At 49.6% G+C, this 49,440-nt stretch carries 43 protein-coding genes and 1 pseudogene (1 of these 44 cut by a window edge); 13 read left to right on the top strand and 31 right to left on the bottom strand.

What is annotated here, in order from left to right; all coding sequences use genetic code 11:
* Positions 1-157 precede the first annotated feature (157 nt).
* Positions 158-1,156 carry an integron integrase gene (locus DU002_RS10665; RefSeq protein WP_114338356.1) on the top strand — a complete coding sequence of 333 codons (999 nt, stop codon included), beginning with the start codon at positions 158-160 and terminating at the stop codon, positions 1,154-1,156.
* A 211-nt stretch (positions 1,157-1,367) separates the two neighbouring features.
* Here DU002_RS10665 and DU002_RS10660 read toward each other — a convergent pair whose 3' ends face one another.
* The 3 genes from DU002_RS10660 to DU002_RS10655 form a co-directional block, all read right to left on the bottom strand.
* A complete protein-coding gene (locus DU002_RS10660; RefSeq protein WP_114338355.1) occupies positions 1,368-2,984 on the bottom strand; it encodes a serine hydrolase domain-containing protein in 1,617 nt (538 codons plus the stop codon).
* 231 nt (positions 2,985-3,215) lie between these two features.
* Complete coding sequence (locus tag DU002_RS19360; RefSeq protein WP_158538028.1) at positions 3,216-3,389, bottom strand: hypothetical protein; 174 nt, start codon at positions 3,387-3,389, stop codon at positions 3,216-3,218.
* 190 nt (positions 3,390-3,579) lie between these two features.
* Positions 3,580-3,792, bottom strand: a complete 213-nt coding sequence (locus DU002_RS10655; protein WP_114338354.1) for a hypothetical protein — start codon at positions 3,790-3,792, stop codon at positions 3,580-3,582.
* A gap of 509 nt (positions 3,793-4,301) precedes the next feature.
* On the opposite strand from DU002_RS10655, the gene DU002_RS10650 reads away from it, so the two are divergent.
* The 3 genes from DU002_RS10650 to DU002_RS10635 all read left to right on the top strand — a co-directional run bounded on the left by DU002_RS10650 (position 4,302) and on the right by DU002_RS10635 (position 9,573).
* The gene (locus DU002_RS10650) at positions 4,302-6,425 is read left to right on the top strand and encodes a TonB-dependent siderophore receptor (protein WP_114338353.1); all 2,124 of its coding nucleotides are present in this window, start codon (positions 4,302-4,304) and stop codon (positions 6,423-6,425) included.
* A gap of 131 nt (positions 6,426-6,556) precedes the next feature.
* Entirely contained in the window at positions 6,557-7,681 is a 1,125-nt protein-coding gene (locus DU002_RS10645) for a PepSY-associated TM helix domain-containing protein (RefSeq protein ID WP_114338352.1), read from the top strand.
* 350 nt (positions 7,682-8,031) lie between these two features.
* Positions 8,032-9,573 (top strand): AbgT family transporter, encoded by a 1,542-nt coding sequence (locus DU002_RS10635; RefSeq protein WP_114338350.1) that lies wholly within the window; start codon positions 8,032-8,034, stop codon positions 9,571-9,573.
* 173 nt (positions 9,574-9,746) lie between these two features.
* On the opposite strand, the gene DU002_RS10630 is transcribed toward DU002_RS10635, so the two are convergent.
* The 7 genes from DU002_RS10630 to DU002_RS10600 form a co-directional block, all read right to left on the bottom strand.
* Positions 9,747-10,115, bottom strand: a complete 369-nt coding sequence (locus DU002_RS10630) for a Rap1a/Tai family immunity protein (protein WP_114338349.1) — start codon at positions 10,113-10,115, stop codon at positions 9,747-9,749.
* A 140-nt stretch (positions 10,116-10,255) separates the two neighbouring features.
* Complete coding sequence (locus DU002_RS10625; RefSeq protein WP_114338348.1) at positions 10,256-10,438, bottom strand: hypothetical protein; 183 nt, start codon at positions 10,436-10,438, stop codon at positions 10,256-10,258.
* 318 nt (positions 10,439-10,756) lie between these two features.
* Positions 10,757-11,332 (bottom strand): hypothetical protein, encoded by a 576-nt coding sequence (locus DU002_RS10620; protein WP_114338347.1) that lies wholly within the window; start codon positions 11,330-11,332, stop codon positions 10,757-10,759.
* 617 nt (positions 11,333-11,949) lie between these two features.
* Complete coding sequence (locus tag DU002_RS10615; protein ID WP_114338346.1) at positions 11,950-12,441, bottom strand: PEP-CTERM sorting domain-containing protein; 492 nt, start codon at positions 12,439-12,441, stop codon at positions 11,950-11,952.
* A gap of 239 nt (positions 12,442-12,680) precedes the next feature.
* A complete protein-coding gene (locus DU002_RS10610; RefSeq protein ID WP_114338345.1) occupies positions 12,681-12,971 on the bottom strand; it encodes a carboxymuconolactone decarboxylase family protein in 291 nt (96 codons plus the stop codon).
* Between the two features lie 59 nt (positions 12,972-13,030).
* Complete coding sequence (locus tag DU002_RS10605; protein WP_114338344.1) at positions 13,031-13,462, bottom strand: hypothetical protein; 432 nt, start codon at positions 13,460-13,462, stop codon at positions 13,031-13,033.
* 117 nt (positions 13,463-13,579) lie between these two features.
* Complete coding sequence (locus DU002_RS10600) at positions 13,580-13,909, bottom strand: hypothetical protein (RefSeq protein WP_114338343.1); 330 nt, start codon at positions 13,907-13,909, stop codon at positions 13,580-13,582.
* A gap of 231 nt (positions 13,910-14,140) precedes the next feature.
* On the opposite strand from DU002_RS10600, the pseudogene DU002_RS19275 reads away from it, so the two are divergent.
* Positions 14,141-14,425: pseudogene (locus DU002_RS19275) on the top strand (IS4 family transposase); the annotation flags it as partial.
* A 101-nt stretch (positions 14,426-14,526) separates the two neighbouring features.
* On the opposite strand, the gene DU002_RS10595 reads toward DU002_RS19275, so the two are convergent.
* Positions 14,527-15,147 (bottom strand): PEP-CTERM sorting domain-containing protein, encoded by a 621-nt coding sequence (locus DU002_RS10595; protein ID WP_114338342.1) that lies wholly within the window; start codon positions 15,145-15,147, stop codon positions 14,527-14,529.
* 151 nt (positions 15,148-15,298) lie between these two features.
* Complete coding sequence (locus DU002_RS10590; protein WP_147271834.1) at positions 15,299-15,673, bottom strand: hypothetical protein; 375 nt, start codon at positions 15,671-15,673, stop codon at positions 15,299-15,301.
* Positions 15,674-16,287: 614 nt separating this feature from the next.
* On the opposite strand from DU002_RS10590, the gene DU002_RS10580 reads away from it, so the two are divergent.
* A complete protein-coding gene (locus DU002_RS10580; protein WP_114338339.1) occupies positions 16,288-17,538 on the top strand; it encodes a hypothetical protein in 1,251 nt (416 codons plus the stop codon).
* 69 nt (positions 17,539-17,607) lie between these two features.
* Here DU002_RS10580 and DU002_RS10575 read toward each other — a convergent pair whose 3' ends face one another.
* From DU002_RS10575 to DU002_RS10505, 15 genes are all read right to left on the bottom strand, one after another.
* A complete protein-coding gene (locus tag DU002_RS10575) occupies positions 17,608-18,540 on the bottom strand; it encodes an AgmX/PglI C-terminal domain-containing protein (protein ID WP_114338338.1) in 933 nt (310 codons plus the stop codon).
* Positions 18,537-19,073 (bottom strand): ExbD/TolR family protein, encoded by a 537-nt coding sequence (locus DU002_RS10570; RefSeq protein ID WP_199405216.1) that lies wholly within the window; start codon positions 19,071-19,073, stop codon positions 18,537-18,539. The genes DU002_RS10575 and DU002_RS10570 overlap by 4 nt, the downstream gene beginning before the upstream one ends.
* Positions 19,070-19,594 (bottom strand): ExbD/TolR family protein, encoded by a 525-nt coding sequence (locus DU002_RS10565; protein ID WP_114338337.1) that lies wholly within the window; start codon positions 19,592-19,594, stop codon positions 19,070-19,072. Before DU002_RS10565 ends, DU002_RS10570 begins: the two co-directional genes overlap by 4 nt.
* A gap of 3 nt (positions 19,595-19,597) precedes the next feature.
* Positions 19,598-20,263 carry a MotA/TolQ/ExbB proton channel family protein gene (locus tag DU002_RS10560; protein WP_114338336.1) on the bottom strand — a complete coding sequence of 222 codons (666 nt, stop codon included), beginning with the start codon at positions 20,261-20,263 and terminating at the stop codon, positions 19,598-19,600.
* A 97-nt stretch (positions 20,264-20,360) separates the two neighbouring features.
* Positions 20,361-20,666, bottom strand: coding sequence for a hypothetical protein (locus DU002_RS10555; protein WP_147271832.1), 306 nt, complete (start codon positions 20,664-20,666; stop codon positions 20,361-20,363).
* The gene (locus DU002_RS10550) at positions 20,663-21,550 is read right to left on the bottom strand and encodes a tetratricopeptide repeat protein (protein WP_158538027.1); all 888 of its coding nucleotides are present in this window, start codon (positions 21,548-21,550) and stop codon (positions 20,663-20,665) included. Before DU002_RS10550 ends, DU002_RS10555 begins: the two co-directional genes overlap by 4 nt.
* A gap of 25 nt (positions 21,551-21,575) precedes the next feature.
* Positions 21,576-24,518, bottom strand: coding sequence for a tetratricopeptide repeat protein (locus DU002_RS10545; RefSeq protein WP_114338333.1), 2,943 nt, complete (start codon positions 24,516-24,518; stop codon positions 21,576-21,578).
* Positions 24,515-26,578: a hypothetical protein gene (locus DU002_RS10540; RefSeq protein ID WP_114338332.1), complete on the bottom strand. Its 2,064-nt coding sequence runs from the start codon at positions 26,576-26,578 to the stop codon at positions 24,515-24,517. Before DU002_RS10540 ends, DU002_RS10545 begins: the two co-directional genes overlap by 4 nt.
* Positions 26,569-27,108, bottom strand: coding sequence for an AraC family transcriptional regulator (locus DU002_RS10535; protein WP_199405215.1), 540 nt, complete (start codon positions 27,106-27,108; stop codon positions 26,569-26,571). Before DU002_RS10535 ends, DU002_RS10540 begins: the two co-directional genes overlap by 10 nt.
* A gap of 16 nt (positions 27,109-27,124) precedes the next feature.
* Positions 27,125-28,285 carry a DUF3570 domain-containing protein gene (locus DU002_RS10530; protein ID WP_114338331.1) on the bottom strand — a complete coding sequence of 387 codons (1,161 nt, stop codon included), beginning with the start codon at positions 28,283-28,285 and terminating at the stop codon, positions 27,125-27,127.
* Positions 28,251-28,472, bottom strand: coding sequence for a DUF4266 domain-containing protein (locus DU002_RS10525; protein WP_114338330.1), 222 nt, complete (start codon positions 28,470-28,472; stop codon positions 28,251-28,253). The genes DU002_RS10530 and DU002_RS10525 overlap by 35 nt, the downstream gene beginning before the upstream one ends.
* 3 nt (positions 28,473-28,475) lie before the next feature.
* Positions 28,476-28,970, bottom strand: a complete 495-nt coding sequence (locus DU002_RS10520) for a TlpA family protein disulfide reductase (RefSeq protein ID WP_114338329.1) — start codon at positions 28,968-28,970, stop codon at positions 28,476-28,478.
* Between the two features lie 11 nt (positions 28,971-28,981).
* On the bottom strand, positions 28,982-29,605 hold the full coding sequence (locus DU002_RS10515) for an outer membrane beta-barrel domain-containing protein (protein WP_114338328.1): 624 nt from the start codon (positions 29,603-29,605) through the stop codon (positions 28,982-28,984).
* Positions 29,575-30,393 carry an outer membrane beta-barrel protein gene (locus DU002_RS10510; RefSeq protein ID WP_114338327.1) on the bottom strand — a complete coding sequence of 273 codons (819 nt, stop codon included), beginning with the start codon at positions 30,391-30,393 and terminating at the stop codon, positions 29,575-29,577. The genes DU002_RS10515 and DU002_RS10510 overlap by 31 nt, the downstream gene beginning before the upstream one ends.
* 8 nt (positions 30,394-30,401) lie before the next feature.
* On the bottom strand, positions 30,402-33,074 hold the full coding sequence (locus DU002_RS10505; protein WP_233496474.1) for an HzsA-related protein: 2,673 nt from the start codon (positions 33,072-33,074) through the stop codon (positions 30,402-30,404).
* 263 nt (positions 33,075-33,337) lie between these two features.
* Here DU002_RS10505 and DU002_RS10500 point away from each other — a divergent pair, with 263 nt between their 5' ends.
* From DU002_RS10500 to DU002_RS10485, 4 genes are all read left to right on the top strand, one after another.
* Positions 33,338-34,540 (top strand): hypothetical protein, encoded by a 1,203-nt coding sequence (locus tag DU002_RS10500; protein ID WP_114338326.1) that lies wholly within the window; start codon positions 33,338-33,340, stop codon positions 34,538-34,540.
* Between the two features lie 11 nt (positions 34,541-34,551).
* Positions 34,552-37,020 (top strand): LamG domain-containing protein, encoded by a 2,469-nt coding sequence (locus tag DU002_RS10495; protein WP_114338325.1) that lies wholly within the window; start codon positions 34,552-34,554, stop codon positions 37,018-37,020.
* A gap of 15 nt (positions 37,021-37,035) precedes the next feature.
* Positions 37,036-38,634 (top strand): general secretion pathway protein GspF, encoded by a 1,599-nt coding sequence (locus tag DU002_RS10490; protein ID WP_165569565.1) that lies wholly within the window; start codon positions 37,036-37,038, stop codon positions 38,632-38,634.
* A gap of 302 nt (positions 38,635-38,936) precedes the next feature.
* Positions 38,937-39,623 carry a helix-turn-helix domain-containing protein gene (locus tag DU002_RS10485; RefSeq protein WP_114338324.1) on the top strand — a complete coding sequence of 229 codons (687 nt, stop codon included), beginning with the start codon at positions 38,937-38,939 and terminating at the stop codon, positions 39,621-39,623.
* A gap of 70 nt (positions 39,624-39,693) precedes the next feature.
* Here the strand turns inward: DU002_RS10485 and DU002_RS10480 are convergent, their stop codons facing one another.
* The gene (locus DU002_RS10480; RefSeq protein ID WP_233496473.1) at positions 39,694-40,578 is read right to left on the bottom strand and encodes an FAD:protein FMN transferase; all 885 of its coding nucleotides are present in this window, start codon (positions 40,576-40,578) and stop codon (positions 39,694-39,696) included.
* A 274-nt stretch (positions 40,579-40,852) separates the two neighbouring features.
* On the opposite strand from DU002_RS10480, the gene DU002_RS10475 reads away from it, so the two are divergent.
* Positions 40,853-42,745, top strand: coding sequence for a GGDEF domain-containing protein (locus DU002_RS10475; protein WP_114338322.1), 1,893 nt, complete (start codon positions 40,853-40,855; stop codon positions 42,743-42,745).
* Between the two features lie 4 nt (positions 42,746-42,749).
* On the opposite strand, the gene trmB is transcribed toward DU002_RS10475, so the two are convergent.
* Positions 42,750-43,484, bottom strand: a complete 735-nt coding sequence (gene trmB, locus DU002_RS10470; protein WP_114338321.1) for a tRNA (guanosine(46)-N7)-methyltransferase TrmB — start codon at positions 43,482-43,484, stop codon at positions 42,750-42,752.
* Between the two features lie 281 nt (positions 43,485-43,765).
* Between trmB and mutY the strand changes: the two genes are divergently transcribed.
* Positions 43,766-44,845 carry an A/G-specific adenine glycosylase gene (mutY, locus tag DU002_RS10465; protein WP_114338320.1) on the top strand — a complete coding sequence of 360 codons (1,080 nt, stop codon included), beginning with the start codon at positions 43,766-43,768 and terminating at the stop codon, positions 44,843-44,845.
* Complete coding sequence (locus tag DU002_RS10460; protein WP_114338319.1) at positions 44,845-45,123, top strand: oxidative damage protection protein; 279 nt, start codon at positions 44,845-44,847, stop codon at positions 45,121-45,123. The genes mutY and DU002_RS10460 overlap by 1 nt, the downstream gene beginning before the upstream one ends.
* A 76-nt stretch (positions 45,124-45,199) precedes the next feature.
* Here DU002_RS10460 and DU002_RS10455 read toward each other — a convergent pair whose 3' ends face one another.
* Together DU002_RS10455 and DU002_RS10450 are read right to left on the bottom strand one after the other, a co-directional pair.
* Positions 45,200-46,507 (bottom strand): HDOD domain-containing protein, encoded by a 1,308-nt coding sequence (locus DU002_RS10455; protein ID WP_130567000.1) that lies wholly within the window; start codon positions 46,505-46,507, stop codon positions 45,200-45,202.
* Positions 46,500-49,440, bottom strand: partial view of a hybrid sensor histidine kinase/response regulator gene (locus tag DU002_RS10450; protein WP_114338317.1) — the 3' portion only. Its footprint extends 53 nt past the window's final position; the window shows 2,941 of its 2,994 coding nt (coding positions 54-2,994); the start codon falls outside the window, past its right edge — the gene reads right to left on this strand; it ends in the stop codon at positions 46,500-46,502. The genes DU002_RS10455 and DU002_RS10450 overlap by 8 nt, the downstream gene beginning before the upstream one ends.

The raw sequence follows: 49,440 nt of genomic DNA, 5'->3' as shown, positions 1-49,440 counted from the left end.
ATTAAGGATACGTTCGTATAGTGTTCGCTGATCCATGCACAACTTTAAGCTAAGAGATGAGGCCTTAAATGATGCACAGGTTCAAAGAGTTAAGAAAGGGTGACCCACCAAAAAACGCGAAGGGCCATATATATACAGTCAAACAAGGACGTTCAACATGGCTAAGTCTCCATTCATCGAGTCGGTGCGCAAGGAGCTGCGCACGCGGCAGTACAGTTACCGCACCGAAAAGACCTACCTGCATTGGATCCGTTACTTTATTCGCTTCAATGACTACAAACATCCAGACATGATGGGAAACGCCGAGATAGAACGGTTTCTCAGTCACTTAGCAGTTAACAGGGAGGTCAGTGCTGCCACACAAAACCTAGCTCTGTGCGCCATCATCTTTATGTACCGTCATGTGGTTGGTCGGGAAATTGAAGGACTGAACTACAGCTACACGCGCGCACCGAGAAACATTCCAACGGTGTTAGACCAGGAGGAAGTGGCCAAGATCCTCGCGCATATGACAGGTAAGTATTGGCTGATCGCTGTATTGCTATATGGCTGTGGGCTGCGTTTGCAGGAAGCGCTTTCTATGAGAGTAAAGGATATCGATTTTTCGCTTAAGTCCATCCTTGTATTTCGAGGCAAGGGACGAAAAGACAGATACACATTGCTACCCCAATCCCTGGTGCCAAGGCTTCAGGCACAAATTACTTACGTTGAAAAACGTCATGCTCAAGATCTTGTCGAGGGGGCAGGAATGACTTCGGTTCCGTCTTCCCTTTATCGCAAGTACAAGGGCGTTATGACCGACGTTGCATGGCAGTATCTCTTTCCATCAACGACGCTGTGCCGACATCCGCATGATGGTTACGTGTGTCGCCATCATATACATGCTACGAGCTTTGCTAAGCAACTACGCAAGGCTGTGCTTAAAAGTGGCGTTAAAAAGCGAGTTACGGCGCATACCTTCCGGCACTCTTTTGCTACACGGCTGCTTCAAAAAGGCACAGATATTCGCACAGTGCAGGAATTACTCGGGCATTCAGATCTAAAAAAGACCGAGATCTACACGCATGTTGTGGGAGATCGGCGGGCTGGCACTACCAGCCCCGCAGACATGCTACCGGGTAGCAAAGTAGAAGAGGCTCAGGCCAGTTATGTGTGAATATTCCAAGGCAACTGAGCCCCCTTGGATGACCGCGTTAAGGTATTCATACCAAAATACGATTATTCTCTGTATGACCGAAATACGCTCAAACCTGACTATGAGGCTTGATTGGAATGGCTAAGCAATCGCTTTGCTCTTTATCTTGGCAATGTGTGCCTTCTTGATACAACGAAGGCACACACGGTGTTGTGTTGGCGGTTCCTACGGCTCAATAGGCCGTTTTATCGAACTTCAAACTCCGCGCGATCCACTCATACTGTTGGTCATGCACCGAAATAACTACAGCTTTGTTCTCTTGTTTGGCAAAAACAACCAGTGTCGATAAAGGGACCTCACCACCGTAGAGCCATGTGTATTGGGCTTGGTAGGCTTCCGTTCCGCAATCCAAAATTAAGACTTCCTGAGATTCAACCCGGATATCTGAGCCCACTCCTTGCAAACCTTTTGCATACCATTGCACGGCATCAGCGTAAGAAACCTCTTGTTCCAGATCGAACACGGCGGCGTCAAAATCGCTGTGTGTTGGCGATGACATTCTCATGATCTTCTGTGGGTGATCCAGCTCAAACTTGATGCTCTCTTTCGGGTACTGAAAGCTAAACGCCGGCGCTGCTTTACGCGTAAACACCCCATCTTTAGCGAAGCCATTCGCTTTATCTCCCCAAGAAAAGCCCTCCTCTTTTGCCTGTTCTAACAAAGCAGCCAACTTTTGCTGAGCAGGTTCATTTTCAGTTAGGGGTTCGTCCGAGCGCACAGAGGGGATCAGGTAATCTTCAACTAATGACGTATAGAAAGTACGAGAATCAAAAATATAGCCGGTAAACACCACCACCATGTCTTGATCTGGCAACACGTAGATCGCCTGCCCGCGGAAGCCAATAGCCATGTAGTAACCACTATCATCGATCCACCATTGATAGCCATAGCCATCTAAAAAGTCAGTCTTTAGGTGCCGAATCGTTGATTCCTCGACCCACGCCTGAGGCAAAACCTGTCGTCCTTGCCACTGCCCTTTGTTTAAATAGAGCTGACCAATTTTGGCCATATCTTCAGGTGACATCATCATCTCACTAAAGCCCATATAACGGCCGTTGTGGTTCTGCTTCCAGCTCACACTGTCTATTGCCAGGGGTTCAAAGAGGTGTTTATCTGCGAACGCCAGCGCTCCCATACCTGTGCTGTTTTCGACGATTGCTGATAGCAAAAAAGAAACGCCATTGCAGTATTCAAAGTATTGGCCTGGGGATTCCTTCATCGGCAGACTTAGGACGTGTTCAGCCCAGTCGGCACTCTCCATTAATGTCTTCAATCCGGACCAGTAATAGCGGGACGAGTCTCTGCAATCCAGACCGGAAGACATGGTCAACAGATCTCTGATAGTCATCTCATCCTTGAGCGGATCAGAGTTGGCGATTTGAGTATCAGGGAAAAAATCCAAAACGGGCTGATCAAGGCTTTGCAGATAGCCCTTTTCCAGTGCAATCCCAATCAGCGTAGCCACGATACTTTTGGTCACCGAATAAATCGCATGGGGCTCTTCGGCCTGATTTGGCCAGAAGTTGGCTTCCAGCACCTTATGCCCATTACGGATCACCACCATCGAGTGTATTGAATAGCTGGAATCCAAGGCTTTGGCCATCATATCGGCCAACAGGGCAGATTGCATACCTTGGGCCTCTGGGCTAGACACTGCAAAGGGTGATTTGGATGAAGTCGGGGGATGATTGTCGCCAGGTGATTGGCTGCAACCAAGCAGGCTGCTAAGTAGGATGAGCACAGTAAAGCGTTGGATAGCGGGTTGAATTATCGCCTTTAAACTTTCCATGTTTATCTCCGAAAGAGTTTTTTAGTATGTTCAGTGTTTCATACTGGCTGACACGCCAAAAACTAAGTCGTAAGAATAGATTAAGACCATGTAAATGATAAGAGCATAGATATCCACGACTAAACCAGATCAAACACGTAGCGCAGAACATCCCACAAATTTCTCGATAGCAAATGGCTTATCTGAAAGAGGATCCAATCGCGACATGCTCATCTGTTCTGCTGCGGGTGATTAAAACCAAATAAAATACAGCGCCAGCACGTTCACCAGCACATAAAGCACTTTCAAAGTGACGCCATTAGCAGGATCGGGGTTATCTTCTGGTGCTGCCACCACCAACGCAGCAACGACAGAGATAAGCATGACAGCGAGTAGCGAATAGGAGATCTTAGAGATAATGTCCATATCAATTCCTTTTGATAATGATTAACGGTCGCCAATCATACTTGAACCACTATTTTTGACCACTCAAACCAGCGTGCCCCTCCCCGCGGCGGGATGATTGGGGGTATCAAAAATTGACAAGGGTGATAAAGCAGAACGCTATTTAACTTTCTAGGCTCGAGTATTTTCTCAAGCCTAGAAATCACTCTGGTTACTCCGCTTCTGTTTGGGCTGCAGCATCGTCACTGCTACTGCCCATTTTCATCAACAGATAACCAGCACCCAATTCGATATAACCGGAGAACTGCCAAAGCAGATCGGGCAGTTCAATACCGAAGAAGCCACCCCAGAGATCAAAACCGACATGACTGCCGATCACATCCAGTAAGCCAATAAGAATTAGAATAATGCCAGCGATTTTCATAGTGCTTTCCTTTTCATATGCATTGGTTGGATACTCATCCTTGATAACTCACCGCATCGGAAGCGAAGCCAAACGCAATAAAAATCAAACCAGAAGTATCAGATTTGGAAAGGAAAACAAGAGATTAAGTAAGCTATGATTCCTTTCATCGCGAACACTAAGCCATGTTCCAGTGAACAAAACTATGATTGAGCGCAAAGCCCTTCGCCTTGCTAAATAATCAATAGCGAATATTTAGGTACCGCTCAAATTAACGTCAACAAGCGTAAAAGTAGTTACGCAGGCTTGCTCTCCAAATGGTGCTCCTTCCTTTATCTTTCTCCCTCCCCTCTCTCTCATCTCTCCCTCTTCATACTTATGGTTATTATTGCGAATTATTATCATTTACATTCGCATTACATGATCGTACTATTCTGCTGCTAATACAGCACATGCTGTTAACACCATCGTTGGCAAGGCGCTTACCCCGCCTGTCAAACCATCACTCTGACGTATAGATGAAAACCGACATGAAGCAGTCTCTGTTAATCATCCCTTTAGCCCTTAGCACCAGCTCCCTTAGCTGGGCTGACACCCCTAACGACACAGACGATATCGAAAGGATCGAAGTAAAAGGCAGTTATATTCAAGGCTACAACGCCCACTCAGCGAGCGGTGCTTCGAAGTTAGAACTGCCTATCATTGAGATCCCACAATCCGTCTCAGTTATCACCAATCAGCAGCTGCAAGATTTCCAGCTAACAGATATCAACGCTGCACTGGATACCGCCACGGGTATCAATGTCGAACGTATTGAAACCGATCGCACCTACTACACCGCCCGTGGTTTTGACGTTACCAACTTCCAGATTGACGGTATCGGCCTGCCATTGGCGTCAGGAAACAATCACGCCGGAGAAGACACGGCCATCTATGACCGATTAGAGGTGATCCGAGGTGCCAACGGCCTGATGACAGGTGTGGGCAACCCATCAGCAACCATCAACTTCATCCGTAAACGCCCCACCGCTGACGATCAGTTAGTAGTCAATGGCACCTACGGTAGTTGGAACAGTGGTCGCGTCGAGGTTGATGGCAGCAAGCGTTTCAGTGACCGCTTTGCCGCCCGCGCGGTGCTGGTCAGTGAGGACAAAGAATCCTATCTCGACCGTTACGAAACCGACAAACAGGTGGCCTATATTTTTCTCGAAGGCCATCTGACCGATGACACCACGGTGTCGCTCAGTCACAGCTATAGCAACAACAATGCTGATGGTAACCTGTGGGGCGCATTGCCACTGTATTACACCGACGGTAGTGCCACCGACTACGGACGCTCCACCAGCACCTCAGCGGATTGGTCCAATTGGAACGTGATACGCAACAACACCGTGGTAGAACTTGACCACCAGCTTAACGACAATTGGCAGATACGCTCGACCTACTCGTACCGCAAGACCGACGAAGACAGCGAACTTTTCTACGTATTTGGTACACCCGACCGAGATACTGAATTAGGATTAACAGGCTACGCCAGCGGGTACCATCATGATGACGAACACAATCTGTTCGACCTCTATCTCAGCGGTGATTTCGAGCTGTTTGATCGTGATCATCAACTGGTAGCTGGCGTTAACTACGCCAAGCTGGATTACACCGATAAATCCCTTTACGACTACACCACTGGCGCAGGCTTCCCAGCGATGCCTGATCTGAATGAGTGGGATGGCAACACGCCGAAACCGGTCTTTGCTGACGGTGAAACCGGTGGCGATGTCACGCAGGAACAAAAAGCCGCTTACGTGACCGGACGCTTTAATCTGTTCGATGGCTTCCATGCCATTGTCGGCGGCCGCTACAACGATTGGGATGTCGATGGTGAATCTTACGATGTGGTGCGTGACACCGGCGATACTGAGTTTATTCCCTATCTAGGCGTAGTGTACCGGGTACTTCCTCACGTCGTCGCGTATGCCAGCTATACCGAAACGTTTCAATCACAGACAGAGCTGGATATTGACGATAAAACCCTGGATCCAGTGACTGGCGAAAGCAGTGAAATAGGTCTGAAGAGTGAGTGGTTTGATGGCCGCCTGCTTGCCAGTGTCGCCTACTTCGATATTCAGCAGAAAAACCTGGCGATCCTCGATCCCAGCACCGAAAACCTGCCACCAGACCAACAGCGCTATATAGGTGCTGATGGTATCAGCAGTAACGGTTTTGAACTGGACGTCGCCGGTGAGATCTATGAGGGCTTGAATGTCAGCATTGGCTATACCGACTTTGATATCGACGGAGATGAGCAAGTAGCGGCCTATACCCCAAGCCGAATGTTCAAATTCACCGCGGTATATGAAGTGCCGTTTGTTGAAGGGCTAAGCACAGGTATGAACATGCGCTGGCAAGACGATATATCGCGCAGTCAGGGCGTCGTGGGTGACGATTTTGCCAATGCAGGTGATGAGATTGTTACCGAGCAGGATGCTTATGCCATCGTTGACCTAATGGCACGCTACAACTTTAACGACGATGTCAGCCTGAGCGTAAACGCCTACAACGTCACTGATGAAAAGTACCTCACCAGTTTGTACTGGGCGCAGGGCTATTACGGTGCACCGGCGAACTACAGCGCCACGCTGAGCTGGGCATTTTAACGCTCATAGCTCAGACAACAGACCCGTCATGTGCGCGCTTAGACACACAGGCACCGAAAGCAATTATGCTTCTCGGTGCCTTTTAAGTTGTCGTTGGCCGCACTCACAATGCGAAGAAAGAAGAGTTCAGCATGAGAAAGACCCTGTTTAAATGGCACTCCTATGGGGCACTGATCGCCATGTTACCGCTGCTTATTATTTCGATCACCGGCAGCATACTGGTATTTAAAGTTGAGATAGATTCCCTCCTGCGCCCCCAGCACATGCAGGTGGATGCGACAGCGGAAACGCCGCGCGTCAGCCTGGACAGCCTGATGCACACCATGTTGGCGGCCAACCCCGAATTCGAACTGGGCGGCTGGGAGATATTTGATGACAAGCAACGCTCTGATGCCGGCTACTTGATCCGCCGTGGCACCGAGGAGTGGGCCAAGGTCTATATCAACCAATACAGTGGGGCACTGCTTTCAGCACCACAACCGATGGACCACTACCTAACCGACTGGCTATTGGAGCTGCACTACAGCTTTTTACTGCACGTAAAAGGTGCCAGCGTAGGGTTTGTGGTTGCGCTGATCATGCTGTTTCTCGGCATCAGTGGCGTTATTCTTTACCGCCGCTTTTGGGCCAAACTATTCACTCTCCGAACCACCGCAGCCAAGCGGATCCTGTTCAGTGATCTGCATAAATTTATTGGCATCTTAAGTTCGCCCATATTGATCGTCATCGCCTTTACCGGTGGCTACTGGAACATCATGGGGATCATCCATGAAGTGACCGAACACGGCGACGGCGAACATGTCTATATTCAGGCACCACTGCATAGCCCAGAGATCTCATTCGAGTCTTTGCGGTTACAAGCGGAAGTAGAAATTGATAGCTACAAAGCGGGTTACCTTGCCATGCCCCACGAACCGGATCGTGATATCACTTTTTACGGTGAAGTAAACAGCCATAACCCGCTGCACAGCGAATACGCCAGCACAGTCAGTTTTGATAAAACCAGTGGCGCCTTGCTCAATAAGATAGATATTCGCGAGGCCAGTTTTCTGCGGGTATTCATCGACAGCTTTCGCAAGCTGCATTTTGGCTATTTTGGCGGCTTGTTCACCCGTATTCTTTGGTGTGTTTTGGGGTTAGCCCCCGTGATATTGGCTGGCACTGGCTTGTATTTGTACTGGCAACGCAGGCGCTATAGCAGCAAGTCGAAGCGGATAAGAGAACAAGTTAGAGAGAGCTTTGATACTGCAGGCTAGTGATAACCGAGCCGCCCAAGGGCGGCTCTTTCAAACAAATAGAGCAATCAATGTACTGATAGAAGATCTCCTGATAGAAGGTCCGCGGATAGAAAGTGTTGATCCCTCCTATATTGACGCGCTCGCTCGAGCCGCTCTCGTTCGGGGCAACCCTCGCACGCCTTTCAGCAGTAAATCGCTTATATACCCCACTTCAGCAGCACCAAATACTGATTTCAATGAGATTGAGGATCGAAGACAGATCCCCTATTTTTTATTTATCACCTAACTCTTTCATTACTAATAAATTTAGCTTCTACACTTAGTAGCTGTGTCAGTCGACGTTAACTATTTGTCACGGAGCAATATGCATGGATAACACGTCAACCACCTGGACCACCCGCGCCTTGGATCGCATTGAGGTGGTGGGTAACAAGCTGCCCGATCCCGCGATTATCTTTCTGATCTGTCTGGCGATAGTCTGGATCGCATCGGCGATCTTTTCTCAGGTCAGCTTCGACGCTATCGACCCGCGTACAGGCGAAGCGATCGTGGTAAACAACCTACTGACGGGCGATTCGCTGGCTAGCTTCTTGAGCCGGATGGTGCCCATATTTACCGGTTTTGCGCCTTTAGGTGTGGTGCTGGTTGCCATGCTTGGGGTGGGCGTAGCGGAACATTCCGGGTTTATCAGTGCCGGACTAAAGCGGATGCTGGATTCCACACCCAACAGCTTGCTGACACCGATGGTTGTTATGGTGGCCATCGTTAGTCACACCGCCACCGATGCGGGTTATGTGCTGGTGATCCCACTGGCAGGTGTGATCTTCTACGCCATGGGCCGACACCCATTAGCGGGTATTGCTGCTGCATTTGCCGGGGTCAGTGGCGGCTTCTGCGCCAACTTTATTCCGTCGGCCATCGACCCATTGCTGCAAAGTTTTACCCAAACCGCCGCACAAATTATCGACCCAGCAATTCAGGTTAACCCGCTGAATAACTGGTTCTTTAATTCAGCATCATCAGTGCTGATCATTGGTATCGCCTGGTATCTGACAGATAAGGTGATTGAACCCAGATTGAAAGATGTCGAAGTGGATGGTGACCCTAACGATATCCCTAAATTTGCAGAGCTTACAGCCGTACAAAGCCGTGCGCTGCGCTGGGCCAGCCTGACGATGCTGGCAGGGGTGATCATGCTTATTGCGATACTGGTGCCAGAGTCGAGCCCATTGCGGGATGCCAGCGGCAAGCTGACCTCCTTTAAAGCGCCGATAATGCAATCAATCGTACCGCTGATCTTTCTGCTATTCCTGTTGCCTGGCGTGGTGTATGGCTATCTCTCAGGTACTTACCAAACCACCAAAGATATGATTAACAGCATGACCAAAGCGATGAATGGGATGAGTTATTACATCGTGATGGCATTCTTCTGTGCGCTATTTATTGATGCCTTTGGTAAATCGAATCTTGGCGCGTTGATGGCCATTGAGGGCGCAGAGGTACTCAAGGCGTTGTCGCTGCCAACCATGGTGACAGTGATTGGTATTGTCTTTCTTACTGGCTTTGTGAACCTATTTGTCGGCTCCAGCTCGGCAAAGTGGGCGCTACTTGGCCCCATCTTTGTACCCATGCTGATGCAGTTGGATATCTCTCCGGATCTGACCCAAATTGCATATCGCATTGGTGATTCTTCCACCAATATCATTACCCCACTGATGCCCTATTTTCCGCTGGTGGTGGTGTATTGCCAACGCTATGTAAAATCCACGGGGATAGGTACCGTGCTGTCTCTGATGCTGCCATTTAGTATCAGTATTCTCATTCTGTGGAGCATCTTTCTGTTGATCTATTGGGGGCTGGGTATCCCGCTGGGTATTCAATCCAGCTACCTGTACACACCGGCCGGATAAGCGTCCAAAGACACAAATCTGAAAGCTGAAGAGATAAAGCCGAGGGTGAATTCGGGGACGTTTTTAACGAAATGGGCAAACCAACGGGCAGCTTATCATCCTGCCCGTTGGTTTTGGCATAGAGAAACTCTTACTGACGGTCTAAACAATAGCAAGGGTTAAATGTTTAGCGATTACTGGCAAGGCCACTTTTTACTGGCGGACAATGTCAGGCCGCTCACCGGCACTGGGTTCTCCATCTGCTCTGGGTGTTGATTTGCCCAAACCAGAAAATTATCTAATATCTGCTGACGCGTCACAGTGGCATCAGGGCAGGAAGCAGGATCACCTTTCTTACCGATAACCTGTGCATCTTGGGCCGAGCTGATATAACCCAGACAATATGCCTGCGACACGCCATACCAAGGGTCATCAATCGACATATCACACAGGGTAAGCAGATCACCGATAGTTTTGGTGTCAAAACTGTCCTCGGCGTTAGCTGGGCTAAAACAACCCGCAGACAAACAAAACATCAACAATACTAGGCGGCATTTCATCATCAACAATCTCCCAAAATTAACTCTTATTAACCATAGCCGTTTTTTAGAAATAGAAGCTAAGGTGCAGAAAAATAAATCTTATTTTGAATCGTCGTTATAGATGCGCTCGGGGAAAAGGCAACTTAACAGCTTGGTCAATGTCAATCATGAGGCTGTGCCCTTTTCGACAGGAACGCAGTCAACACCAGGCCGAAGCCAAGCCCCACTATGATAGAGCCTACAAACGCCAAAACAGAAGTCTGAATATAAAAGAAACCCACGCCAGTGCCGATCAACACGCCGCCGCCTATCGCCCAACTACTTTTGTCTTTATCGTGAGTCATCACTCACCTCCCGCCACCGGATTAAAGCCATCGACAATTCAAGCTTAGACGGCTTAACGCATAACGGCGTTCAGCGCGAAAGATTAACGGCATAAACGGCCCAGCAGAGCAGGATCAGCAAAGGGCTTTAGACATAAAAAAGTAACTTTAAGGACAGCCATCGTATAACAGTTCAACAATCAACTAGGAAAACAAGCTTCAGGCAGGAGCTATACCAAATGAAATCAGGTCAGCCGTTTTGCCAACCCAAAGCGTCTCACTCCTCTGTGAACAACTTTACGCTCTTGGAGTTCAGGTGCGACACCAAATTGATAGTGGTTAGTTGTCCACTTCCGTAGGTTGCTGTGCGCTGATTTTTCTACGAATAGCAACCAAGAGGCCACCAATAACTGCGCAAGCAAACCACCATAGGGTCACCACACCCACTAAGTCACCCCATATATTTCCGTGGATCAAACTCCAGCCGGAACTCCAACCGGTCCACAGAGCAAAATTCTCCAATTGGAACCCAAGTTGATATCCGTTACGTCGATGATTTAACGCAAAAGCTAACGCAAGCAGTACAAGAACAACGAGCGCAATTAAAGATTCCCAATTAATACTACCGCTAAAAAACGGACGTAAAGCACGTGTTATTAAACCGAAGACAAAACTACCGATAACAATAAGCAATGGTCTGACGAAGGAGTAGCGCTTTCCTCTCTCTGCGACTGGCGACTTTGCTTGCAACTCTTCAACCGGCTTTACCGGCACAACAATTGGTACTGAATGCGGCTTTGCATCCACCGACCGTGCCTTTTTGGCATCCAAGTGCTCTTTGAGATAGACAGCTCCAAAAGCACAAACGACCGAGAAGAAACCCGAGATAAGAGATGAAGCGATATTCGAATCCATTGTGGTGTGTCCCCTTCCATTGCGATGGTCAACGCACAACGTTTTTTCAACAGCGTTTGGCTCGTGTTAAGCGTCCCATATCCAATCACATCAGGTCGGGATCCCGCGAGTAATGCCCCTTAAAAAAACTACAATTATCATCATCTAAGATAGATGCATCTGCGGCTCAAACCGAAGCTTACTCATGGCTTAACTCTAACTCTGAAAGCGTAGAAAACGTTCCGATAGCCGTCAATATCAGCAACCGATGACGCAGCATTTACCGCGTTAAAGGCGTGATAGATCAAGAATGGAAAATACAGTGGTAGTTGGGCCTCTCTGTTAACTAAATCAGCTCTAAACGAGGGCGAGTTATTGAAGCTTCTTTGCCTTCAAAAAAGCATGGTTCAAAAACACAGAAGCTAAGCTACAGAAAAACATATCTTATTTTGAGAGTTGCAAAGGCTGCATACGGGGGAAATGTGCAAGGCTACAGCTTGGTCAATGTTAATCATGAGGCTGTGCCCTTTTCGACAGGAACGCTGTCAACACCAGGCCGAAGCCAAGCCGATCGGTATTCAAGATACAAAAAAGCCCCGTCAAAAGACGAGGCTCATCGCTAAATGTTCTTTAAAACACTAAGCAGCTTTCTTCTTTCTAAAAAAGGCCAAGCCAGCCAGACCTAAGCCAAGCATCGCCAGTGGCGCTGGCGCAGGAACGTCACTGATCCGGAATGCATAGTTAGTACCACCAACACCGAAGTCACGAACATAAGCAGAGACGGTATCGAGGTCACGATCGAAAATGTAAACGTCCTGATAGCGAGTAATACCTTCTACACCACGGAAGTAGTCTTCAGCAAAAACCTCGAAGCCGATACCAATAATCGCGTAGTGAGCCATGTTATTGATGTTCGCGACCTGATCGTCAATTGTCGAGATCATATAAGTGCCAGCACCAAACAGCTCCTCAGCTGCACCAACACCTGAATATGCAAGGGGGTTGGTTGTCCAATTTGGACCATCACCAACCTGCCATGAGCCTACATATTCAATTAAAGCGGCTTGCGCTGCACTGGCACTGACCAGAAGAGACAACCCCATGATGATTTTAAAAAACTGCTTTTTCATTATTACTGCCCTACTACAATAAGAGTTTACTGAAATAAGCAGGAAATGCGCCAGACTGTTAACCTATTGTTATTTATCGATATTTTTTAAAAGCCCTCATTTTTTTTAACAAATATGTAAACTTTAGTGACAATTTCCACAACGCTCTGGGCACTCACTCCTTCCGGCGTTGCCACCGTTTTTGACTTTAGGGTCTACTGAATCAGCTCAACTACAGAATCAGAAAGCTTTGTTAGACCTCACTTTTCAAAGGAGTCCAGGTCGATTTCGTACTTGGCGAGAACCTCCTGCATTTGAAGTTTCTTTTGCCCTGCTGCAACAGCCATAACCTTCGCCGTAACATCGGAAACTTCACCTTTTGTTATGCCCGCTTGCTTTGCCTGCTTTAAGTAATAATTTGTACACGGCAAGCAATTCATCGCCATGGCGGCAGCAAGCCCCACTAAAAGCTCTGTTTTGGAATCCAGATGCGCATTTTCGTGAGTGGAGTGATAAAAATTTTCGTAATGCTTTTGATGCTTTCCTAACATGAGATCCTCTGTGAATTATAACGCTGGGGCGCTCTGCTTTTGTTTGTTAGGCACCTTTTTCACAACAAATTGTATGAGATTAGAACCTTTTCGAAAGAAGCTGCTCGTTTTACGTCTTCTAACGTGACTTCATACCAGCTAACTGAGTTGAAATTGAATTCAAGTGAAGGCTCACACGTGCCAATTTTTACGTATGTTTTATACCCGAAACATGTGACGATGTTTTCATACTCAATCCAGCATGTTTCTGAGCCAACAGCTAACGGTGGAGGACACCATACCTGTGGTTTTTCGCTATGGATTTTATAGCTAACACCAATAACATCTAAGGCCTTTAATAGCTCCTCTCCATTAGCAAATTTGATTTCACCCAAAAGCTCAAAGCCATCGTTGTAGTGACCACCTCTAGGGTATTTCAACCTGAAGAGTCGGCACACCCTAAGTTCATTTCTGAATTCTTCGCTTTGATAAAAATCGAATGTTGATGACATTGATGTACTTCCATGTTGTCTAATGCTTATTACTCGGATGCAACGGCCAAATATGGGGCCGGAATGTAAGCGCTAAGCGCTGGAGTATAGGATCCGGCTACGCAGCAGCACCATGATTTATTTGTTAGCTGTACTTTCATACCCAGCTTTTAAGGTATCAATGATTTTTGGACAATGTTTGTACGCCACTTTGTATAGCTCTCTAAACTCCTTCTGTTCGTTTGTATTTGTGCCAAGTTCGAGAGTTATATTTTCAATTACACTAGTCATTAATGATAATTCTTTAGAGACAAGGTGATCAGGGTTTTTAATTTCTTTATCGGGAATATTCCGCAAGCACTCCATAACCTGTATTACAGAGTTTATATTTTCCTGAGAATCAATATCATTATTACAATGCACAGAAAATGAAAAGCTTAAAAGAAAAATCAATATCCATATTTTCATCTGAACTCCAAGTACAGCTAACGACGCAATCTAGCGAATCCCCTCATAATCCCTAGGAAATTCATAAAAGTAGACGCGCACCCCGTGGTTTGATCTAATTAATTTCGCCAAAAACAAATCCTATCTCACCCTGCACGGAGGCAGTCGGGATGCGCGAAGTTCAAATCCTACACCAAATGCTTGCACAACAGTGTCCGCAAATTCACAAAAAACGCCTGAGTTCACTGATAATTACGACTAAATAGCTCGCGTTGTCCGCGCCGTTATGACGTGCAGTTACTGATAGCGATGCTCGCAGAAATCATGCTTTGGTGGTTAGGCTTGGTGCCGCAACAGATTGGATGGCAACGCCACGTTCAGGCGGATACCATCAGAAAACGAGCTGTATTATCGGTTGTTCGTTTAGGCAAAGAAGTTCGGAGGCGACCGGACTTTATTATCTCAGAGCAGCGAATACGCTGGGCTATGAATGAATTTTTAAGGCTGGTTCACACCGCTGGACTGGGGGATTTATGAGGGGATCCTCCAGCGCCCACTTAAGCGGACAAAAACAGTTGGTTATAATGTGTAGCGAAGCGGAATCTAACCAACTGTTTTTGTTCCGTTTGAAGTGCTTGTTAGCACTTGGGCTTTTTTCTTGTTAAGAGCAATCCAAATACTCCTGCTAAAAAAACTCCTAAGCTAGCAGGTTCAGGCACTTCAGCGACTTGAGAAGTGCTGTAAGTAAAGTCATCCATTACCCACCACTTTTCAACACCACTAGTGACAAACTCTAGTTCGTCAACTCCTGAAAAGCCTACATCAAACCAATCATATTGATTAGCTGACAAATCCATTGTTTTTGAATCAATCAATATACCTGAGTTGTATCCATTTATAGTTATTGATGTGGCACCATAATCACCAAAGTCGTTATTATTTGCCCAAGAACTAAAGTACGCTCCGTTGAAATCAATGATGGAATTTAATCTCACCCCCTGGTTAACACCATTAGAATTGTATAATGCATAATCACCAGAAGGAGAGCCATACGAATTTCCAAAAGTACCTTGGAAACTATAGCTAGGATGTTGATCAATAATTACTCCAAAGGCTTGCTCTCCCCAATTGAATCCTGCGTAATTTATTGGTAGAAACGAAGAGTTTCCAGCAGTTACGTCTTCAAAGCTTAAAACACCTGCTTGTGTTTGTGCCGAGAACATCGCTACAAATAAAAGAACATATGGTTTGTTTAACATTTTAAATTTCCTTTTTAGATTATCTTAATATAAATTCAAAGTACGACTCTGTCTGATTATTCTAGAGTGCTAACGCTTCAAGAATGGGCTGGCGAAGCCAGTCCCGCGGAGGCCGTGCTTTTCAACGACCGGAGCGCAATTGCTTGACTTGTTATATTGCCTCACTCAGCACCACCATAATGCTGGACCGTGCGAATTTTTCAAAAAGGCCGTTGAGACACATTAATTGCCCATACTCATCCATATTGTTGTCTCTACCAGTTTGCGCTAGCCATTGCTCATAGAAGGCATCGAAGTCTGCGATGTCCTTTGGCTGTGGCATACCAACCAATAGCCAACTGCAATTTACTTCGTCCACCCTTGGCATGACCTCATCGGAAACGCTGACAGAGAAAAAATCGAGCAGTTTCGATAACTCGTCAAAGCTATTAAGAGCAACTGTTTCCTGGTGTTCGAAACGCTGCTCAAGATCGTTCAGAAAGGTAACATCAAAACAATCCATGGCAACGAATGAGTAATGGTTCAAATCGCTGAATTCCCTTTGGCAATATAACGCTAAGTCGGTATGCACGGACCCTCTATCAGGATAAGGGGTACATGTATACCTATCACCCCAAACCGGAAAGATCTCGTCTAACCTACTTTCTATTAATTATTTTTTATATCATAACTCACTGATTACTCGATTTTTACTCTCTTTTTCACAAGTCCACCGAAATTAGCGACGGCTCGCGATTTGACAGACATCACATGACCCTTTTTTTAATACCCAACTCACCTATCTGTTTAATTTGGCAAGAACTCGAGCGCCCAATGGGTCTTGGTTTGTGCTACATCTTCTGCACCAAAGTTAAGTAACTTCAGGCGCTGCACCAGTTTGCCTTCCAGCGTGGGGGCAGTGCGTAAGGCACTTTTTTAAGATGAAGCGGGTATATATGGACTTGATGCCTGCAGAGTCTGGAGAATTAGTTGCAATATCTATGATGATTTGGAGGCACGTCAATAGTCGATTTTACATACCTGTCGCCAAGCCCCAAATTAATCAGCATAATAATTGCCTATACTCGGCTGCCGATACATCAATCTTTCGGTATGGCAAGCTGAAGTAGTGTTTTATCAATATAATCAAGGAAGAAATTAATGAGACTGTTTTTGGTACCTTTACTTTTCGGGTTGATTTCTGCGGATGTTTTTGCAGATTGCGAACTGAAAGTGATTTTAGAAGATGTTCCCGAATGGGTTACAAGTCCAGATATGTTGGACGTTTCGGGTGAACACGTCAGCTTTCAATCCGAAGATGGTAGATACACGTATTGTTACGAGCGGTATCAGTTTGAAGACTTGGAAGCTCCTTTATTGTTTGAGGTACGAGCATTTAGTGAACAAAAGGCCTATTTTGCAACAGCAATGCTCTGGCCAGAAGACCTGAATAAAGGGCTAAGAGTAGCCAATATGAATGATTTCCTAGTCAAGATGGTCTCCGGCGAACCAGAAAACTATCAGGAATATCAGGACCTGTTCAGAAACCAAAAATTCCATGACCTAATACATGGCGAGCCCATCCCAGCCATCGACCTGTTGATGATGAACAGTAAAACGTTGGAGCGCATTGCAGAGGTTCAGAAACACCTCCATCAGTTGTTTCTCGATAACCGTCCTGTCGCTGACATGGACGACCCAAAGTCAGCAAAACTTTCAGCTAAAATCCTAGAGGTCAATGCTGACAACATTCCAAAGGATTACCTGGTTGGACTATGGTCCACAGAGTTGCCTTCTCTATTTGAGCGCTCCTGCGCTCTATTTGTATCGAAGACATTTGATTATACCGAATACTGTTTCTTTGAAGACGGCTCCCATTCCTGGACTGCAACAGGCAAACTTCGCTACAACGAGATGAGCTCCGATCAGGCATCATCTTCTCGGTCACCTGACAACGAAGTCTTAGTTGATGTCGAGCTAATAGATCACGCGGGTATGACCATGCCTAAAGAGCCCGATAGTGATGGCATTTATCGCACCCGTTTCAAAGTTCGTAATCAAGATTACATGACGTTTCCAACATATAACGCCTATCGTCGCACTCCATCAGAACCCTTATTCCATGGACGCTACCGGGGTGATAACAACTTCACTGGAAGCTTCAATCAAGATGGTTCCTTCGAAATGAATTGGGCGTACCCAGATGGCGCATTAGTAAAAGCTAAAGGCTATTTCTATACGCTCGATGACCGCTTAGTTACCATTACAACAGTCGAATCTACGCCAGATACTGAGGGCCAATGGAAACCGCTCAAGTCGCCTCGGTTTGAATACTTGCCATTTGCCATTGTGGATAAGAGTAGCTTTGAGATTACGTTTGGCGATGAGACTCAAACTTTTCACAAACTTTAGTACCTAGATAGCACAAAGAAAAAGAGCGCCTTAAGGCGCTCTTTTTTATTACCGAATGCAACTGTTCGTTTAATTTGGTAAGAACTCAATCGACCAACGGGTCTTGGTTTGCGCTACATCTTCTGCACCAAAGTTAAGTAACTTCAGGCGCAGCACCAGTTTGCGTTCCAGCTTTTTGTTGTCGAGATCTGAGCTCACGACTTTACAAGCACTGACACTACCATCGGGCTCAACCACCAGCTCAAACACCACTTTACCTTCCAGCGTGGGGTCTTTGCGTAAGGCACTGTTATAAAGCGTGTAAAGACTGCCTTTGGCCTGTTCTAGCACCATGCGTAGCTGCTCTTCACTGCGGCCGGCTTTGCCATCTTTGCGTTTACGCTTTTTCTTCTGCTCGTCTTCCAGCTCCGGCGGCGCCTCCACTATCATGGTGTCGCGTCCAGCCAATGTACCGCCACCGGCATCGCTACTGAGGCCACTGGTACTGATACCACCACTGCCAGACTTGGCTTTACCCGCCAACAGTGAGCGCGAGGTTTTCGCTGCATCACCCGAGCCTTTGTTCAGCTTGTCTTTTTTCAGTGCGCCGACGTCAAGGGATTCGCGCATGGCGGCCAAATCATCCTGCATCGCCAATAAGCCTGCTTTAGACGCTTTTTTACGCGCTTCTGCCGCAGTTTTCGGCTTGGGTTTTGGCTTAGGCTCAGGTTTCTTCTCTTCTGGCTTTTTCTCTTCCGGCTTTTTCTTCTCTTCCGGTTTTGGCTTTGGCGGTGGTGGAGGCGGTGTTTTCTTCTCCTCAATAATCACCTTGGCCAACTGCGGTGGAAGCGCCTCTTTCTTCTCGCGCTCAATTTCTGGCACGTTTACAAAGGGGATGGCAATACTGACGCACAGCAACAATGCCAGGCCAATCACCAACAGCCGTTTGAAGCGTTGGTCATCAACTTCACGACGTTGCCAACTAAGCTCGAAACTTGAGCGACTGACTAAAGGAATGCTCACTGCTGGCCCTCCTCGGCTGCCGCAGCGTCGTCAGAAACGAACTTACGGTTAACAGCCAACGAGATACTTCTGAAATCGGTGTCGGCACAGGTGGCCATCACTTTCTTCAGCAACTCGTAAGGGATAGAAGCATCACCCATAATGGTCACCGGACGCCCTAGCTTCTTTTCTTGCTCGCTGAGTTCCGGACGACGTTTCGCCTGATAATCCAATTCCGTTTGCAGCGCCGGGATCAGCGCTTGGTCGTCTGCCATCAATTCGCTGGTTTTAGCGATCGGTCGGCCTTGTACAACCAAGTTGTCACTGTTGACCATGATCACCAAGGTTTCCTCGGGGCGTTGTTCCGCCACAGAGTCAGGCAATTTAATGGTTTTATTCGATTGCAGCACCTGCACTTCAGAGGAGTTCACCATCAGGAAGAACACCAGAATGGTGAAGATATCCATCAGTGAGACCAGATTCAGCTTGGAGGCTGCACCAGACAATTTGCGATGGTGGCGAGCCATACGACGCGCACGCATTGATTGCTTCATCGTTTAGCCCCCTTCGCTTTAGCGGCTGCCGGGGCATCCCCTAATGAGATCTCGGGAAATAGCTCAGCATCTACATCACTGGCTACAACCACGGCACGAAATGAACGCACCGTATCCATGGCAGTAACAAGGGTCTGATAATCGATATCCGGCTCCATCAAAATAATGATGTCGCGCTTTTCTATCCCTTTTTGCTGGAATGCTCTTTTCAGGTCCTGAAGATAAAGCGACAAGCCATCAAAATCATAGCTTTGCTCTTTATTTGCCAGTCGCTTTAAGGGCACACCTGCGGGGTAGTTCAGCGCCATACCATCCTGACGGATAATCAGCTCCAACAGCTTGGGTGGATCTTTTTGATCGGGGTTGTCTGCGCCGCCTTCCGGTAGCTGGATATCCAGTACCGAAATGTGCGAGAACACCATGCCTAACAGCAGCACGGGAACCAACACGATCATCAGATTCATGAAGGAGGTGATATCGAGTTCAGCGTCCTTTTTCTGCGGACGTCTTAACCGCCTCATGAGTTAGCCCCTGCTGCCAGCTGCTTCCGGATCGGTCTTCGACTTATAAGAAAGCATGTTAAGCAACTTAATACCGGCCACTTCCAGGCTATCAACGATCTCACTGGTTTTGGTTTGCAACACGGCATGGAAAATAGAGAGTGGGATCGCAGTCATCAGACCGAAAGCGGTGGTGTTCATCGCCACCGAGATACTCTGTGATAGCAGGTTGGCCTTTTCAGCCGGATCCGCGTTAGCCACGGCGGTAAACGCTGCGATCAAACCGATAATGGTACCGAGTAGACCAAGTAGCGTAGCAATATTGGCCAAGGTGGCCAGATACTGTGTCCGCTTTTCGAGGCGCAACATCACTTCCATGATGCTCTCTTCCATCGCGTACTCTACATCTTCACGGCGATGCGCATCTTTCAAACGGCTCACGCCTGACGCTAACACGCGCAACAGCGGTGCCTTGGTTTTTTCTGCGCCTTTGATCAACACCTGATAGTCACCAGTGGCTAAGCCAGCTTGAACTATTTTGGCGGCCTTGCGGTTAGCGCGGCCAGTTGAGCTTAAAAACAACCAACGCTCGAGGGCGATAACCAAACCAACCACCATCACTAACGCGATGGGGTACATGAATTGACCACCTTCCTGGAAGAAGCGGATCACTGTGTTGTATGCGTCCATAGTCTGTTAAACCTCAATAAATACACGTTCAGACGAATGCTTTTCGGCTAGCATACCCGTCGTTAACATTTTTTAAACATTTACCCGGTGCCACTCGCTATTTTTGCGGCGCGGGACTCACTTTCTGTTTTTGATCTCGCTCAAGTTGCTCAAATTGTTGCAACTGTCGCAGAAAAACGGGGCGCTCAAGCAAACTCAACGGCTTACGATCAAGATAACTATTGATCTGTTGTGCCATCTCTTTCGCGCCAGCAGGCTGTTGCCACGGCACGATATAGATCACTTTGGGCTGTTCTTGAGAGCCGGTAATGGTACTTTCCAGCTCCACGATTTCGGGTTCTGCGGCCATCGCAGCCATTGAAAATAATCCAGTAAAAGCAATGACTTTAGACAGTGTCATCATGCTCCTTCTCCCGCTACTTCAGGCTCACTTGGCACCGCACTATCAACACCTTCTCCGGCGTCAATACGCCGCTGCAGTAACAAGATCCAGCCTTTGACACGTCGCTCGGGCTTCTCCTGCAGGGCTTGATACGCTTCATAATGTGTTAACGCATCGTTAAAACGCCCCATATACAACTCATACAAGATGCCAATATTACGGTGTGCTGGCGCGTAATCATTCCAACGCTGCAGCGCTTCCAAATAGCTTTGTTCTGCTGCCGTAAAATCGCCCTGTTCGCGTTGTAGTACGCCCAGTAAATTCCAGCCATCTAAATTATTCGGGTTGTCTTTAACCGCTTGCTTTAGCTGGGTCATTGCGGTGTCTGTTTGCCCCTGCATGCGATACAGCTGCGCTAAATTCACCCGCGCACCTGAGAGATCCGCTTGCTCGGCCAACACCGCTTCGAACGCCTTAATGGCTGCTGCCACCTCGGCCTCAGATTGTGCTGCCTTGGCCTTGGCTAATGCAGCATCAAATTTGGCCTTGGCCATAGCTGATAGCACCGGCTCAGAAGCCAAATATGGATTAATCGAAGGCGGGGTAACCTCTTCCGCTGGCTCAGTCGCAGCATCAGTTTGTGCATCACCATCGCTAGCGATAGCAGCATCTGCCGCGACATCATCAGCGGCAACAGGGGCTTCTGGGCTAGCAACCGCATCGGCACTGTCCGTGGTTGTATCGGCAGCCGCGCTGTCAGCGTCTGCTATTTCGCCCAACTGCGCACATCCTGACAAACCAATAACGAGGCTCAACAGCGCCGCCTGTAAACCGGCTTTGACTGTGCCCGTCTTCATCAGACAACGGTCATCAGTTCGACGTTGGATAAGCAAACGACTATTCATTGACCAAAACTCTGTGTGTCCGCTATTAATGCGCATAGTCACTGAAGCTGACCTCCTGTTCTGGCTTATCAAATTGCGCTGGCAGCAACTCAGCAAGCGCCTCGAAGCTACGTTTTACCCAGTCGTCATAGTTACCTTGCCAAGCGTTTTCAGTATTGGCCTGGTGGACTTCAATCGCTTGCTCTTCAAATGGATAGGCTTGCTCTTCCAACAGGAGCTCGTACTGTTCCAGCTCCATTTCATCTAAGCCGTTCGGGCGGTCAGAATCCATCAAGTCACGGCTCAGCGCACCATAGATCTCAGCGATACGGTAAGTGGCTTCCGTGGTGAACTCTGCTTGTTGATAATTCGCGACCTGCTGCCAAGCTGCCAAGCTTTTATCGAGCGCCGCACGTTTCTTTTTCAAGCTCTTCCGCAGAGGCAGCTTCAAGCGAATGCTGTCAAAGGTACGCTGCTGTTGTACGGCCAGGTCTTGCGCAGCAAAGGCAGCCAGATAACGAGAACGATCACTGCGCTCATCACCACCTTCTGCATCAAGCTTCACCAGTTTCTTCAGCCAGTAATTACGTTTTATCTCATCGCCTGTGCGTTGATAAAAACCAGCCATTTTCGCCCGGACTTCCATCGCCATAGCAAAAGGCTCGGGGTAAGCGTGCGCATAGCGACGGTAGCTGTTAATTGCACCATCGAGATCATCGGCTTTTTCATACATTTCAGCCGCCGCTAACAACGATTGGCGGCTCGCTTCCTTGTCTGCAGCTGATTCACCGCCACGATCTGCCAAAACCAAATACTGCTTGGCAGCTTGTTGCCAATTGCCCGACTGTTCGTAAGCGAACGCTAACTTGGCTGGAATGTCAGCTACCAGCGGCGACTTAGGATAGCGCTTAGCGAACTGATTTAAGATCGCTACCGCTTCTTCCCAACGTTCCAGCTCTAGCAGCAATGTTGCGGCATCATACTCGGCATTTTTGCGGAACCCTGATTCGGGTACCGTTTCACCCAACCGCAGGTAATGTTTCACCGCTAACGCTTTGTCGCCATCGGCAACCGCCTGCTCGCCCTGACGATAGATCGCAGCAGCCAATTTCTTGCGGGTGTCATCACGCTGTGGATCTGACTTTTTCATCAGCGCCAGACTCTGTTGATAAGCCTGCTCTGCTACCGCGAAGTTTTCATTGGCAAAGGCGCTATGGCCGATCACTAGATGGGCGATACGTTGCTGCGCGTTATCCGGCGTCGGCTGCCATGCCAACAGACGCGTCGCGACCTCAGTCGCCTCGTCATATCGTTGCAGCTTGAGCAGAGATTGTGCCGCCAATGTTTGTGCCTGCTTAGCCCGTTTATCCTGAGAAAAACGGTCAGCAAAGCGCAGTTGCGAGCGAATACGTTTCAATTGCAGCGCTTGGTTGTCTGCCTTTGGTAATGCTTTCACCTCGGCTTGCTGCATCAGTTTTTGATACGCGACCAGCGCAGCATAACCCGCTTCTGCACGCATTGCCGGTGCTGCAACTGGCGCTTGAGCATCGTAACCGGTCAACTTGTAAGCTAATAACTCTTCGTAACTTGCTTCACTACGCTGGATATTAGACAACGGCTCAGCATCGGCCGCGTAAGCTACCAATTCATAAGCGGCAATCGCATCGCTGTAACTACCGGCTTCATACAAGGCTTCTGCCATCAAGAAGCGGATATCCGGTGTTTTCGGATCCAACGGAAAGGTATCTAAGAATTGCAAATGCCAATCAGCAGCAAGCTGATAACCTTGCGCAACCTGCTGTTTCACATCACTACCGGCACCCTTGCCCGCCGCCTGTTTTTGATGTTGCACTGTGGCATGGTAATACTGCCCCAGCTCCAACAGAAAAGCGTGCAGGTGAGGCGCTAACTGATCCCTTACGGCCACCTCTGAGCGCTGCCAGAACCCACTACGCTGGCCCCAGAGTTTGACGAAACGTTCTTTCTCCGGCCGGATCAACGTGGTGAATCCCGCCTCTTTATAGATAGCCAATACCCGGATGTCGAACTGTGCCGCCCATAGGGTCTCGGTATTGTCCTTGATATAAGCAAGGTAGGTATCAGCGCTTTGTTGATACAACTCCTTGCCTAACTGATACTCCGCCAGATGCTGATAAAGCAGGTGATCCCAGGAGCGCTTACCTGTCGTCGCCAGCAGGGTACGCACACTTTCACCACCGGCTTGATAACTAAAGGTCAAACTCATCACCCTTAGCGTGTCATTTGCCAGGGTACGACGTGTTTTGGGTAATCCCTCTAACGTGGTGTGTTCTTCCAGCAGGTTATCCAGCACAAACAGATAGTCGCGCTGCGCAGCATCATAACGGGTTTGCTTAAATCGGCACCAACCACGCATATAATGGGCGTTCAGCAGGTAGGAGCTGGCCTCCGGCTGCTTAATCACAGCAGTGAATGCTTGATCCGCTTCGCGATATTTACGCTGACTGAACAGGATGTCACCACGGCGGAACTGCGCCTCGGCCACATGAGGCGAATCAGGATAACGATCTATCAGTGTGGTTAACGTGGCAAAAGCAGCAGGGAGATCGCCCTTAAGATCATAAGCTTTAGCTAACTGATACAACACCGCGTGGTTATCGGGCTGATCCGGATAGGTGGCTAACAACGCCTGATAATCTGCGATCAGGCCATCAAGGGAGTCGGTATTAAAGCTCGCGTCTTCCGCCAGCACCTCTTCTTGATGGAGCATGCCCAGATCAACCAGACGGTAGCGGGCATAGATACGCACATTAGGATCTTCGCTGACCTCTAATAGCGATTGGTATTGGTGGATCAGCCCCTGTGTCGACACATCCACCTGCGGGCGTTGAAACGGCTGGCGCTCAATCGGCTCCAGATCGGCAAGCGTTTTTACCACCTGCGGATCATTGCTGGAACAAGCCGCAAGCGTCAGCGGCATAAGCAGGGCAAGAAGCGACCTTTTCATCATACTCCCTCCCCTTGCTCACCAGGCTGCTCAGCGCCAGGTGCATTTGCCTCTGGTACAGAGGACTCGCGCGCCGGCTTGCCCATGATCGCATCCTGTTGCAGCTTGAGGTAATGCTCATACAATCGGGTGATCGCCAATTGTGATTCTGCCAGATGATTTTTCACCAAGACCTGCTGACGTTGTAGCTCGCTTTCAACCAATCCGAAAACCTGTTGCCGCAGTTCGTCGTACGTCGTCTTAACCGCCAATAGCTGCTGCGTGAGCCGAGCTTGAGCATCAACGACCCGCTGCTGCAGTGCGATCTGCTGGCTGGGCTCATCGACAATACGCTGCAATCGCGCCAAGCGCTGCTCCGATTCTCGTAATAGATTATCCAATGCCTTTAATGACTTAGTTTGTTGCCACTGCCGAGCCACCAGATCATCACTGAGCTGCCAGTCCAGCGCACCGCGTACCCGGCGAACGCGTTCCGCGTAGGCGGCATACTTAGGATGTTGCTGTAATTTTTCCAGCGTTTGTTCAGCACGGGTCAGGCGCTTTAAAATCGCCAACTCTTCATCGTTCGCCAGTGCTTTTGGAGAATCCATCGACTGGTTCAATTGCGCAGCCAACGCATCACGTTCACCACGTAAACGCTCAAACTCGCTGTTGGGTGGCGCATCGGCCAAAGCTTGCAACTGCGCTTGGCGGGACAGCTCTCGCACCTCCAGCATGGCGTTGAACTGATCCATATCCGCCTGCCAACGCAATAGATTGTTACGCAGTAAGCGCAGATCCCGCGCATCGATCAGCATCGATTGCATCGACTGCGACACCATCAACTCATTCAAACGTGGTAATGAAGCGATACGAATAACATCCTGCTCACTTAGCCAACTGTCATCACTGTCAGGCAATAGCCGTTGCATCAGAGATTCAGGATCCAGTGACTGTAGCTGCTGCTCAAGATCGGCCAGTACCACACGATACGCTTGCGACGCCTGCTGATAATTTTGCAGTGCGTGACCCGGCATGCCCCACTGCTCATAACTCCAAGCAATAGCCAGATGCACCTGCAGCAACTCAGCACTCAGGTCGCCACGTTTAGCTAATGCGCTCCAGGCCGTAATAGATAAGGGTTGTTGCCCAGCATTAAACGCCGTCCAGCCATAACTGAACAGGGCTTCTGCAGCCGCCATGCCTTCGAGCGAGACTTGCTGATACGCATCCAGCGCGGCATCGTAATCTTCCTGCTGGCGATAGATCCTGGCACGCGTTAGCTGGATCTTATCCTGTAACGAGGTGATCTCGCCTTCTGCCAGCGGCAAGGGCGTTGGTGGGAACCAAGCACTCCACGCCAATAGATCTAGCCAGCTGTCATCACTGACCGCGCGACCTTGGCTTAGTAGAATTAACGCTTGTTCCAGCGACGTTAGCGCTTGGTCGGCCTGCTTCGCCTGTGCATGGGCGATCCCTTGGTTATAAAGCAAGTAAGGCTGCCATGGGCCTGCGTCATAGCTGACCTCTGCGGTGGCGCTGGTACTGCCAGTCGTGGCCTGCAACAGTTGCTCCAGATAAGCGGCTTGTTGTGCCTGATCAGCGGGTAACTGACCGCGCACATCGGTCAACACCCTCAATGCAGCATCCGGTTGTTGGTGCAGATAGAGCCATTGAGCTAGATAGAGGCTGGCTTCCGCATATCCCTGCTCCGACAATGTCGGTGAGGCAACCAATTGACTAAGCAAGGCACGCGCACTGCGATGCAAGCCGTAACCCAAACGGATCCCCGCTTCTAACAATCGCGCATCGGCACGCGCAGCATTATCTTCGGCCAAGGCGTCAGCACTGCGACTGGCTAAGCGCTGCTCGGTCCGCACTTTATCCACTTCGAGAAATGTCAGAGCGGCCAAAGGATCGCCCTGATAGTACTCAAACAGACCCACCCGATAGCCTAACTCTGCTTGCAGATGCTCTTTTTCATCGTCATCAGCAACAGCGCTTAGGGATACGCTAAAGCATGCCACCGCCAGCGCGATACAACGCCAGCGCTGGCGCATAGCCAAGGTCACCTTTACTGCCATTCCACTACCTTGAAATCAGGCTGATAGGTATCAGTTTCATCGCGAACCTGTAGCTCCAACACTTTGGCGTCAGTTCCTTTGTCAAAAGCCAACGTGGCACCACGGCGATACTCGCGGCCATCGGGACCAAAGCCAGTAAAGAACGCAGTCACTTCATGTTTGCCGGCTTTCAGGTTGCCAATGTAAAGCCTCTGGATCCCACCTCGATGAAGCGCATTAACCTGACGTTCGGTATAGAGGTAACCGGCCACGCGGTCATCGTCGATCTTCAGCTCAACAGAGTCTAATTTGAAGAATTTGCCAGTATCCACCGACAAATACACAGTGACCTGTGTGGTGGCAGGGAATAACAGGTCTTCTTCAAGAATAAACAGGTCACGGTTGAGTTTGACCACCTGCTCTTTGAGCGACTCAACCTTGTCGCCTAACGGCTGTTCTTCGGCCTGCAAAGTGCTAAAGAGACTAGCGGTGAACAATAAAATAGTGGCGACAACCGCCTGACCAATCCTTTTCATACTGATATTTTCCATTAGGCTCTCCGTTCCGCTAGTAATAAACACTGATAAACGCGCGTACGACATCAGCACCGAAAGAGTAAAGCCCCTCTTCTCCGGCACCGACTCCCGTTTCACGGGCATCGCGGAAATTGTTGTAATCAAACTCGATATGATCCCACTCCAACGTGGCAGAGCCGGTAAACGAATCGGTATAGCCAGACAGTGGCAAGCGGTAGGTCACCCCGGCACCGACGGTAATCGATGTGAAGTCACTAAGCTCTTTGTCTCGGGCCATATAATTCTGAGCATCTTTGTAGGGAAACAGATCAGAATAGAACTCAGCTTCGCTCTGACTGTAGTAACGCACTCGCGTCGTCACGACCCAGTTATCACCGATAGGGTGGGTATAGTCAGCTCCCACGTTGTAGGCCTGAATTTCCCAATCATCATCAAAATAACGCGCTTCGAAACCTAAAGCGGCTCGGTATGGCAGGTAATACTTAGTAGAGATACCGGCGGCAACGCTGGTGCGGGTATGGGGGTAGACCTCTGCTTGGTAACTGTAGCCCTGTGCTACCGTCGGGTCGACATAACGCACCGAACGATAAGGGTTATTCAGGAATCCTTCATCGGTGATGGCCTGAAAATTAAAGGCCATAACCCATTCAGCCGTCAGTACTTGAGTCAATCCGAGGCTATAACTGCGGCGGTCAATCTCTTCATCGAAATCCGCTTCACCGTTCTTCCCCACATCATCCCAGCCATAGGCATATCCCAGAGATACCGTGGTGAGATCGCCAAACATATCCTGACTAATACCAAACGACAGGGTATTGGCTGTGTAGTCACTCTCGTCACTGTTGCTATAGGCTAGGCTCATGGTGGATTTACCATGCAGGTAGTCAACACCAAAACTATATTCGTCGCGATCTTCTGTATAAGGGCTAGCGGTGGTTACCACATCGATCGACGCAGCAGAAACAGCATCCGCGTAGTAATAACCTGACAGTGAGACCTTCTCGCTAACACTCTTTCGCACTAACACCGCTGGACCATCAATGGTCATACCGCCGCCTTCGTACCTGTGGTACAACACATCGGCACGATCTTCCGGCAGCACAGCAGCCTGTACAAATAAGGGCAACCACAGGCATAACGCCAGCAGTGTACGAAGGTTAGTTACAACCACAACCACCTCCACCACTGCCATCGGCTCCACGAGCCGCTTCTCGGGATTCAAAAACGTGCGCATTATGTTTAGCGGCGATAGGATGCTTATCAAACTTCATGATCGGATCCGCCAGCTTTTGCCGCTCATAGGGTTTCACCCAGGGCTTGATGCTGGAGCAGCCCGATGCAGCAACGCAGACAAATAGAACCAGCAAAATCCGTTTCATCAATTACTCCCGGATCAAGCTTTTGATCTGCTGACGATAGGTGTCTTCATAACCAGGCTTATAACCACGGTGATGAAAACGGATCTGACCATCACGGTCAATCAGCACGGTGGTCGGCATGGAATCGACGTCATACAACTCGGTCACTTCATTAGTCTTATCAAACAGGATCGGGAAGCTCACCGTGATATCTTTCAGAAATGCCATCCCCTCTGACGGATCCTGCTCCACGTTAACACCCAACACTTTAACGCCCAGATCGGCAAAATCGGTGGCTAATGCTTCCAGCTCTGGCATCTCCTGGCGGCATGGGCCACACCAAGACGCCCAAAAGTTCAGCAGCACGATCTCGCCGCGCAGTTCTGACAAACGAATGTTCTCACCGGTAGAGGATTTCAAGGTGAAGTCCGGCGCGGGTATTTTTAACTCAGCACTATAAGCAGCACCGCTAAAAACAAACGTTGCACTCAACAACAGACTGATAAAAAAGGCTCTCATCGTATTATCCTCTAGAAGAAAATCGACACACCGGCGGTAAAGGCCAGGTTGTGTGTGGTTTTGTCTTCGCCTGTCACATCCAGGTCGAAGATATAGTCATGACCGCTCAGATCAAAAGCCAACCAATCATTGATTAGCACTCGGTAACCGGCACCAAACCCCATGGTAAAATTGTCGTCACCGGCAAAATCGGTACTGCCCACCCCGGCCAACAGGTAGAGAGAGCTGTTAAAGCTGTAGGCATCCCAAACAAACGCTTCACCTGGCAAGATATTCCATCCCACTGACGCCATATAGAAGCTGTAGTCACGCTCACTATCAGTTAATAAAGGCGCCCCACCTGACAAGCGTTCAAAGCTGGTTTCACCGGCCTCGGAGCTGCCGTAATTGGCTTCCAAGAAAAAGTCTTCGGTGACGTGATAAGCGCCCTTAACTCCCCACAGGAACTCGGAACCAAAATCTTCAATACTGATAACGCCCGCATAGGCACCCAGCTGAAAATCTTCATCATCGATCAAGGCTTCGTCGATCTGACGGCGCTCAACCTTAGGTTCAAAAGTTTCGTCAGCGGCAACCCACCCTGACATCGGCAGCAAGGCTGCAATTAAAAGTAAACGCTTACACCCAATTTCCATGCTTCCAGCTCTTCATTGTCATCACGGTCCGTCAGCACCATGTATTGTCTGTATTCCGCTCGCAGCATAAATCGGCGAGCCAGGTAGATTCGTGCACCTGCGGTGGCATGCAGGGTTTCATCGTCGCGGTCTTCCGTTTCAACCAATGACGAGTGTGGATCGGTACTGATTAAACCGGCACCGATACCAAAGAAAGGTGATATCCGCCAATCGGGAAAGGGCTGATGCACTAAACCGATATCCAGCAGTGTGGTATCGGAGACATCTCCCAGCGCCTTATTGCCGGTAACTTCGATCGCTAAATTCTCAGTAAATGCGTAACCGATATAGGCGCTCAATAAGTTGGCACCTTCCAGATCGCCTCCAGAAAAGCCCCCTTCCCAGCGCCGTTGTTGAAAGCTATCGAATGAACCACGGTTAAAACTCACCAACTCGCCATCAGCGAGGGTCTTTTCCATATCTTCTGCGCGCACCCAACCACTTTTATCTCGCGGAGTGCGTACCTTTACCCAATCCGTGCGGCGCTTTTCAATGACCACTTCGCCACCGCGCTCCACCACATGAAAGACCGGAAAACCACGGCCTGGACCGGTACGCAGCTCGATATAAGGCTCCGCCACCTGCAGCGCCAGTGCTTGTTCTTCGGCACTGAACCAACCACCAAACCAGCTGGTCTCTTGCTCCGATTCTGGCGGTTGCGGCAGGGGCTCCTGGGCAGCTTGTGCTGGACACACAGTGAGCAACATAAGCACAATCAAACACGCGGCCAATAAGGCTAACTTCTCCATCAACCGCCTCAGTTATCCGCGCCATAAAATGGCGTGTTGTAATATTGACCACCGATATCCAGCCACTCCGCGACTAACCGCAGCTCGGCATCGTTTAGCAGTCCGGCGTGGGTGCCGCCCGCACGAAACGGGGCAAAGAAGCGATTACTGGCAGCAGCCCCATTAACACTCATCGACGCTGCAACAGGAACCGTCTCAAGAATAGGAATAGGATTACCTTCACTGTCTAAGATCAACTCGCCATCCGCGTCGGTCTGGAATAGCGGGTTACCATCGCCATCGGTAGACTGCACCAGCACATCTCTTATGGCACCCTCTTCCACTTCTTGCTCATTGTCATTGAACATCAACTCACGGTAGCTCACTACGTGATCAGGCTCGTCAGCAGAAATATCGCCACGCAGATCCAGTTGTCCGGCGGGTACTTGCGTTTCACCGTCCGCATCGGCAATACCGTGGCAACTAATACAGGTATTGTCTTGCAGCAACTCTTCGGTGTCTGGGTCCAAAATCTGACGATCCCGGTCCCACAATGGCTGAAGGTGCACGGGATAGTTTATCTGCAGGCGGCAATAGGCGGTCCAGCGTTCAAAGCATTCAGCTCCTTCAGGCGCTATGGTGCCCATATCTGTATATGCCCATGCCTGTGGCGCATCCGGCGCACGCACCGCAGGATCGGTCCAGATATCTTCATAAACCAAATTAGCGTTAGGCGCTGCTAAACCATTAATCCGAGTGGCGACTTCGGCCATGGTTTCGCCAATATCAGCAAACAGTGCCGGATTGGTGTTAGGGAAAGGCTGACCGGTTTCCGGCGCTCCAGGGTTAGCACTGGGTGCCTGTGCGTCCACACGTCCGTGGGGCAAGGTACTTTGTGAGGTGTGGCAACCGCCGCACTCTAATGATTCACCTGGTTGCAGGGTGATCCAGTGCTGGTGGCGACCACCTACTCGCATAGTTTCACCATCAACAATGCTCAGTGCCAAAGGCACATTGGCTGGCACTTTTACTTTCACCGAGCCATCAGGCTCGATCGGTGCGTAGCCAATAATCTCCCGCATCAACTGTCCGGCGCTGCGGCCAAAGGCAGTATTAGGCAGATCCACGACGTCATCGTCGGGCATAGAGACACTCTTCACGATGCGCAGGAATCTGGCTGGACGATCATCCGCTGTGGTCTGCGCAGGGTCGCGCATAGTGGTGATCCCTACCGTATCTAAGCCATCAAAATCATAGACGCTGCGAATATGGATAACCCCAGCGATCTCTTCGACCAATGTTTCATCCTTTTCACCCTCACTAAAGCTAGGGCGCGGACGCTCCTGCAATACTACTGGATCGGTGAAAAACATCCCCTCAGTGACAGGAACGATAGGCTGCTGTGTCCCTTGGGTGATGTCATAAATCCATAAGCCATAAGCGGGAGCGGCTTCGGTCACCCCTTCCAAGGCTAAGTTATCTTCGGTACAAGGTAACTTGGGTAAAGGCTCTGCGCCTTCAGCGGCATCGGGATCTTCCGCCTGCTCTAACAGGCACGGACTCCAGCTGATCAGCATACGTGCTGTACCATCCACCAGAGGAAAAGCACTCAGCATACGTCCACCCACAGAGATCTCTTCGTCGGTACGGATCAGGCCGTAAGTCGCTGAGACTTGTGCCTCGCCGGGCGGAGCATCCGCGATAGGCGTCTCAAGCTCGGTGTAGTCATCGGTATTCAGATAAACCAATTCACCACCACTGAACTCATTTTCAGTGCGGCGCAGCATGAGCATCAACTGGCCATCATAGGTTTGTTGCGGCTCTGCGTAATCAACGCGATCACCATCGGTGCCCACATTGTGACTATGCCAGCCATAGAGAAATTCATTACCACTGCCATCCTGACGCATGCGATAAAGGTGGGTGGCACTGCGGGAGCCCATATTGTCCCAGCGGGTATAGATGATAGTGCCATCATCCAATACCACAGGATCCAGATCGTGACTCGGATTAAAGCTCAGCTGCTGGATGTCACTGCCATCATCATTCATCACGTGGAGTTGAAACGCAGACTCACGACGGTCTTCATCTAAGGCAGTAAATTGTGGCTTGCCTTCATCCAGTAAAATAGCTCGAGCAGTTCGCTGACGGGTGGATGTGAAAACGATACGACCATCGGGTAAAAAACGGGGGGCGATATCATGACCAGCTTCAGCAGTCAGCGGATCGCTGATCACCGGACGTATCAGCTGTTCGACACGATCATAAATCCAGAGATTCCATTTAGGTTGGTCTTCGTCATCAGCATCTTCAATCTCTGGTGCTCGCATGGCAAACAGCAGTTGGTTGCCATCGACCGATACGGTGAGATCTTTGACATCATAAAGAGCGCCCTCTTCAAACACTCCCTCGGTGAGGACTGTTTCGGCAGCAGAAACCGATGCCCGGTCTTTGAGAACCAATTGCGCACCAGCGAAAAACTCTGCAGGGCGGCGGATACTGTTACTCTGCCGGTCACCATCTTCATCGACCGGTATCGACCGAGCGACATACGCCACCGGGTAGTCGACAACAACAGGATCAGAGGATTCAGAACGCACAGTGGTGTCTGAGCCACAACCAGCAACTGCCAGTAACGCGGCAGAGACAGCCACCGCGACTTTGGCCTGTGCCGACATCAGCTGTGAAACAAGATTCTTCATGTCGCCCACTTTATCTCATTAGAAATGAATGCATTACGTTCATTAGTGTCTACTAATTGCACAAATGTTAACGGTTCGTTGCAATTATTGAGCGGGCATTATGAACACGCCTATGGGCAAATTCCAGCATCCAAAGTCACGAAAAACTAAAAATAGTGACAATAAATACGTATTATTGTGACCGCTGCGGTGAAAAGATGTTCACATTTAGTTAACAATCCGCCGTGATATTTCGGGGAAGACTACGTTTGGGGAGACATGCCATGACCCGGTACATTACAACAGCCCTCTTATTGGGCGGTTTGACCTTGTCTGGTCAGCTACTGGCTGGCAGTCAGGAGCAGGCCAAACGTCTGCACGACAGACTCGCGGGCGTACCACCAACGCCAAGTACATTAGCGACGATGGCCACTGCAATCGACAGCGGTGACGCTATTGATGCCGCATATACAGCGATGGAGAGTGAACATTTTTACAATGTCACGCTGAAACTGTTTGCAGCGCCATGGACCAATCGCGACCAAAGCATCTTTGTACCTTTTAACGACTACATCGCTACCGTGATCGGTATGGTGCGCGATGACGTTGATTTTCGTCAGGTACTGCAGGGCGACATTCTTTATACCGGAGATGCGTCTCTGGGATTACCGGCTTACAACGCCAGTAACAATGCTCACTACGAAGCGATGGAAGCGCAGGACGTCAACCTGAAGACGGGGTTAGTGCGAACAACACAGTCATCACTCACCGGCGTACCAGCCAATGCCACAGCCGGGGTAATGACGACCCGTGCGGCGGCCAAGTCTTTCTTTATCGCCGGCACTAACCGCGCCATGTTCCGCTTTACCTTGATGAATTTCATGTGCCGGGATCTTGAACAGGTACACGATACCTCACGCATTCCTGACCGCATTCGTCAGGATGTGACCCGCAGCCCAGGTGGTGACAGTCGTGTCTTTATGAATAACTGCATCGGCTGCCACAACGGTATGGATCCATTGGCACAAGCATTCGCCTACTACGACTTTGAGTATGATGCCGAGGGCGATCCAGAAGGAAACAACGGCCGCATCAGCTATAACGATGCTGGGCAGCTAGACCCAGCCACGGGTACCCGTGTCGAAGCCAAGTACCACTTCAATGCCAATAACTTTATTTATGGCTATGTGACCCCTGACGACGGATGGGACAACTATTGGCGCGACGGACCAAACTCACTGTTAGGTTGGGACCCCAGCTTGTCAGGCAGCGGCAGCGGTGCCAAGACCATGGGTCAGGAGTTGGCTCATTCGGAAGCCTTTGCCCAATGCCAGGTAGAAAAAGTGTTCGCTAACGTTTGTTTACGACCTCCTGTTGATGGCGCCGATCGCGGCAAAGTCAGTGAAATTGTCGGCAGTTTTAAAGCCAGTGGCTATCAGCTAAAACAAGTTTTTGCTGAAACAGCCGTTTACTGCATGGGCGAATAGGAGAGATGCAAATGAAACAGCTATTAGTACTATTCGCTACGACACTGCTGCTGACAGCCTGTGGCGGCGGTGGCGACACCGAAACCTTACCACCTAGTAATCAACAGCCAACCGACGGTAACTATTCTGGTCCTGCACCAGCGACCTCCGATGTGCAACAATTTAAGATCAATTTGTGGGATAACCTTGAAGCGGATAACCGCTGTGGTGCCTGCCACACTAACGACCAATCACCACGCTTTGTGCGTGATGATGATGTTAACTTGGCATACACAGAGGCCAATACGGTCGTCGATCTAGATAGCCCGGCAGACTCTCGATTGGTCATTAAAGTCGGTCAAGGTCACAACTGCTGGTTAGACAGCGACACGGCCTGTGCAGCGACCATGACCCAGTGGATCAGCAACTGGGCAGGTGATTCTATTGGTGGTGGCGGCAACGAGATCGTCTTTACCGATCCCGTGATACGTGAACCCGGCAGCAGTAAGAGTTTCCCACTGGAAGCAGACAACTACGTCAACACCATCTATCCCATCGTGCGTGAGTATTGCGTGCAATGTCATAGTGATGAGGCGGCAATCCCTCAATCTCCATTCTTTGCCAGTGCCGATACCATGACCGCCTATGAAGCGGCTAAATCGAAAATAGATCTGGACAGTGCCGGACGCTCCCGTCTAGTCGTCCGCTTGAGTAGCGAATTCCACAACTGTTGGAGCAACTGCGCCAGCAATGCTGACGAAATGGAAGCAGCGATCCAGGCATTCAGTGATGCCATTGATGTCACTGAAATCGATCCGGCTTTAGTACTATCAAAATCTCTACGCTTAACCGATGGCATTGTTGCCTCATCGGGTGGGCGCTTCGAAGACAATGTGATCGCCTTGTACCAATTTAAAACCGGTGAAGGCCGCACAGCCTACGATACCAGTGGTATCGAGCCAGCAGCCAACATGACCATCTCCGGCGATGTTGAATGGCTTGGAGGTTGGGGCTTGATGATCAATTCAGGTAAAGCTCAGGCCAGTACCGCTTCATCGAAGAAGCTTCATTCATTAATCACTGCCACAGGTGAATACAGCATCGAGGGGTGGTTCGCGCCTGCGAATGTCACGCAAGAGGGACCAGCGCGTATCGTCAGCTATTCAGCCGGTACCACAGAGCGTAACTTTACCCTGGGTCAAACCCTGTATAACTATGACTTCTTAAACCGCAGTTCGACGACCGACAGTAACGGCGAGCCCGCGCTGTCAACGCCAGACGCCGATGAGATCTTGCAAGCCACCCTGCAACATGTGGTGGTGACTTTTGATCCGGTGAATGGCCGCCAAATCTACGTTAACGGCGAACTTATCCCACTGACCGACAGTGAAGCGGGCAGTACCCTAGCAAGCTGGGATGACAGCTACGCGTTGGTGCTGGGTAATGAAGTCTCCGGCGACCGCCAGTGGGCAGGTAGCGTACGTATGTTGGCCATTTACAACCGGATACTGACCGCCGAACAGGTTGAACAGAATTTTGATGCCGGCGTAGGCGAGAAATTCTTCCTGCTGTTCTCCGTTGGTGAGCTGCTGGATCAACCTGAAGATAATGCCCTTGAAGATGGTACGCCAAGCACTTACGTGGTGTTTGAAGTCAGTCAGTTTGACAACTTCAGTTACCTGTTCAGTAGTCCGTTCATGATTGATCTTGATGGCAATGCGCTCACCGACAACCTACAGATCGAAGGCTTAAGGCTAGGGATCAATGGTAAGGAAGCAGCCGTTGGTCAAACGTATGGCAACATGCAAGTGACTCTTAACGCTGGCACCTCACTGGCAGAAGCGCAGACCTTAAGCCCGCTAGGTGCTCTGGTCGGTCTCGAGAAGGGCCCTGAGAGTGATGAGTTTTTCCTCACCTTCGAGCGTTTTGGCAATCACGAAAACGTCTTCATCGAGCCGATTCCTAACGCGCCAAGTGCACCGTCTGATTTGCCTGAGCGCTCAGATATCGGCATGCGTAACTTTGCCGAAATCAACGCGAGTATGAGCGTCATGACTGGCGTAGCAACCACAGCTGGAAATATTCAAAACACCTATCTAACGGTACAGCAGCAGTTGCCATCGGTGGTTGATATTGAGACCTTCCTGTCATCTCATCAGATGGCAGTGACCCAATTAGCGATCCAGTATTGTGACGTCTTGGTGGAAGACCCGACATTGAGTAGTAACTTCTTCCCTGGTTTTGACTTCAATACTAACGCCGCCACAGCATTTGATGCAGCGGGACGTAGCTTGGTCATCGACCCGCTACTCAGCAATATGCTGGGCAGTGGTATCACTACGCAACCCGACGCCGCAGATGTAGAAGCAGAGTTAAACAATCTGATAGACCGTTTGACGGTCTGTCAAAATGACAGCAGCTGCGATGCCAGCCGCACCCGTACCGTCGTCAAAGCCAGTTGTGCCGCCGTTTTAGGTAGCGCAGCGATGCTGTTGCAATAAGAGGAGGATGAGAAAATGGCTAAACGTAAGATGCCTTTACATCCCGATGCACCATTACTATTTGGTGACCATAGTCGCCCTGTGACTCGCCGTGACTTTATCTCTGCGGGCTTAATGAAAGGCGCAGGTGTCGTTGCTGGTGCTTCCGTATTCAGCTTGTTCAGTAACCCACAACAGGCGATGGCTGCGCTATCACCTGATTTGGCAACACTGCGGGAATCTTGTGGTATCGCAGTTCAGGGCGCAGGTAAAATTCCATTTATCTGTTTTGACCTGGCCGGTGGCGCCAACATCGCGGGCTCTAATGTACTGGTTGGTGGCCGTGGCGGACAAAATGACTTCCTCAGCTCTGCTGGTTATTCCAAGTTAGGCTTGCCCGGTGATATGACACCGGCAGTCACTAACCCCGATACAGGTACCAACGACTTCATTAATACCGAACTGGGGCTGGCCTTTCACAGCGACAGTCAGTTCCTTCGCGGCATTATGGAAAAAACCAGCGCGGGAACGCGCGAGGCGATCAATGGTGCGGTGATCCCTGCCCGTTCTGAAAATGACACTGGCAACAACCCACATAACCCGATGTACGGTATTGCCCAAGCCGGTGCCGACGGTTCACTCATGTCATTGATCGGTTCACGCAGCTCTGACTCCGGCGGTAATTCGATGGCTCCTGCTGCCATGATCGATTCCAGTAAACGTCCAACCAAAGTCGATCGCCCAAGCGATGTGACCGGTTTGGTTGATGTTGGCGATCTGGTTGGTCTGTTAGATCAGGCCGATGCAGTGGCGGTGATGGAATCGATCCAACGCATCAGTGATAAGAAGTTGGGGCAGATCAACACCCAAGTCTCCACCGATGAAGTGATCAAAGATCTGGTCAACTGTGGCTATGTAAAAAGTGCCGATCTGGCGGATCGTTTTGGCGATCCATCCACTCTGGACCCCGCCCTTGATCCTGACATCGTCGGCCCAGGCGGTATCTTCACTATCGATGAGTTTGATAGTGAAGCAGAGTTCCGTAAAACCGCCTCAGTAATGAAGCTGGCAGTTAACGGTTTCTCTGGCGCAGGCACCATCACCATGGGTGGCTTCGACTACCATACCGGCGACCGTGCCACCGGCGAAATTCGCGACCTGCGTGCAGGACGCTGCATGGGTGCCTGCCTTGAATATGCTGCGCGCCGCGGCATGCCGCTGATGATGTATGTATTCAGCGATGGCTCTGTGGCCAGTAATGGCCGAGTCGATGACTCAGCAGAGGGACGAGGCAAAGGTGAGTGGACCGGTGATAACCAGTCAACCGCCTCTAGCTTCTTCCTGGTCTATAACCCCAATGGCCGTGCAATACTGATGGGCGGAAGCCCGGAAGTACAAGCAATGCATCAACAGCTCGGCTATATGCGTCCAGACGCGTCGGTAGAAACCTCAGGAACCCCTGCGGCTAACAACGTCAACCTGCTGGTAGAAACCGTCGTACTCAACTACATGGCGCTGCATGGCGAACAGGGATTATTCTCTAGTCGCTTCCCAGGTAACGGCTTAGGCAATGCCAGTTTGATGGATAGCCTGACCGCGTTCAATCCAATAGTGAATGGGACGATTGGTAGCTAGTAGTCAGCATATTTTCTGTATAAAAAACGACCTTCGGGTCGTTTTTTTATCTAAAGTCATTTTTATGTAACTTAACTGTTAAGACAGCTATTTTTAAAGGGTATACTGCCCGCGAGCATATAGAAAACACGCTCGTAAAGAAACATTTACACATTTAACTCCCCGTAAAACAAGGATGTTCATATTCATGGCACACTAGCTGCTTATTTCCCTATTGGTTTCTCAGGATTATAACAATTCGTTGATAGTTTCACTGCCTAGCGCGGTTGAAGTTTACTCTCGCATTTATATCAGGTAGCCCTATGAATTATTGGAAAAACGACCCAAGCCTTTCTCTGCTGGCGCAACACGGACGCCCCATAGCTTATCGTCGTGGTCAGCTGCTTTACGATATTGACACTTTAGCAACGCATCTTTTTCTTATCACTGATGGTAGCTTTGAGATCTGTGTGCCCTATGAAGGCACACTCGGCACTATTTTGGACATGGCTGCACCAGGCACGCTTGCTGGTGAAACCGAATATCTGCTGCAGTCAACCAGCGGAGTTCGTCACTCCACCATCGCCCGTGCACGTGAACCATCTACCGCGATCGCTATTCCGTTTAGCGTGGTTGGAAAAATTGCAGCAAAAGAACCCAGCCTGTTAACCAAGATTGCTGCACAAAATGCTATCCGCCAGCAAACCTACATTAAGCAGGTTCAGGCAGCCTCAACCTTAGGCGTCAAGGCTCGGGTAGAAGAGAAGCTTAGATACTTAAGTACCCTTGAAAACGCCATGACCCATCCACAGGGAATTCAGGTTCGCTATACCCGCATGGACATCGCACGCATGGTGGGTGCCAGCCGCGAAACAGTGGGACGTATCCTCAAAGAGCTGGTCGCCCAAGGCGAAATATACACTGACGGAAAAACACTGGTACTGTTTGAACACGGCTGTTGTTTACCAGCCGAAAACGTGATGGCTAACCCATTGGAAAGTGCCGCATAACCAGAGAAGCATGCAAATAACAACGGGCGCTAATTAGCGCCCGTTGTTATTTGCAACATCTGGCTCAGCGCTATTCCGGCGGTGCCAAATCTGAGGAGTAGTGCATCTTGCGTTGATTATCGATAATGATCGCTTCTACATTTGCCATAGACTCGACCAATGCCAACCCTCGTTCCACACCCAGCACGAACACCGTCGTCGACAAAGCATCCGCGGTGGTCGAATCGGGTGCCAAAACAGTTACGCTCTGCACCTCCCTGGCCGAATCCCCAGTCATCGGGTTAAGGATATGGTGATAACGTACGCCATCTTCCTCAAAATAGCGCTCATAATCGCCAGAAGTCGAAATAGCTTCGTCAACCAGAGGCAGTAATACCGCTTGCTTATCTTCAACCCGTGGATCCTTTACGCCAACAACCCATGGTCGCCCACGACGATCCCCTAATAAACGGGTATCACCACCGGCATTCACCAGCCCATGTTTAACGCCATGCTTTTGCAACACGGCAATGCCAAGATCAACCGCATGGCCTTTAGCGATCCCCCCCAAGTCGATGCGCATCCCTTGGCGGCCAAACTTCACCGTCTGCAGCTCTGGGTCTAGTTGAACTTGACGATAATCGATACGATACGCCCCGGCGGCCAACGCATCTTTATCAGGGCGTTGCTGGGCGCGATAATCATATTGATAACCGACCGAGGCAAAACTGATATCAAAAGCTCCCTCACTGAGTACGGAAAAACGTTGCGCCTTTGATAACAAAGCAAACAGTTCCAGTGACACTGCCACGGGGTTATCGGCAGCCTGACGGTTAACCTCGCTAAGCTCACTACTCTCAATATAGGGGCTCATGGTTTGGTTAATCCGTGTCATCTCCTCCATCACTTCCGCCATGATCCGCTCAGCTTGTACCTCATCGTCGTGCCAAAGCTCGACGCCAACCCGCGTGCCCATAGTGGACTCATAACGGCTGTGCCAGGCAGCTTGCGCCGAGCAATGGACAAAGAATAAAAAACTAATCAGTAGATATTTCATGACAACAGGAGCGCCTCAAATGTCGATAGTGATAATTGTAACGTTGAAATAGGTCACGAGTACAAAGTTCTCCGCCATTGTTTAGTGTTAGCTGGATCACTCTCCCCGCATCTTCCAATACGTGACTAAGCTGCTGCACTACAATGAAATTATTCCATTCACACTAAACACAATAGCGCTTCAGGCGCACCCTATGAAATTAGTTATCTGCTGGTTTGTCGCTACCTTCTGCTGGCTCTTGCCCACTTATGGCATGGCGAGTGACATGACTGATGCTTTTAAACAAGTGCGTTTGCATATTGCTGAAGGTGAATTGGCCGCCGCAGAGACTGAACTGGAAGAGCTGTACCAGCAACTAGACACCGATGAGGATCTCCAAGATGAGTGGCTTGGGCAATACTACCTCACCAAAGCCCACTTGATGTTTGCCAGAGCCCCCTCACTAGAGAAGCCTATCCGTGACGTATTGGGTTTAGCACAAAGCGAGTTAACCCAGAAACAAGCCACTTCAGAATACGCTGACGCCTGGCTACTGCAGTTGCGCCTTAATGCCAAGCATCGCGACTACGATTCCGTCATGGCACAGGTCAATGAAGTTATAAACCTCGCTATCGCCTATGAAGATAAGCCACTGGCTATTGATGCGCTTATTTTTGCTGCAGATTTCACCTCGGAATCGGGAAATCCACTCATCGCTGTAGAGTTCTTGCGTCGCGCCAAAGCCATTACCGAGCCGCTCAACAATCCAAGGCTGAACGCGAACCTGGATCTCTCCTATGCCCGCTTTTATACCGGCGTGGTAATGACAGAGCATGCGGTGCAATTGTTAACGCTGGCTCGATTTTTCTTTGAAGAAAAGGGCCCCCACAGCCAATATATCGAGACTCTGTTGGTATTGGCTCAAAACTATGTAACCGATTCACAACCACAAAAAGCGGAAAGCCTGTTTATTCTCGCCAACGATTTTGCCAGCAACGCCAAGCTACCGGCATTGAAATTGAAGGCAGCACTGGGACTAGCCAATCTATATATGGCCTCTGGGCAAACAGCAAAGGCTCAACCTTTTATTGCTATCGGTGATGCATTAAGTAGCTCAACAAGAGAAAAATATCTGTTCACTGGTCTCAAAGCCGAATTAGCGATCAGTAATAACCAACTGATTGATGCCGAAAAGATGATCGCACAGGCTACAGAATATCTTACGCAGTTACCTAGCACATCGAGAAACAGCTTTGAAGGCGCCAATATACTTAAGCTAAAGGCGCTATTAGCCACAGCGAGAGGAGATGCCGGCGCTAGTTTCGAGCAGATGGAACTATACAATTTAAGTATTCTAGTACGCATACGGGAAGTGCTCTCCGGCGGCATCGAAGCGCTGCTGGCGGAGATGGAGTATGAGCGGGTCACCAGTAATAATGAGCTGCTTGCCAATCGCAATGCAGAGTTTCAAAGAAAACTTGATGCCGCAGAAGAGCGACAAAGATTGCAGTGGACAGTCAATATATTAGGCATCGCCCTCGGGCTTATTCTGCTGCTGTTCTTTAAGCGCATGGCCACACAGCGGAAACGATTAAAGGAACTGGCCGATACAGATGGCCTAACCGGATTACTTAACCGCCGCGCAGCCATCGCCCACACCGAATCCTGGCTCACGGATCTTCGCTTGCATGAAGTCGCCTTTGCTATTTTTGACATCGATTTCTTCAAAAAAATTAATGATGCCCATGGCCACCAAACCGGCGATCGTGTGCTCCAGCAATTTTCTGAAGTAGCACTGGCAAACTGCCGGGAAAGCGACATGCTAGCGCGGATTGGGGGGGAGGAATTTTTACTGGTTTTGCCTGGCTGTAGTTTAAAGAAAGCAGAAGAACGGGCGGAAAAGATACGCCAAGCCTTTGCCACTCATACCTTTACCAAAAACCTTCGTGTCACCGCCAGCTTTGGTGTTGCTAGCGGCCACAATGTCAGCTTTGAGCAACTTTACGATGCCGCAGACAGAGCCCTGTATAAGGCCAAAGAATCCAGAAACTGCGTCGTTGTTGACCCCGATAGCCCGTACATAGAGCTTAAGGCGATCGAAGACTAAAGCGCTATTCGGCAGACTTCTCAAACATCAGATCCCACACCCCGTGACCAAGACGATGACCACGCTGTTCAAACTTAGTTAATGGGCGATGCTCGGGTCTGGGGACAAAATCACCTGTTTCAGACTGATTCTTAAAACCTGGGGCTTCACTCATCTCCATCAGCATATGTTCAGAGTAATTTTCCCAATCCGTAGCCATATGAAATACGCCACCGACCTTCAACTTCTGACGAATACTTTCGATGAACTCAGGCTTAACAATACGACGCTTATGATGCTTTTTCTTGTGCCAAGGATCTGGAAAGAACAGCTGTACCCGATCCAAACTACCGTCGGGAATACAATCAGCTAACACCTCTACGGCATCATATTCATACACTTTCAGATTGCTGATCGTTTCGTCGTTGGCATCGGCAATACAAGCTCCGACACCGGGACGGTGTACCTCAATACCGATATAGCCAGTATTAGGAGCATTCTTCGCCATCTCAACCAGGCTTTTTCCCATACCAAAACCAATTTCCAACACATAAGTATCTGCAGTAGGAAACAGCGCCTTGGGATCTTGCATGCCGGCGTTGTAATCAAGGCCATACTGTTGCCAAAGCAGCTCGAGAGCCTGGCTCTGACGCTTAGTCAGTCGCCCTTCCCGGCGCACAAAACTGCGGATCTTGCGAACATACTTACCCTCTTCGGTATATTCTGCCTGATTCACATCGCGCTTCGGCTCATCGCTCATCTTTTGTTCCTCGATACATGGTGTTAGTTAAGTTCTGGCGCTCTACGTTCACACTGAAAAACACAGGTTAAACAACCAAGCATGACATATAGCATTAGCCAAGGGGCGGGAATTATCCATAGCAAGGGAAAGCGGCGCAAGTTTGGATCTTTTACTCACCCCAAATAAAGCAAGCGAAAGGCTTCATTCTTCTTGCTCTCAGTTTGTAGCGACCGCTTGCCCAGCAGAAGAATCTGGTTACACTGCTGCCAACCCACATTGAATAGATCAAAGCCCGATAGATGACTTTTTTCAATACCGATAGATGCCAGCAGTTTAGTCAGCAAATTATTGAATGGTATCAGCAGCAGGGGCGTAAAGATCTGCCATGGCAGCAAGATAAAACAGCTTATCGAGTGTGGGTATCCGAGATCATGCTGCAGCAAACTCAAGTCAGCACCGTCATTGGCTACTATGAAAAATTTATGGCGCGCTTTCCAAGCGTCGAAGCACTCGCGGCAGGCGAACAAGATGAGGTGCTGCACCTGTGGACAGGGCTGGGTTACTACGCCCGCGCCAGAAACCTGCATAAGTCAGCACAGCTCATTGTAGAGCAGTATCAGGGGGTGTTCCCTACCGAGATAGAAGCCTTGATCGCGCTACCCGGTATTGGCCGCTCAACGGCTGGGGCAATCTTGTCATTAAGCGCCGGACAACGTCACCCGATCCTCGATGGTAATGTCAAACGCGTGTTAGCTCGCTTGCTCGCACTGCCAGAATGGCCAGGGAAAGCCGCCGTCGAAAAGCAGCTCTGGTTAATGGCTGACAAGCTCACTCCGACACAGGGTGTCGCACAATACAATCAGGCGATGATGGATATGGGCGCCACCTTATGCACCCGCAGTCGCCCCAACTGTGCAGAGTGTCCAGTCAAAGCACTTTGCGCCGCCGAGAAAACCGGTTCCCCTAGCGATTTTCCTGTATCCAAACCGAAAAAGACGATCCCCACCCGGCGAGTATTCCTATTGCTGCTGCGAAAAGGCAATGAGGTTTTTCTACAGCAACGTCCGCCCGTTGGACTCTGGGGCGGATTATGGGGTTTTCCTGAAGCCGCTGATCAACAGACATTAGAGGAGCAGTTAGCCATGTTTGGTATCTCAGCAGAGCAAAGACAAACCTTACCAGCGTTCCGCCACACCTTTAGCCACTTTCATCTAGAGATCACGCCGCTACTATTGTCGTTAACTGACACTCAGGGAATCACTCATTGCATGGAATCAACGCCCACGCTCTGGTATAACTTGGCGCAACCCGCAACGGTGGGTCTTGCGGCCCCCACGCAAAAGCTACTTAAACAACTGGCTTCTCAGGAGACACTTTGATGGCTCGTACCGTATTTTGCACTCGTTTACAGAAAGAGGCTGATGGCCTTGATTTCCAACTCTACCCTGGCGAACTAGGGAAAAAGATCTTCGACAATATCTCCAAGGAAGCTTGGGGGCAGTGGCAAGCCAAACAGACCATGTTGATCAACGAGCACAAACTCAACATGATGAATGTGGAGCACAGACAAATGCTTGAACAGAACATGGTGAAGTTTCTGTTTGAAGGCGAAGAGATTGATGTCGATGGCTACACTCCGCCGAGTAAAGCAGAATAGCCAGCAAAGAGTATTGCGCTGCTTAGCAAAACCCTAAGCAGCGCTAACAACTTCATTAGCTCTTGGATCTGCTCATTCAATCCTCACAATACACTCGCCGCAGTTCTGGCAATGATTCAACTAAGCTGCCCATTAGCTCGAACAGTACCTGCGCCGACAAACCGTGCTGTTGGCAAAAAGGCAGCTGCGACAAACTCTCTGCACCGCTTTCCATATCCCCTTGCCCGACGGCGATACAAAGCCGCTGTGCTACATGCAACAGGTGCAGCTCAGGGCTCGCCGCCAACCCTTTGTCGATATACTTGAGCCCCTGTTGCTGCTTCGCAAGCTGTTGGTAGCCTATGGGAAACCCCCAACTTTTCAGAACACTGGCACCAAACAACCCCTGATAATCTTCAAAACTTTTTTCCAACTCCAGCAGCTCACTCTCTGTGATCGGATTTTGTTGTCTAAGTTCGTCGAACAACCGCAGAATGAGCAACTTACCAGTGTTATGAACCAGGCCAATAGTGAACGGGTCCAGCGCGAATGGCATGGCACAGGCGCTTGCCACTTGCTCGCAACAATAAGCAGTACTGATCGATTGTTGCCAGCTCAGTTTGGCACTTTGCTTCGCCTGCTCACAGGCCATATCAAAGCTAGGCGTCATACAGATAGCATTAACCTGCTGCTCAGTGACCTTGAGACCCAAGCGATTAATTGCATCAGTCAATGATTTACATGGCCGTAAACCGCGGTAGTAGCTGCTATTGGCTAACTTAATCAGCTTTGCTGTCACCACAATATCAGTTTTCAGCAGTTCGGCGATCTGCGATATATCCGCCCCCTTTGCCATCAATGACTTCAACGCATTGTAGGTATCCGACTGTCGGGGCAGGTCCAGCTCTCCTTTTTTCAATCGCTCCATACTGATCTTTAACGCTTGCTGCGGCGTGATAACCGCTGCCGCCGCTTGCGCTGGATCTGCGTCAGCCATTGGCTCAACTAACAAACCAAATTGTGCTAATTTTTCTTTGATCGCCGGCCCGGTGAATGGCTTCAACAGATAGTCATTACAACCGGATTTAATCGCCTTAATAACCTCGTTTCGATCAGAATATGAGGTCACCATTACAATATGTGCTCGCGCTTTTTCTTCGATTCCGTAACGCCGCTCTAATGCACGCAACTCACTCAAAACATCCAGGCCACGCATATCCGGCATATCGATATCCAGCGTGACAAAATCAAACGGCACATCAGCTTTTAACGCGGCGACAAAGCGACTGAGCGCAGAATTACCATTTTCAGCCTGAACTGCGGTGCCAAAGGTACCAAGAATGGCGGACATTTTGCTTCGGCAAACAAAATCGTCATCGACGACTAAACTCTTTAAATTAGACACCTGTCATTATCTCCTCGACATGGCGACAAAACCGTTTAATTTCACCGGCTAAGTCAGCTAAAGCTGTACCTATTTGGTCACTGTTCCCTGCTAAAGCTCGTTGTTCCAATACCTTGGCTGCGCTTGCTAAGGCGGCAGCGGTTAAGTTGGCCGCACCGCCCTTAATCTTATGCGCTTCCGCGCGCAGCTGCTCAAATTCACTATCCAGCAGCGCTTGCTGCATCTCGGTTAACTGAGTTGGCAACAGTTCAACAAACTGTGCCAGTGTCGAAATGACAATCTCCCGTTCACCGAGAAACTCTTCCATCAACTGCGACATATCGATGATCACCGCGGGGGCGCTGATAGCACTATTCGACTCAGCCTCATCCGGCAGTGTATTAATCGAAGCGAATACCGTTTTTGTCGACGCTAACCAGCGTTGCACCGTCGATAACAACCCCTGTCGTCGAAACGGTTTACACAGAAAATCATCCATACCGATATCAAAGCAACGCTCTCGAACCCCTTCGAGAGAGTGCGCACTCAAGGCAATAATAGGGACAGGATGCTCAACATCACTGGCTTGCAACTGTTCCCATGCGCGGATCTGCTCGGTGGCAGTAAAACCATCCATAATCGGCATCTGCAGATCCATCAATACCAGATCCGGACACTGCTGCTTATAGGCTGCAACGGCCTCTTCACCATTACAGGCCAACACAACCTCCGCGCCGGCGGCCTGCAGATGTGCCGTCGCCACCTGTTGATTCGCCGGGTAGTCTTCAGCTAACAGGATCTGTACACCGCGCAATGGTTGGCTCGGTTGCTGCTCGCTTACTTGCTCCGGCAACACCTGTCGGTCATTTTTTTCTAGCGCGGTCAGTACCTTCCGCAACTCTTGCCAGCGCAAAGGCAACGACAACTGCCCCCGTAACAAGGTTCGCCAACCCGCCGAACTTAACGATTTAGGTTGTTGACCAATGTCGCTCAGTATTACCAACGGACGAGCAGAGAACTCTGGCTCTGTGGTCGGTGGGATCTCACTGTCATTGACCAGCAGTACTGCAGTACTGGCGTCACGTTCAAATAGACAGCGATAGTTAGCCACCATCTGCGACCAATCCGCCGCCAACAAGGTTTGATAGCCCATACTTTGCAAATAGAGTCCGAGCGTCGAGCGCACTTGCTCATCTGGCTCAGCGACTAATATAGTCGGCAGCTCCAGGTTGTCCTGGGACTGGCCAACGAGCACCCGGTTTTGCGCCCGTCCTAGGTGCAGGGTGAACCAAAAACAACTGCCCTGCCCCAATTCGCTCTCAACCGCCAACTCGCCATCCATCATATCAATCAACTCAAGCGCGATGGAGGTGCCCAACCCAGTGCCACCGTACTCACGGGTAATAGACACATCTGCCTGGCGGAATGGCTCAAAGATCCTCGCCTGTTGCTCAGCGGTCATACCAATGCCGGTATCACGCACCGAAATCTTCAGGTACCACTGCTCAGGCAACGATTCCAACACTTCGACTTCAAGACGGATATCACCAGTTTCGGTGAATTTCACCGCATTACCGACCAGATTCATTAAAACTTGTCGAAGTCGCATGGGATCACCGGTCGCCATTAGCGGGACATTCGGCGCGATCTGGCAATGGAATTGGATCGGTTTATTGGAGGCACGTAAAGCCACCGCGGAAAATAGCTCTTCGATACAGTTAACCAAGCCAAAATCGACCTTAGCCAAGTCCAAACAACCCGCTTCAAATTTACTCAGATCCAATACGTTATTGATCAACATACGCAGGGCTTCCGCCTCTTTCATAATGGTGTCAACCACACTGCGTTGATCTGCTGATAGGGGAAAATCAGCCGCAAGTTCCGCCATACCAATAATGCCATTAATTGGTGTTCGTACCTCGTGGCTCATATTGGCTAAGAATGCGCTTTTGGCCTCACTCGCTTTCTCCGCTTCCTGCAAGGCTCTTTCAGACTTGTCACGAGCCTCTTTCAGCTGCTCGGTTCGGCGGTTCACCACCGCCTTAATTCGTTGTTGAGAACGACGCAAAAAGACCACATAAAAACCAAGAATAGCGATAACGGCGATCACCAACAGGCAAGAAGCCAGCAATATCAGGCTCATCACCAATTTGGCTTCCTGCTCACCCCGTCGCATCAAATCGCGATCAACAGCAACGCGCAGAATGAGTGGGGCAAAACCGGTATCACCAACTAACAACTGGTTGATCTCAATCTCATTTGCACTGTTCTCCCGCAGCAACTGACCGTGCTCTTGCAGTCGCGAGAGTGTATCTGCAGCGACTTGCTGCGGACTGAGGAAGGTTACGGCGGACTCAGTACGGGTAATATTTGATAACTTCTGTGCGACCCGACTCTCCATCAGGGTGCCGACAACCAACATCCCAGGACCATCACTTTGGCTGTTTGATTCCACAGGGGCCATCGCCAACTGCATAGCGCCATGGTCTGTCATCACCGCACCACTAGTCACCTGTTTTCGCTCAACAGGGCGTGCAGCGAGGGGAAGTGCTTGCACTAATTGCAGCAGGTGCTCACTTCGCAGCGATTGCTGTTTTGTCTGGTCAAAGGCATAGATAAACAAAGGTTGCCCTTTGGGATCCATGAGTAGGACAAAATCAACCTGTAGCAACACCGCCCACTGATTGAGGTCCGTCCGTAACGTAGCATCTGTTCTACCATCACGATCTAGCTGCTCATAAACGCCATGGCGCAAATGTTCACCCGACACCAAGGCTAAACGTGCTAAATGCTGCCTAGACTCATCAAGCAAGGCGTCAAATACGGCAATACGCCCTCTGACTTCGGCTTCCTCAAGTTCAGCAAATCCTGGCAGTATGGTGTCTCGCTTAATCAACACACTAGCTGCACCGGCCAGTACCAACGCCAATAACGAAAATAGCAGGAACAGCTTG

This window comes from Corallincola holothuriorum, from assembly GCF_003336225.1.
GTDB classification, from domain to species: domain Bacteria; phylum Pseudomonadota; class Gammaproteobacteria; order Enterobacterales; family Neiellaceae; genus Corallincola; species Corallincola holothuriorum.
The sequence above is the reverse complement of the archived record's forward strand: the minus strand, read 5'-3'. Positions and strand labels throughout refer to the sequence as shown.

Coding starts and splice junctions, on each gene's coding strand:
- DU002_RS10665 (WP_114338356.1), top strand. CDS start 158: ATGGCTAAGTCTCCATTCATCGAGTCGGTGCGCAAGGAGCTGCGCACG.
- DU002_RS10660 (WP_114338355.1), bottom strand. CDS start 2,984: ATGGAAAGTTTAAAGGCGATAATTCAACCCGCTATCCAACGCTTTACT.
- DU002_RS19360 (WP_158538028.1), bottom strand. CDS start 3,389: ATGGACATTATCTCTAAGATCTCCTATTCGCTACTCGCTGTCATGCTT.
- DU002_RS10655 (WP_114338354.1), bottom strand. CDS start 3,792: ATGAAAATCGCTGGCATTATTCTAATTCTTATTGGCTTACTGGATGTG.
- DU002_RS10650 (WP_114338353.1), top strand. CDS start 4,302: ATGAAGCAGTCTCTGTTAATCATCCCTTTAGCCCTTAGCACCAGCTCC.
- DU002_RS10645 (WP_114338352.1), top strand. CDS start 6,557: ATGAGAAAGACCCTGTTTAAATGGCACTCCTATGGGGCACTGATCGCC.
- DU002_RS10635 (WP_114338350.1), top strand. CDS start 8,032: ATGGATAACACGTCAACCACCTGGACCACCCGCGCCTTGGATCGCATT.
- DU002_RS10630 (WP_114338349.1), bottom strand. CDS start 10,115: ATGATGAAATGCCGCCTAGTATTGTTGATGTTTTGTTTGTCTGCGGGT.
- DU002_RS10625 (WP_114338348.1), bottom strand. CDS start 10,438: ATGACTCACGATAAAGACAAAAGTAGTTGGGCGATAGGCGGCGGCGTG.
- DU002_RS10620 (WP_114338347.1), bottom strand. CDS start 11,332: ATGGATTCGAATATCGCTTCATCTCTTATCTCGGGTTTCTTCTCGGTC.
- DU002_RS10615 (WP_114338346.1), bottom strand. CDS start 12,441: ATGAAAAAGCAGTTTTTTAAAATCATCATGGGGTTGTCTCTTCTGGTC.
- DU002_RS10610 (WP_114338345.1), bottom strand. CDS start 12,971: ATGTTAGGAAAGCATCAAAAGCATTACGAAAATTTTTATCACTCCACT.
- DU002_RS10605 (WP_114338344.1), bottom strand. CDS start 13,462: ATGTCATCAACATTCGATTTTTATCAAAGCGAAGAATTCAGAAATGAA.
- DU002_RS10600 (WP_114338343.1), bottom strand. CDS start 13,909: ATGAAAATATGGATATTGATTTTTCTTTTAAGCTTTTCATTTTCTGTG.
- DU002_RS10595 (WP_114338342.1), bottom strand. CDS start 15,147: ATGTTAAACAAACCATATGTTCTTTTATTTGTAGCGATGTTCTCGGCA.
- DU002_RS10580 (WP_114338339.1), top strand. CDS start 16,288: ATGAGACTGTTTTTGGTACCTTTACTTTTCGGGTTGATTTCTGCGGAT.
- DU002_RS10570 (WP_199405216.1), bottom strand. CDS start 19,073: ATGAAGCAATCAATGCGTGCGCGTCGTATGGCTCGCCACCATCGCAAA.
- DU002_RS10565 (WP_114338337.1), bottom strand. CDS start 19,594: ATGAGGCGGTTAAGACGTCCGCAGAAAAAGGACGCTGAACTCGATATC.
- DU002_RS10560 (WP_114338336.1), bottom strand. CDS start 20,263: ATGGACGCATACAACACAGTGATCCGCTTCTTCCAGGAAGGTGGTCAA.
- DU002_RS10555 (WP_147271832.1), bottom strand. CDS start 20,666: ATGATGACACTGTCTAAAGTCATTGCTTTTACTGGATTATTTTCAATG.
- DU002_RS10550 (WP_158538027.1), bottom strand. CDS start 21,550: ATGAATAGTCGTTTGCTTATCCAACGTCGAACTGATGACCGTTGTCTG.
- DU002_RS10545 (WP_114338333.1), bottom strand. CDS start 24,518: ATGATGAAAAGGTCGCTTCTTGCCCTGCTTATGCCGCTGACGCTTGCG.
- DU002_RS10540 (WP_114338332.1), bottom strand. CDS start 26,578: ATGGCAGTAAAGGTGACCTTGGCTATGCGCCAGCGCTGGCGTTGTATC.
- DU002_RS10535 (WP_199405215.1), bottom strand. CDS start 27,108: ATGGAAAATATCAGTATGAAAAGGATTGGTCAGGCGGTTGTCGCCACT.
- DU002_RS10530 (WP_114338331.1), bottom strand. CDS start 28,285: ATGGCAGTGGTGGAGGTGGTTGTGGTTGTAACTAACCTTCGTACACTG.
- DU002_RS10525 (WP_114338330.1), bottom strand. CDS start 28,472: ATGAAACGGATTTTGCTGGTTCTATTTGTCTGCGTTGCTGCATCGGGC.
- DU002_RS10520 (WP_114338329.1), bottom strand. CDS start 28,970: ATGAGAGCCTTTTTTATCAGTCTGTTGTTGAGTGCAACGTTTGTTTTT.
- DU002_RS10515 (WP_114338328.1), bottom strand. CDS start 29,605: ATGGAAATTGGGTGTAAGCGTTTACTTTTAATTGCAGCCTTGCTGCCG.
- DU002_RS10510 (WP_114338327.1), bottom strand. CDS start 30,393: ATGGAGAAGTTAGCCTTATTGGCCGCGTGTTTGATTGTGCTTATGTTG.
- DU002_RS10505 (WP_233496474.1), bottom strand. CDS start 33,074: ATGAAGAATCTTGTTTCACAGCTGATGTCGGCACAGGCCAAAGTCGCG.
- DU002_RS10500 (WP_114338326.1), top strand. CDS start 33,338: ATGACCCGGTACATTACAACAGCCCTCTTATTGGGCGGTTTGACCTTG.
- DU002_RS10495 (WP_114338325.1), top strand. CDS start 34,552: ATGAAACAGCTATTAGTACTATTCGCTACGACACTGCTGCTGACAGCC.
- DU002_RS10490 (WP_165569565.1), top strand. CDS start 37,036: ATGGCTAAACGTAAGATGCCTTTACATCCCGATGCACCATTACTATTT.
- DU002_RS10485 (WP_114338324.1), top strand. CDS start 38,937: ATGAATTATTGGAAAAACGACCCAAGCCTTTCTCTGCTGGCGCAACAC.
- DU002_RS10480 (WP_233496473.1), bottom strand. CDS start 40,578: ATGGGCACGCGGGTTGGCGTCGAGCTTTGGCACGACGATGAGGTACAA.
- DU002_RS10475 (WP_114338322.1), top strand. CDS start 40,853: ATGAAATTAGTTATCTGCTGGTTTGTCGCTACCTTCTGCTGGCTCTTG.
- trmB (WP_114338321.1), bottom strand. CDS start 43,484: ATGAGCGATGAGCCGAAGCGCGATGTGAATCAGGCAGAATATACCGAA.
- mutY (WP_114338320.1), top strand. CDS start 43,766: ATGACTTTTTTCAATACCGATAGATGCCAGCAGTTTAGTCAGCAAATT.
- DU002_RS10460 (WP_114338319.1), top strand. CDS start 44,845: ATGGCTCGTACCGTATTTTGCACTCGTTTACAGAAAGAGGCTGATGGC.